Source organism: Gimesia algae (genome assembly GCF_007746795.1).
GTDB classification, from domain to species: domain Bacteria; phylum Planctomycetota; class Planctomycetia; order Planctomycetales; family Planctomycetaceae; genus Gimesia; species Gimesia algae.
Window position 1 is genome coordinate 2,155,540 of the sequence record NZ_CP036343.1, and the last position, 57,671, is coordinate 2,213,210.

38 protein-coding genes (2 of these 38 only partly in view) are annotated in these 57,671 nt (G+C 51.1%); 18 read left to right on the forward strand and 20 right to left on the reverse strand.

Going from position 1 to position 57,671, the window contains the following annotated elements; translation table 11 throughout:
- Together Pan161_RS07850 and Pan161_RS07855 are read left to right on the forward strand one after the other, a co-directional pair.
- Positions 1-1,281, forward strand: partial view of a hypothetical protein gene (locus Pan161_RS07850; protein ID WP_145225652.1) — the 3' portion only. Its footprint begins 81 nt before the window's first position; the window shows 1,281 of its 1,362 coding nt (coding positions 82-1,362); its start codon lies beyond the left edge, outside the window; it ends in the stop codon at positions 1,279-1,281.
- A 557-nt stretch (positions 1,282-1,838) separates the two neighbouring features.
- Positions 1,839-9,200: a PAS domain S-box protein gene (locus tag Pan161_RS07855; protein WP_145225654.1), complete on the forward strand. Its 7,362-nt coding sequence runs from the start codon at positions 1,839-1,841 to the stop codon at positions 9,198-9,200.
- An 80-nt stretch (positions 9,201-9,280) separates the two neighbouring features.
- On the opposite strand, the gene Pan161_RS07860 is transcribed toward Pan161_RS07855, so the two are convergent.
- Both Pan161_RS07860 and Pan161_RS07865 read right to left on the reverse strand, forming a co-directional pair.
- Complete coding sequence (locus Pan161_RS07860; protein ID WP_145225656.1) at positions 9,281-10,738, reverse strand: DUF1501 domain-containing protein; 1,458 nt, start codon at positions 10,736-10,738, stop codon at positions 9,281-9,283.
- 64 nt (positions 10,739-10,802) lie between these two features.
- Positions 10,803-13,223, reverse strand: coding sequence for a DUF1549 domain-containing protein (locus tag Pan161_RS07865; RefSeq protein WP_145225658.1), 2,421 nt, complete (start codon positions 13,221-13,223; stop codon positions 10,803-10,805).
- Positions 13,224-13,791: 568 nt separating this feature from the next.
- Here Pan161_RS07865 and Pan161_RS07870 point away from each other — a divergent pair.
- Positions 13,792-14,055: a BON domain-containing protein gene (locus tag Pan161_RS07870; RefSeq protein ID WP_145225660.1), complete on the forward strand. Its 264-nt coding sequence runs from the start codon at positions 13,792-13,794 to the stop codon at positions 14,053-14,055.
- 209 nt (positions 14,056-14,264) lie between these two features.
- Here the strand turns inward: Pan161_RS07870 and Pan161_RS30470 are convergent, their stop codons facing one another.
- Positions 14,265-14,411 carry a hypothetical protein gene (locus Pan161_RS30470; RefSeq protein ID WP_197995762.1) on the reverse strand — a complete coding sequence of 49 codons (147 nt, stop codon included), beginning with the start codon at positions 14,409-14,411 and terminating at the stop codon, positions 14,265-14,267.
- Between the two features lie 750 nt (positions 14,412-15,161).
- Between Pan161_RS30470 and Pan161_RS07875 the strand changes: the two genes are divergently transcribed.
- Together Pan161_RS07875 and Pan161_RS07880 are read left to right on the forward strand one after the other, a co-directional pair.
- Complete coding sequence (locus Pan161_RS07875; protein ID WP_145225662.1) at positions 15,162-16,175, forward strand: DUF1559 domain-containing protein; 1,014 nt, start codon at positions 15,162-15,164, stop codon at positions 16,173-16,175.
- Between the two features lie 171 nt (positions 16,176-16,346).
- Complete coding sequence (locus tag Pan161_RS07880; RefSeq protein WP_232103657.1) at positions 16,347-16,754, forward strand: transthyretin-like family protein; 408 nt, start codon at positions 16,347-16,349, stop codon at positions 16,752-16,754.
- A gap of 162 nt (positions 16,755-16,916) precedes the next feature.
- On the opposite strand, the gene Pan161_RS07885 is transcribed toward Pan161_RS07880, so the two are convergent.
- Both Pan161_RS07885 and Pan161_RS07890 read right to left on the reverse strand, forming a co-directional pair.
- Positions 16,917-17,096 (reverse strand): hypothetical protein, encoded by a 180-nt coding sequence (locus Pan161_RS07885; RefSeq protein ID WP_145225666.1) that lies wholly within the window; start codon positions 17,094-17,096, stop codon positions 16,917-16,919.
- Between the two features lie 76 nt (positions 17,097-17,172).
- Positions 17,173-18,540 carry a PQQ-binding-like beta-propeller repeat protein gene (locus Pan161_RS07890; RefSeq protein ID WP_145225668.1) on the reverse strand — a complete coding sequence of 456 codons (1,368 nt, stop codon included), beginning with the start codon at positions 18,538-18,540 and terminating at the stop codon, positions 17,173-17,175.
- Between the two features lie 799 nt (positions 18,541-19,339).
- Between Pan161_RS07890 and Pan161_RS07895 the strand changes: the two genes are divergently transcribed.
- The gene (locus Pan161_RS07895; RefSeq protein WP_232103766.1) at positions 19,340-23,800 is read left to right on the forward strand and encodes a protein kinase domain-containing protein; all 4,461 of its coding nucleotides are present in this window, start codon (positions 19,340-19,342) and stop codon (positions 23,798-23,800) included.
- On the opposite strand, the gene Pan161_RS07900 is transcribed toward Pan161_RS07895, so the two are convergent.
- The gene (locus tag Pan161_RS07900) at positions 23,787-24,008 is read right to left on the reverse strand and encodes a hypothetical protein (RefSeq protein ID WP_145225672.1); all 222 of its coding nucleotides are present in this window, start codon (positions 24,006-24,008) and stop codon (positions 23,787-23,789) included. The genes Pan161_RS07895 and Pan161_RS07900 overlap by 14 nt on opposite strands.
- A 512-nt stretch (positions 24,009-24,520) precedes the next feature.
- On the opposite strand from Pan161_RS07900, the gene Pan161_RS07905 reads away from it, so the two are divergent.
- Positions 24,521-25,438 carry a DUF1559 family PulG-like putative transporter gene (locus Pan161_RS07905; RefSeq protein WP_145225674.1) on the forward strand — a complete coding sequence of 306 codons (918 nt, stop codon included), beginning with the start codon at positions 24,521-24,523 and terminating at the stop codon, positions 25,436-25,438.
- A gap of 297 nt (positions 25,439-25,735) precedes the next feature.
- Here Pan161_RS07905 and Pan161_RS07910 read toward each other — a convergent pair whose 3' ends face one another.
- Complete coding sequence (locus tag Pan161_RS07910) at positions 25,736-26,110, reverse strand: HPF/RaiA family ribosome-associated protein (RefSeq protein ID WP_145225676.1); 375 nt, start codon at positions 26,108-26,110, stop codon at positions 25,736-25,738.
- A gap of 235 nt (positions 26,111-26,345) precedes the next feature.
- On the reverse strand, positions 26,346-26,843 hold the full coding sequence (locus Pan161_RS07915) for a hypothetical protein (RefSeq protein WP_145225678.1): 498 nt from the start codon (positions 26,841-26,843) through the stop codon (positions 26,346-26,348).
- An 815-nt stretch (positions 26,844-27,658) separates the two neighbouring features.
- Between Pan161_RS07915 and Pan161_RS30475 the strand changes: the two genes are divergently transcribed.
- The 4 genes from Pan161_RS30475 (at position 27,659) to rnk (ending at position 31,187) form a co-directional block, all read left to right on the forward strand.
- On the forward strand, positions 27,659-27,805 hold the full coding sequence (locus Pan161_RS30475) for a hypothetical protein (RefSeq protein WP_197995763.1): 147 nt from the start codon (positions 27,659-27,661) through the stop codon (positions 27,803-27,805).
- Between the two features lie 112 nt (positions 27,806-27,917).
- Positions 27,918-29,093, forward strand: coding sequence for a sensor histidine kinase (locus Pan161_RS07920; RefSeq protein WP_145225680.1), 1,176 nt, complete (start codon positions 27,918-27,920; stop codon positions 29,091-29,093).
- Between the two features lie 27 nt (positions 29,094-29,120).
- Positions 29,121-30,518 carry a sigma-54-dependent transcriptional regulator gene (locus Pan161_RS07925; protein ID WP_145225682.1) on the forward strand — a complete coding sequence of 466 codons (1,398 nt, stop codon included), beginning with the start codon at positions 29,121-29,123 and terminating at the stop codon, positions 30,516-30,518.
- Between the two features lie 255 nt (positions 30,519-30,773).
- Complete coding sequence (gene rnk / locus Pan161_RS07930) at positions 30,774-31,187, forward strand: nucleoside diphosphate kinase regulator (protein WP_145225684.1); 414 nt, start codon at positions 30,774-30,776, stop codon at positions 31,185-31,187.
- A 74-nt stretch (positions 31,188-31,261) separates the two neighbouring features.
- Here the strand turns inward: rnk and Pan161_RS07935 are convergent, their stop codons facing one another.
- The 4 genes from Pan161_RS07935 to Pan161_RS07950 all read right to left on the reverse strand — a co-directional run bounded on the left by Pan161_RS07935 (position 31,262) and on the right by Pan161_RS07950 (position 35,729).
- Positions 31,262-31,864: a flavin reductase family protein gene (locus Pan161_RS07935; protein WP_145225686.1), complete on the reverse strand. Its 603-nt coding sequence runs from the start codon at positions 31,862-31,864 to the stop codon at positions 31,262-31,264.
- A 97-nt stretch (positions 31,865-31,961) separates the two neighbouring features.
- On the reverse strand, positions 31,962-32,309 hold the full coding sequence (locus Pan161_RS07940; protein ID WP_145225688.1) for a hypothetical protein: 348 nt from the start codon (positions 32,307-32,309) through the stop codon (positions 31,962-31,964).
- 42 nt (positions 32,310-32,351) lie between these two features.
- Positions 32,352-33,248 carry a dienelactone hydrolase family protein gene (locus tag Pan161_RS07945; RefSeq protein WP_145225690.1) on the reverse strand — a complete coding sequence of 299 codons (897 nt, stop codon included), beginning with the start codon at positions 33,246-33,248 and terminating at the stop codon, positions 32,352-32,354.
- A 459-nt stretch (positions 33,249-33,707) separates the two neighbouring features.
- Complete coding sequence (locus Pan161_RS07950; RefSeq protein ID WP_197995764.1) at positions 33,708-35,729, reverse strand: right-handed parallel beta-helix repeat-containing protein; 2,022 nt, start codon at positions 35,727-35,729, stop codon at positions 33,708-33,710.
- 355 nt (positions 35,730-36,084) lie between these two features.
- Between Pan161_RS07950 and Pan161_RS07955 the strand changes: the two genes are divergently transcribed.
- The 7 genes from Pan161_RS07955 to Pan161_RS07985 all read left to right on the forward strand — a co-directional run bounded on the left by Pan161_RS07955 (position 36,085) and on the right by Pan161_RS07985 (position 48,468).
- The gene (locus Pan161_RS07955; RefSeq protein ID WP_145225694.1) at positions 36,085-37,488 is read left to right on the forward strand and encodes a DUF1501 domain-containing protein; all 1,404 of its coding nucleotides are present in this window, start codon (positions 36,085-36,087) and stop codon (positions 37,486-37,488) included.
- 102 nt (positions 37,489-37,590) lie between these two features.
- A complete protein-coding gene (locus Pan161_RS07960) occupies positions 37,591-38,145 on the forward strand; it encodes a nucleotidyltransferase domain-containing protein (RefSeq protein WP_145225696.1) in 555 nt (184 codons plus the stop codon).
- 345 nt (positions 38,146-38,490) lie between these two features.
- Positions 38,491-40,308 (forward strand): arylsulfatase, encoded by a 1,818-nt coding sequence (locus tag Pan161_RS07965; RefSeq protein WP_145225698.1) that lies wholly within the window; start codon positions 38,491-38,493, stop codon positions 40,306-40,308.
- Between the two features lie 366 nt (positions 40,309-40,674).
- A complete protein-coding gene (locus tag Pan161_RS07970) occupies positions 40,675-43,914 on the forward strand; it encodes a family 16 glycoside hydrolase (protein WP_145225700.1) in 3,240 nt (1,079 codons plus the stop codon).
- 404 nt (positions 43,915-44,318) lie between these two features.
- Entirely contained in the window at positions 44,319-45,860 is a 1,542-nt protein-coding gene (locus Pan161_RS07975) for an arylsulfatase (RefSeq protein ID WP_390620746.1), read from the forward strand.
- A gap of 105 nt (positions 45,861-45,965) precedes the next feature.
- A complete protein-coding gene (locus Pan161_RS07980) occupies positions 45,966-46,934 on the forward strand; it encodes an HAD family hydrolase (protein ID WP_145225704.1) in 969 nt (322 codons plus the stop codon).
- Positions 46,935-47,085: 151 nt separating this feature from the next.
- Positions 47,086-48,468, forward strand: a complete 1,383-nt coding sequence (locus Pan161_RS07985) for a carbohydrate porin (protein ID WP_197995765.1) — start codon at positions 47,086-47,088, stop codon at positions 48,466-48,468.
- A gap of 15 nt (positions 48,469-48,483) precedes the next feature.
- Here the strand turns inward: Pan161_RS07985 and Pan161_RS07990 are convergent, their stop codons facing one another.
- The 8 genes from Pan161_RS07990 to Pan161_RS08025 form a co-directional block, all read right to left on the reverse strand.
- Positions 48,484-48,825 carry a YegP family protein gene (locus Pan161_RS07990; RefSeq protein WP_145225710.1) on the reverse strand — a complete coding sequence of 114 codons (342 nt, stop codon included), beginning with the start codon at positions 48,823-48,825 and terminating at the stop codon, positions 48,484-48,486.
- Between the two features lie 130 nt (positions 48,826-48,955).
- Entirely contained in the window at positions 48,956-49,633 is a 678-nt protein-coding gene (locus tag Pan161_RS07995; RefSeq protein WP_145232546.1) for a LamG domain-containing protein, read from the reverse strand.
- Between the two features lie 123 nt (positions 49,634-49,756).
- Positions 49,757-53,002, reverse strand: a complete 3,246-nt coding sequence (locus tag Pan161_RS08000; protein WP_232103659.1) for an efflux RND transporter permease subunit — start codon at positions 53,000-53,002, stop codon at positions 49,757-49,759.
- A 47-nt stretch (positions 53,003-53,049) separates the two neighbouring features.
- Positions 53,050-54,291, reverse strand: a complete 1,242-nt coding sequence (locus Pan161_RS08005) for an efflux RND transporter periplasmic adaptor subunit (RefSeq protein WP_145225712.1) — start codon at positions 54,289-54,291, stop codon at positions 53,050-53,052.
- Between the two features lie 102 nt (positions 54,292-54,393).
- Positions 54,394-55,140 (reverse strand): class I SAM-dependent methyltransferase, encoded by a 747-nt coding sequence (locus tag Pan161_RS08010; RefSeq protein WP_145225713.1) that lies wholly within the window; start codon positions 55,138-55,140, stop codon positions 54,394-54,396.
- A gap of 73 nt (positions 55,141-55,213) precedes the next feature.
- Positions 55,214-56,512: an MFS transporter gene (locus Pan161_RS08015; protein ID WP_145225714.1), complete on the reverse strand. Its 1,299-nt coding sequence runs from the start codon at positions 56,510-56,512 to the stop codon at positions 55,214-55,216.
- On the reverse strand, positions 56,505-57,320 hold the full coding sequence (locus tag Pan161_RS08020) for an ABC transporter ATP-binding protein (protein ID WP_145225715.1): 816 nt from the start codon (positions 57,318-57,320) through the stop codon (positions 56,505-56,507). The genes Pan161_RS08015 and Pan161_RS08020 overlap by 8 nt, the downstream gene beginning before the upstream one ends.
- Positions 57,317-57,671 carry the 3' portion of a FecCD family ABC transporter permease gene (locus Pan161_RS08025; protein WP_145225716.1) on the reverse strand. Its footprint extends 701 nt past the window's final position, so the window shows 355 of its 1,056 coding nt (coding positions 702-1,056); its start codon lies off the right edge, out of view; its stop codon occupies positions 57,317-57,319. The genes Pan161_RS08020 and Pan161_RS08025 overlap by 4 nt, the downstream gene beginning before the upstream one ends.

Sequence of the window (57,671 nt, forward strand, 5' to 3'; positions counted from 1 at the left end):
CAGTCTGCTGCGAAATCAAATCTACGGGCAGGCGTAGCCAAAGTTGACATTACCCCTGCAGAAGTCAATCAGTTAGAAGTCGTCGGCCATCGGCGCAAAGTCACAGGCGTGCGTGATCCCCTGCGAGCGGGCGTGCTCGTACTGGATGACGGTCAGACCAAAGTAGCAATCGTCACCCTGGACCTGATTGGCGCATATACGGAAATCGTGAAGCCGGCCCGAGCGCAGATCGAAAAAGAAACGGGCATCCCGGCAGCCAACATCATGGTGGCGGCATCACACAATCACTCCGGACCCGGTTTCGATGCCAATTCCAGCTGGGGAAAAGAACTGATTGCCAAGCTCGGCTCTGCCGCAAAGCAAGCGGCGTCGAAAATGACTCCCGTCACAGTCGGCTACGGCGAAGACAAGATCGGATTCAGTATTAATCGTCGCAAGGTCATCAATGGTCGGGCCGTGGTACGACTCAATGAAGAAGGACCCAATGATCCCCGCGTGAAAGTCCTGCGTTTTGACGACGGGAAATCGCTGACACCTGTCGCGGTTCTGATGCATGCCGTCTGTCATCCCTGTTTTTTCACCTGGGGCGACAAAGGCTCGCTGCCTTATCCCAACGGTTTTCCCAAAATGAGCGCCGATTTTCCCGGCGAAGCCCAGTCGTTTGTGGAAATGTGCTACGGAGATCAAACCAGTTCTCTGTTTCTGCAGGGTTGTGCGGGTGACATTCGTCCGAATCTGCCCGGCTATCCCTATCGCTGTGCTGATGAAGCCGATATCCAGTGGGCCGGACGGGATCTGGGCAGTGCTGTCGTCCGCACACTGGCACACAGCATGACCCGCGAAGCGCTTGCCGAACGTGCCGAATACTATCCTATTCGCGTCGCTAACACAGTCGTCTCATTACCCGGCAAAGAAGGCCGTATTGAAGCAGAACTGCAGGCGATGAAGATTGGCCCCTATCTCCTGTTAACCATGCCCGGTGAGCCGATGGTCGAATACGGATTGAAACTGGAGAATGACATTGCCGACCGCGCCACCCCCATCATTATAGGTTACGCCAACGGACACGTCGGCTACATCGCCACGACCGATTCCTATAGCGTCGGCGGCTACGAACCAAACACCTCTAAACTGCTACCGGAGGCAGAACCGATTATTCTCACTGAGCTGAGCCTGCTTGCGGACCGTGTCATCGGCGATGTCTTCGAATCGTTCTCCAAACACCCCAAAGATATCAAAAAACGAGAGCAGGCAGAGAAAATCCGTGCCGGGAAGCAGTAAGAACTCCCCCCCTGAATGTGAAGCGGCTTTCGCAGGCTCAGCCCGACAAAATGTCCGACTGAGCCTGCTTCCTGTCTGTTATTCTTGCGTGGTCAACAATCTCCTTCTTATCATTCACAGTCTGCCTGACTTCGACGTCACTAGTTCTCAAGCCCTGCCAGGTCATTCTCCGCTATTGAGTCAGGGATTGAGAGTACTTTCGATTTAATCGTAGTAACTCACACACAATGATTTTCATGAAAAATATACCTGAAGTCGCTACGTTAATTTTTGACACAGGCTATTATCTCTGTTTTTGTGATAGTGTTTTGTTATGATTATTTGTGAGAACCAATTGACCACGTCGTGCTGGTTGAAATAATCTGCCTGGAGCCACAGACTTACCGAGTTGCGGACTCAAGGGCCCAAAAACACGGCCCGGGTGAGAAAGTCGCTGGAGCAGTAGGTCAACTCTCCTGCAAATCAGAGGCTCGCAGGGCGGGTCCGAAACCGTTCTTCATATCATGCTGCTACACTGCGGCACATGTCACTAAATATTACTGGTCCAAAGGCGCTCGATGAAACAGAATCGTCAACAGAACAAAAATCAACCGATTATTGTTGGCGTAGGCTCCTCTGCCGGAGGGCTGGAAGCTTTTGGAACGTTGCTTGAGGCACTTCAGGATGCACCGGGGCTGGCATTAGTCTATGTCCAGCATCTGGACCCTGAAAGTAAACCCGTTCTGATGGAACTTCTGGAGAAATATACTTCGCTGGAAGTGATCGTGCTCAAAGAGAGTACGAGACTCTGTGCAGGAAAACTCTATATCTGCCCGCCTCAAGGGCTGCTGGAAATCAAGAACGGCCTGATAAACCTGTCCAGGAATGAAACAGATCTACATCCATCCCATAACATCGACCATTTTTTCCATTCTCTTGCCGACGATCAAGGCGAGCAAGCCGTAGGAGTCGTGCTCTCAGGGGCAGGCAGCGATGGCACACTTGGTCTGAAAGCGATCAGCGACAGCGGTGGATTGACGTTTGCACAAGATCCAAAGTCAGCAAAATACGACAGTATGCCGCGGAGTGCCGCCACGACCGGGGTGGCAGACCACGTGCTCCCGCCTGATGCCATCGCCTCAGAGTTGCTGAATTATGCACGCCACCTGCAAAAATTAAACACCTCGGAATCCCTGACACGTTTGCAGGATCAGATTGTCGATGCAATTCCTCAAATCACTGCAACTCTCCTGAAAAAAACCGAACACAACTTCCAGCATTACAAGACCAGTACTCTATCACGGCGGATTCAGCGTCGAATGCAGGTCTTAAAAAGCAGCAATGTAAAAGAATACCTGGCTTATCTGCAAGAAAATGAAGAGGAAACACAAGCATTATTTCGGGAACTGTTGATTGGAGTGACCGAGTTTTTTCGCGACCCACAGGCATTTGATAATCTGGCCGGAGAGGTTCTTCCCCGACTGTTTGAAAATCGCTCTTCCGACGATTGCGTGCGCATCTGGGTCGCTGGTTGTGCCAACGGCTCAGAGGCTTACACAATCGCGATTCTCTGCCGTGAAGTGATGGATCGTTTAAAGTCACCACCACAATTGCAAATCTTTGCGACAGATATCGACGAACGCGCACTGCAGGTGGCTCGCGCAGGCATCTATCCGGTCGGCATTGAGGATCAGGTTTCCTCCGAACGGCTGAAGCGTTTTTTTATCAGACGGGGAAAGCGGTATGAGGTCATCAGAGAAATCCGTGAACTGGTTCTGTTTTCGGTACACAATCTGATCAGTGATCCCCCCTTTTCGCGTCTGGACCTGATTTCATGCCGAAATCTCCTGATTTACCTGGGACCTCATCTACAGAAGAAGCTCATTCCCCTGTTCCATTATGCTCTACGTCCCTCAGGTTATCTGTTGCTGGGGCCCAGCGAGAACATCACCTCTCATGGCGAGTTATTTCGCACGATAGACAGCAAATTCCGAATCTCTCAACGCAAAGGGACCGCAGTGGAGTCCGCCTCGACTGTCCCCCTCATTCAAAGTAAGTTGCATCTAAAATCCAGCCTGGAACGGCAGCCCGATGCAAAAGTGGATCTGCGGAATCTCAGACAACGCATTCTGCTGGACGAATTTGCGCCGAAATCGTGTGTGATCGACGAATCAGGGCAAATTTTGAACGCCGACGCTGACATGGAAAAATTCCTGACTTTGGGAGAGGGAGATTTTCAGAACAACATTGTAAAAATGGCGGCAAAAGGGTTACGCGTTGGCCTGCGTTCTGCCCTCAATGAAGCCATCAAGAAGCGCCGAAAGGTACAGCAGGAACACCTGAGAATTCGAAAAGGGGATCAAGTTCAAGAAGTGATGATCACGGTCCAGCCAATGCCCCGCCTGGGTGAAGACGAGGGCCTGTTTATGGTCGTGTTCCATGAAGTGGGCTTGCCAGTCAAAAAGGAGGCGAGCGAAGAATCTCTCTCGGGATCTGTCCCCCATGCAGATGCCATTATTGCGCAGCTGGATTACGAATTGCAAAGTACCCGCGACGAGCTTGAAAAGTCGCTGCAGGAAATGGATGTGGCTCATGAGGAGATGAAGTCGACTAATGAAGAACTGTTATCGATGAATGAGGAGTTACAGTCAGCCAATGAAGAACTGGAAACATCCAAAGAAGAAATTACTGCTGTCAGTAACTCCGTGGCACGGACCAACAGTGACCTGGAAAACCTGTTGCGCAGTACGCAGATTGCTACCGTTTTTCTTGACGATGAGCTGCTGATTCGCAGTTTTACGCCTGCGATCACAGAAATATATGGCCTGCTTAACTCTGATATTGGACGTCCACTCGAACGCTTTGTTCCTCTGGTCAAAGAAATGCCTCCCCTGCCCGATCCTCACAAGCTGCAGCAGGGCAGCCCGGTAGAGCACACGGTGATTGCTGTTTCAGGAAAAATATATATCCGGCGGGTCTTACCCTACCAGTCTCATTCAGGGAAGAACGAAGGAATTGTCGTTACATTCATTGATGTCTCTGAACTGCACAACAGTCAGGAACTGTTTCAGTTGCTGATCGATGCCTCATCTCAGATTGTCTGGATGACCGATGCGGCAGGCATCGTCGTCGAAGACTCCCCCAGTTGGCGTGAATTCACGGGACAGACATACGAGGAATGGAAAGGTACCGGCTGGTTGAACGTCGTCCACCAGGATGACCAGCAGGCGACAATCCAAGCATGGCAAAGCGCTGTTGCAAATGTAGAGACGTTCTCTGTGGAATATCGACTCTGGAATCGGGAGGGTGAATGGCGGTGGGTGCATGCCCGAGGGGTGCCCCAGAAAAACCGTGATGGATCGATTGTACGCTGGGTCGGAATGAATAACGATATCACCGAACAAAAAGAGGCCCAACGCGAAATACAGGAGTCCCGCCGTCAACTGCAACTGGGAGTGGAAATCGCAAACCTGGGACTGGGTCGCGTTGATTACGCCAGTGACAGAATTACGTTGACTCCGGAAGCAGCTGCCATCTATGGTCTGGGATATCAGGAAATCTTGATCACCCGGAATGAAATGCTGGACCTTTACCATCCTGAGGATCGTCAGGCTGCAGCAGACCAGATCCAGGCATGCATTCAGGAATGTGGGGATGGCCGTTGCGATCTGGAACATCGCCTGGTTCTGCCTTCGGGTGAAATCCGCTGGATCAGCGCACGTAAGCAAATTTATTTTGACCGCAGTCTCGACCCGGCTGTTCCCGTCTACGCAACGCTGGTCGCCCAGGACATCACCATCAGTAAGCGGGAAGAATTGAACCTGGCATTCCTGTCTGACCTGCAGACTCAACTGATTCCTCTCTCAAGTGTCAAGGATCTGATGGAGGTTGCCACCCGAGAGACGGCAAAATATCTTGACTTATTTCGCTGTCTGATCGTGGAGTTCGATGAAAATGCCGACTATGCAGACATTCGGTTTGAGCACCATGTCAAGTCTGTCCCATCGATCGTGGGAAAACATCGGGTTCGCGATTTTCACACAGAAAACGAAAGACAGAAATTACTGGCCGGCCAGCAGTTCTTCCTTTCAGATACTGAGCACCAGATTCAGGATGCCCAGATCGCAGGTAAATTCCGGGAGATTGGAGTTGGTGCATACTGTAACTCAGCCTATGTGACTCCCCACGGGATCAAATTCGTTATTTCTGCGGTGAAGCGTGAAGCATATCAGTGGCGGCCGGATGAATTAAAGTTACTGCAGGAAATCACCAATCGGCTCTGTATCCGATTTGAGCGAGCTCGCGCGGAAGCAGAACTGGTGGACCGGGAAGCCCATCTGCGGCGGGTCATCAATAACCAGTTGGGACTCGTCGGCGTCATAGACCGTGATGGCAGACTCCTCGAAGTCGACGATGATTCAATGAAGATCGCCGGTTTAACGCGCGAGGATGTCATCGGTAAGCATTTCGCTGAATGTGCCTGGTGGACATACGATGAAGCTGTGTCCCAGAAGATGCGCGAGTCGATGGCAAAAAGTTTTGCCGGTGAAGTCGTCCGCTATGATGTACCTCTCTTCGCTGCCGGACTGGGAGGGCCAGAGCGAAGACTGATGATTGATTTTATGATGGCCCCCGTATTTGGGAAAAATGGGGAAGTTGAATATCTGATTCCTTCTGGTGTCGACATCAGTGAGCGTGTGGAAGTTGAAAACCTGCATAAAGAGACAGCGGCACGCCTGGAGTCGATGTTCAATTCTGCCGTTGATGGAATGATTACGATCAATACTGACGGAAACATAGCTTCGATAAATCCGGCTGCGCAGGAACTTTTTGGTTATGAGCTCGAAGAACTGCAGGGGCAAAATGTCAAGATGTTGATGCCGGAACCCTGGCGCTCCGCCCAGGACTCCTACCTCAACGCTTATCTGACGACAGGACAGGCGAAGATCATCGGGAGTAAAAAAGAATTCCGGGGGCTGCGTAAAGATGGCAGCACCTTTGCCATGGAACTGACCGTGAGTGAAGCATTGATGCACGGCGAAGTCATGTTCGTCGGAACCGTGCGTGACATTTCCGAACGTAAACAGCGCGAGCTCAACCTGGCTTTCATTGATGAACTGCAACAGCTGCTGGGAACCCCATTAATTACTGAAGAAATCATGCAACAGACCTGTGCCAGGATCGCAGATTTCCTGGGCTTATCACGCTGCCTCTTAATTGAGTTAGATGAAGAAGCAGAGATCGCCAGCGTCGTCTACGAATTTCATGAGTCGGGCTTGTCCAGTATCTCAGGAAGACACACCATCACCAATTTTCTGGGCGAGGAAGAACGGGAGCCTTTACTGGCAGGTCAGCCGATACTGATTAATAACACTCAGAATCAGGACAGGAAATCAAAGACAGCAAAAAACTTTGCCTCGATTCAAACAGGAGCAATCCTCTCCATTCCCTTTGTCAGTGACAAGCGTTTGAAATTTGCACTCTCCATTTGCAAACAACAGCCATATCACTGGCAGACCGGCGAGATTGATCTGTTACAGGAACTCGCGCCACGAATCTTTGTCCGCCTGGAACGTGCGCGTGCGGAAGCAGCATTACGAGAAAGCGAATCTCGTTTTCGTGACCTGGCCGATAACATGTCCCAGTTTGCCTGGATGGCAGACGAGAAAGGTTTTATTTTCTGGTACAACCAACGCTGGTTCGAATACACGGGGACAACACTGGAAGAGATGCAGGGCTGGGGCTGGAAAAAAGTGCATCACCCTGAGCATGTGGATCGAGTTGTGAAACGCATTCAGCATTCCTGGGATACGGGTGAAGTCTGGGAAGACACCTTCCCCCTTCGTTCCAAAGAGGGAGAATACCGCTGGTTCCTTTCCCGCGCCGTACCTATTCGTGATGCGACAGGTAAAATCCTGAGGTGGTTTGGAACCAATACAGACATTACCAGTACCAGAGAACAGGATCAGCGGGTCCGCGCCAGTGAAGCACGACTGCGTCTGGCTATGCAGGCAGCAAATTTGTCATTGTGGCAATGGGACGTTGTGAAAGATATTATTTTCTGGTCGTATGACAATCAGAATTTATCGAGTATACATCCGGAGGATTCAGAGAATGGACTGCAACAGTTCCTGAATCTGGTCCATCGTAGTGATCGCGAGAGTGTCGAAAACAACCTGCGCAACTGCCTGTCGACCGGAAAACCGTTTCGCGCGGAATTCCGTACCAGACAGGCGGAGAATTCTTACGCCTGGGTACTCTCAACCGCTTACCTGACGACAGACTCCTCTGATAATTCCACCCTCATGGTGGGTGTGAATCTGGATATCACAGAACGTAAAAAATCAGAACTGGCAATCAAACTCAGTGAAGAACGATTACGAAATGCAGCTGAGTCTGCAGGTTTCGGCATGTTGCACATCGATCTGATAGAAGAAACAACAGCGTACTCTCCTGAAATGAAACGTATGCTGGGGCTTCCTGAAAAGACCGATAAAAAACTGAAATTCGGCGAAGTACCCGACTGGATTCATCCCAAAGATCGTAGCGCCTATCTGAGGCATCTACAGGAAGCAGCAGTGCTTCCGGAAGGTGGTAACCAGAGTCTGGACCACCGCATTATTCGCCCTGAAGGAGAGATTCGCTGGGTGCGTCTGCATGCGAGACCCGTTTTCACAGGCAAAGGTTCGCGACGCAAGCCAACGCAGCTGATCGGCACACTGCTCGACATCACCAGCCAGCGACAGTTCGAACAGTCACTGAAAGAAGCCCGCCAGATGGCAGAGGCGGCCAATGAATCCAAGAGTGCATTCCTGGCGAACATGAGTCATGAAATACGCACCCCCATGACTGCCATCATGGGTTATATCGATCTGATAGATGATTTAATTGACCACAAAATCGCAACCGCTTATCTTAGTACGGTGCGTCGCAATGGTGAATTTCTTCTGGATATCATCAATGATATTCTGGATCTTTCAAAGATTGAGGCGGGTAAACTGGATATCATCCGTGAACGATTTTCGCCGCATCAACTTCTGGAAGATGTCTGCTCAATCATGGATGTCCGGGCAGCTGAGAACCGTCTGGAACTGGAAATCTTCTACCAGGGCATGATCCCTGCAGAGATTGAGTCAGATCCCAAACGACTGAAACAGATTCTGATTAATCTGGTCGGGAATGCCATCAAGTTCACGATGGAAGGGAGCGTCAACATCTTCGTTTCCTGTCAAAATCACCAGTTGCAATTTGTAATCGTCGATACCGGGATCGGCATTACCAGCCGTCAACAGAAACGATTGTTTCGCCCTTTTTCACAGGGTGACCACACAGTCAACCGTGAGTTCGGCGGTACCGGACTGGGACTGGCCATCAGCCAGCGTCTCGCTAACATGCTCGGTGGAGAAATCTGCGTAGAAAGCGAGAAAGGCAAAGGCAGTAAATTTACTGTGACCATCGCCACGGGTGACATTTCCGGGGTTAAAATGATTCAACCCCTGACTACGGGGGAAGCCAAAGAAACACCGAAAGAGGAAACGGAAATCGTTCTTGACTGCCATGTCCTGGTTGTCGACGACCGACGTGACATTCGCTTTCTCAGCAAACGATTTCTGACACTCGCCGGTGCAACCGTAACCGAGGCCGTCGATGGAGAACAAGCCATCGCTGTCGTTACGGCGGCCATGCAGAAAGGCCAGCTGTTCGATCTGATTCTGCTCGACATGCAAATGCCAAAACTGGATGGCTATGAAACAGCCAGACTACTCCGCAAACTGGGTTTTACTGCCCCCATTATTGCTTTGACCGCCGATGCCATGCAGGGAGATATGTCCCGCTGCATTGAGTGTGGCTGTAACGACTATTTAAGTAAACCGATTGATAAGAATCTTTTACTCCAGACGATCAAACGCTATATCGGTCCTGATGAAAACGTCACTTAAGTCATCTCTTTTCCAGCTTTAAAATGACGATGTCGCCCTGCTCAAATGAGCCTGCCGCGACTGACCGAATATCAACTCGATCAGGCAAAGAGTTCCTGGACCGCCTCTCCTTTGGCATCTTTTGTGACATAGAACGGGCGGCCTTCAATATCGAAGCCGGTTTTCGGGCTGATGCCCATCGCGGTCATTATGGTGGCATGCAGATTTTCAATGGAGACAGGGTTTTCAATCGCCATCAATGGTCGTTCATCGGCTGTTTTTCCATACACGAATCCGCGTTTCATTCCCCCGCCGAACATCACCACACTCGTGCCACCGGTGAAATGACGATGCAGGCCATAATGCTTCATCTCTGAAACCTGATCTACTTTCTCGCGTGCCTGATCGTTGGCATTGGATCCCGGCTGTCCCTCCATCAACGCATCCCGGCTGAACTCGGACGCGATAATGACCAGAGTCCTGTCGAGCAATCCGCGTTCTTCGAGATCGAGAATTAACTGAGTCACCGGCGCATCGATTTCCTTGTGCATCCGGTCCACTGTGGTATGCCCCTCGGCATGAGTATCCCAATGCAGAAAGGGAACGTACTCAGTCGTGACTTCCACGAAGCGAGCTCCTGATTCCACCAGTCGCCGCGCCAGCAGACAGCCGCGTCCGAATCGACCGGTGTCATATTTCTGGCGTTTCTCTTCCCGCTCTAATGTAATGTCGAATGCATCCCGTTCTTTGGAATTGAGCAGCCGATAGGCCTTGTCCATCGACCGCAGCATTGATTCCTGCTGATAGTCACTCATCAGTTCGCGCTGCGGGCTTTGATCAATCAAACGGCGATACAGTTTATTTCGGTTGACGAATCGTTCTCCCGTCATGCCCTGTGGCGGTCGCACCGAGCGGGCCGCTTCCTCAGGATAAGGGAGGTTCAGTGGCCCATATTCGCTGCCGAAAAAACCGGCTGTGGTGAACGCCTTGAGTTCTTCACTTTCCCCGACTCCTTCCAGCCGTTGACCAATATTGATGAAGGCCGGCATCACCGGATTACGGGGGCCAGCCACCCGCGCCATCCAGGCGCCCAGATGCGGGGTGGCCACGGTCTGAGGCGGCACATAACCGGTATGCCAGTGATATTGATGTCGAGAATGCAGGATGCTGCCGAGATCCGGTTGCACTGCAGACCGGATCAGGGTGGCACGATCCATCACCGAGGCAATTCCTTCCAGCCCTTCGCAGATCTGCAGACCGTCGACAGCAGTCGGAATCGCGGGAAAGGTACTCAGCATGTCAGATACTTTGAGCCCTTTCTTAAACGGTAGATAGCGTTTCGGATCGAACGTATCCGGCGCCGCCATCCCTCCTCCCATCCAGAGCAGAATGCAACTGTCAGCGGTCGCCTGCGGATGCTTCACATGCCCGGGTGCACTGGCTTGTAGTAAACGCGGTGTTCCCGCCATTAAAGCGGCTGCTCCGGCTGCACTCAACTGTCTGAGAAAATCACGTCGGACAATCTGTGCTGGAGCATCGGGATCGAATTCAAATGTCATTAGTCTTTCTCGCAGTCTAAGAAATTTGTGTCCTGGTGATTTCACTCATCTATTATACCACAGATCAGCGTATCAGAAAAAACTCGGGCAACATGCAGACTGACCATAACAGGTCTTCCACCTCCGCAGGCTGTGGTGTTTCTCCCAGCATCTGACCAATCAGTTTCGATTCTTCTGGCGTCGGTGTACGCGACAAAGCATACAGAAACAGGTACTCTGTCAGGCGTTTCGGATCACCGTCCGCTTGCGCGATCAGTCGTTTTGCTCCCTCGGCAAAGGCCTCCGCCAGTGAGGCTTCATTGGAGAGATCAATCGCTTCCAGTGTCGTCAGCTGGCTGGGGCGCATGGAGACAATCTGCTCGCGCATCGGACGCCCCAGCGATTTCATTAAAGCCGTATTCTTCAACAACGACGCCCTGACCATCTGCTGCTTCCCCTCAGCAGCAACAGCGAGTAAACTTTTTGCCTGCGCATCAACCGCCTTGGTCCAGCTGCCAACCGGTTTGACGATAGTCACCGGCTTCCATTTTCCTTGTATGCCTCCCAGTCGCCCCTCGCGTGTGGCAGGCGCATGGGGATTCCACTCCCACGATTCATCAGAGGCGAAAGAAATCTGCTCGCCGTTTTCCAGTTCCAGCCGGGCTTCAAAAAAGAATCCCGCAGCATTCGGACTTTTCCCACCATTCTTCACGAGCGCAGTAATATCATTTTTACCCGGTTTTAATAAAGTATGCAGCGGCAGGGTTCGCACCTGGGACCAGTTCTTTCCCACGTCAACTTCCCGCCGGTTGATAAACAGAATGTGTGAATTATCGCAGGTCAGAACCGCACCACCCCGCTTCACCGCAGACGGCAGTTCGACGATTTTTCTGACGACAATCGTCTCGTCAGCCGGTGGTGTTCCTTTCGCGGAATCACCCCAGATCCACTGTGCTTTGAGATCGAATTCCGGTGCCCCTCCCTGCTCGATTTTTGTTCGGAAGATCGGGGCATCAAACTTGCCTGGCGCGGCGCCCGTCATCTGCCAGACACCATCCAGAAACTGCTCTGCCGTCAACCGACGGGAACGAGGCCCGCGGTACAGATAGTCTGAACCGTCTGCTCCTTCGACGACTTCCACTTGAGACTGATACGCTTCTGACGTGGTGATCAGTTCCAGCAGTTGCTTCAAATCGTACTTGTGATCACTTAAAGAAACAGCAAGATAGTCCAGCAGATCTTCATCCCAGGGTTTGGTCTGCATTGCATCCAGCGGATGCACAATCCCCCGCCCCAGCAGGCGATGCCAGAGTCGATTCACGATCGTCCGCGTAAAACGTCCATTCTCGGGATGCGTCATTAGCGCCGCCAGTTGCTGCAAGCGGACTTCCCGTGAGGCACTGGCGTCAATTTTACCGATCTCCGGAAACAACCAGTTCGCTTGCGCTGTCTTGCCGATCGGTTTATCGCAACGGTGAATCTCCAGTTCACGTTCCGAGTAAATCGCTGCCAGTCCGTATGACTCATCCAGTGTCCAGCGGTCAATAAAACTGTCGTGGCATGAGGCACACTTCAGATTGATTCCCAGAAACGCCTGGCCCAGGCTCTGCGCGAATTGAATCTCAACAGTCTGGCCGGCGGACACATTGCCCCTCCATTTGATCCCGTCAATAAAACCGCGGCTGGCTTCCGAAGGGGGCGCAATCAATTCCCGGGTCAGCTGATCGAATGGCTTGTTGTATAACAGCGATTCATACAACCAGCCGGAAACCTGTTTTCGCCCACCGGTAATGAAGCCGGTCCCACTATAATCGTTTCTTAACAGATCGTTAAAGAATGACAGCCAGTGATCGGCATAAGCCGTATCCTCTGCGAGTAACTCCTGAATTTTCAACGCCCGCTTATCAGATGAAGTGTCAGCCAGAAAGTCTTTTAACTCTTCGGGAGTTGGTAACAGCCCCACCAGGTCGAGATGTACCCGTCGCAGAAAAGTCGCATCATCAACAGGACCGGGTCGCGGTAGTTTATGCTTTGACAGATATTGATCGATCAACCGGTCAATCGGATGATTGCGGTCTCCCTCAGCCGGCGGAAGTGCGGGACGACGTGGTTTCAACGGTGGTTCGTAAGCGACTTTGCCAAAAGAAAAACCGGCTTCCCAGGGCAGGTCATCGGAGATCCACTGTTTAAGGGTCGCCACTTCTTTGGCTGAAAGTCGTGGCTTACCTTTGGGAGGCATCTGCATTTCAGGATCGCTGGAAGTGACCAGCTCGAGCACATAGGAAGCCTCGACGTCCTGCGGATCAACAAAGCCGGACTTCAGCCACAATTCGCGGGTGTTCAGGGAAAACGATCCCTTCGCCTCGCGGCCGCCGTGACAGGCAACGCAATGCTTCTTCAGAATCGGCACCACCTCGTGTGCAAAGTCAATCGGGCCCGCCTGGACGGGTGAAACAATGTCGACCAGCAAAACAATCAGGATGGGTAAATTGTAGCGTGAAATCATGAGGCGAGTCTGTTACAGGGTTTTGAACAGGTTATGAACATCATTTCGGTAAGTCACTTATGATATCACATCACAACCGGCAATCGCAAATTGCTTTTCACTGTTCTTTAAAGAGATCCAGGCTACTCCAAACTGTTCGAAACAATCACCAAAAGCAGGAAAGTACATCTTAATATAGATAAAAGGAGACAGCCTCCGCATGACCTGTCAGAACTACCTGAGGCAGGATATCTTCAGGTCGGTCAACTTGTCACACCGGGCTTACATTCCAGAAAATCGATCCTTCCTGACTGCTGCGAGACCAGCCTGCTCGACCAGCGACCTCTCCACTGGTCGCTTTCGATACAACAAAGGCGGAGTTCAGCCTCCGATTTATTCAATCACCTCTACCACACATTACAGAACGTTGTCCATGTGCAGGGAAATCCCCGTACATTTCTGTCCCTGAAATCTGTCATTTTTGCGCAGTGAATCGATCATCTTTGGTACAGCAAATGCAAAACTGCGTGGTCTCACCATTCTGATTCAGGTGCTTTATTTTTCCCTCAATTTGATCCAGGACTATCCCATGCAGAAATTGCAAGAACCTACCTTGCCGAACGATTTTATTAATCGTCGAATCGAAAGTTCCATTCATCAGATAGGCTACCCCCAGTTGAAAACGATACGCTGCGAATCAAACGGTTCCACCCTGATCCTCAGGGGAGAACTGCCCTCTTATTATCAGATGCAACTGGCTTTGAAAATTGCAGTCAAAGAACCCTGGATCGACCAGATAGACAATCACATCAGAATTGTTCCCAACAATCTTGACCAGCATCCGGTCTACTGATAGTACCGGTCTACTGACCATGGTTATCATTTTAATGATATCGTGAGTCAACTCCCCTTTGGATTTTTAGAATGGGTTCACCCATTCAATTACACCTCCTGTCCATTTTCGACTTGACCCCGCCGCGCCAACAGCGATAAACGTTGTTCTGTGTCGCGCGCGTGGCCAGTTTACAGTGCACTGAAACACGCGACAGTGGTTCGGAATCATCACTGGAATACAGCCCGATTTTTCCAGATCTTCACTGCCCGCATCCACACCGGTTCGTAATGTATGCCTGCGGGTCGCCGCACTTCGTTGCCCATCACCCCGGCACCGCCCTGGTACCGCCCTGCATCGCGCCTGTATCGATTCATATCGCCACCCGATTCTGTCCATCCCCATTGACGCCCCCGCGCCCTTCTCCAGAATAAGCACCATCAGATGCATCATTACCAGGCCATCAATCGCAGAATAAAACATGAAATCAAATCCCTTAAATATCTGTAATTCAATTGGGTGGGCCCGAATGCAATTCGGGCCGAGCGTAGCGAGCAAGAGGTTTCACTCAAAGCGAACAAAGTAAGAGAAGATTTCCAACTCATGACCCTTCATGCAAGGCCGCGCCGGCTGCCATCTGTAATTAAAAATGGATGAGCCCGAATGAAAACTGTCAGATCGACTCACACAAAAGAAGACCAGCAGCACTCCAGATCCTACCCGAAGTCCCGATCCCACCCCCAAATGAACAATCTGCATAATAGTGATCATACAATCACATTCGACCTGGCTTCCTGCGATCACACAGCCAAATCGAGCCCTCAATCATGCAGATATCCAGATCTTTTGATTTATTTCCACATTAGACCGGTAAATGACTCTTTCGCCATACGTTTACTAAATGATGGGTTAAACCCATTTACACATGAACATTAGATCTATCCCATTTTCATTGGCGACTGAATAGCCGCTGCAATTTTTCGCGCAGCAGATCAGAAACTGCTGCAGATACCAGTTCGAATGGAGCCCTCTTGCGGCGTAGCGTGTGTGGTCACACTGTGATCCCTCTCAACTTATTTCCATTCATATTACCTGATTTATTTCATTTATTAGAAAGTGTGAAAATCATGACAGCCAGGTCGCGCTCACTTCGTCCTCGGGGCTTTACCCTGATTGAACTGCTCGTCGTCATCGCCATCATTGCGATTCTGATTGCCCTGCTCCTCCCGGCGGTCCAGCAGGCGCGGGAAGCAGCCCGTCGCAGCAGTTGCAAAAACAACCTCAAGCAGATCGGCCTGGCCGTTCACAATTACAATTCCACGTTCGGCATGCTGCCTCCCGTTTATGTGATCGACCCCAATGTCGGCGATGACGAAGGACACTGGACCTGGTCCGCTTTCATCGCACCCTACGTCGAACTGGGCACGGTCTACAACAGTTTTGATGTCGGCAACACCCCCGCCAGCTATGCCTTCGGTCGGAACATTTCCGCCATGCAGCAGACCTACGCCGTCTTCCGCTGCCCGTCCGATACCGGCCCTCAGAAGCACACCGACGCCGGTTACACGATTGACTACTTCGATTCCTCAGGAGGCAGAACCTCCAACGTCGGCGTCGCCCTCACCAACTATGTCGCCTCCAACAACAATGCCTACCATCGCGCCAACAAAGCCAGCAACTACAAGGATGGCACGACCGGCGGCACTGGCGCATTCTGGGGCAACAGCAACTGCCGCATTCGCGATATCACCGACGGCCTGAGTAACACCATTCTCATGGGGGAACGGGCCTACCAGATCCCCGGCAACAAAATGATTGCCGGCATGTTGTTCGCCGTCAGAGACAATCTCGGACAGGGCCCCAGCTGTGCCAACTGCACAGGCAACACCGCAGCGAACCAGGGACTCCTGAGCGTTTCCGGCACTACCCATTTTGGAATCAACCCCACCTCCACCTCAGACCAGGCCAACGGCGGCTACAGCAGTCTGCATACCGGGGGTGCCCAGTTCTTAATGGGTGACGGTCGCGTGCAGTTCCTCAGTGAAAACATCGACAACAGCATCGCTGTCGGCGGTGTGGTCGACAGTACCTTCGAACGCCTCGCCTCCATCCAGGACGGCGACGTGATCGGCGAGTATTAAACTACGTCAGCAGCTCCCCGCGATTCCCTTCTACCCCGAATCGCGGCGGAGATCTGTTGATCTCACGCACACTGACACAGCAGATCCAGGTTCTGTTCAGTCTGAACCGTTTCACCCATTCCCACATAGATCCCGGAAAGCAGATCGATGAAACCCGCAGCGATGTTAAACATGTCTCTTCTCAGCCTCTCCCTGCTGTTCCTGTCAGCCTGCGGCGGAGGCAGCGACACGCCCCCCCTGGGCACCGTCTCCGGCGTCGTAACCCTGGATGACAAACCACTGGCAGACGCGGAAGTCACCTTCCAGCCCGAAAAGGGACGTCCTTCCCTGGGAAAAACCGACAGCCAGGGAAATTATACACTGGCCTACACCGTGAATGAAAACGGCGCCCTGATCGGCCCGCACCAGGTCATCATCACGACCGCCGTCGAAGCCTTCTCCGACGAAACCGGCGGCGGCCAGGATAGAGAAGCCCGCCCGGAAATCCTCCCCCCCAAATACAACGCCCAGACCACCCTCACCGCAGAAGTCAAACCGGGCTCGAACACAATTGACTTCCCGCTGAAGTCGAAAGAGTGAAGCAGATACACATTCGCCACTCTGCTTGTTGCGAATGACAAAACAGCAAACCATAAAACAAAAACGCCTGAGCCCTCAAGCAAGAGGACTCAGGCGTTTTTTTTAGTAGTCTCTGGTGAGAGTTGAATCAGCGGTAATAGAATTCAAGTTTCGAGCCGTAGATTATGATTCCGCAGTACAATGACCGACGAGATACAAAGAGGCGACAATTACAATCACCAGTAATGGCAAATAAAGGTAAGATGGAACCTGCAGGCCCACCAACGGCCCTCCCCACAATATCGCACTCGCTAATAAAAGCGTTCCGCCGACAACGATACCTTTAAACTGCAAGCGTGCCATCAATCGAGACCTTTCATTGATTACCGTTTCAGTCAGTGTAGAAAAGGGATCAGATCACTCCACCAACCAACCCCATTCACCGACCTGCATCAATACAATACAGGTTGTCGACGGTGCGGATGAAGATGCTGCCGTCGGCGATGGCGGGGGTGCCCCAGGCTTGCTGGTCGAGTTTGTTGACGGCGACCACGTTCAATTCGTCACCGGCGGCGATGACATGGGTGTTGCCGTTGGAATCCAGCGCGAAAAGGTGTTTGCCGTCGGTCCAGGGAGACGCCCAGAACGCGCGGGCTCCCGGAACGCGGCTCTCGTATTCCAGACGCCCCGTATCCATATCGACACAACGAATGATGCCCCGGCGGCGTTCGAAGAAATACAGGTTGCCAGCTAAATAAGTAGGCGACGCCATTTGAATGCCGGAACCGTCTATCCGCCACTCCACGAACGTTCCCTGCCTGACGTCACCCGGCGGAGTAATATCACCCGCGCCACCCGGTTTGATGGAGTAAAGCCGCCCGCCTCCGTCGTCATCGCCGCCACGATTACGCAGTTCATTGCCGATGAACAGCCGATCGCCGACGGCAACAGGGGTCGCCGACGAACGCCCTTTGTTCATATCCAGCGTCCAGAGTAACTTTCCGGTCGCGGGATGATAGGAACGATAGACCGTGCCCCCCACGATCAGTTCGTTCCGCAGTGAATTCATCCAGATCATGGGGCTGCTGTATTGCGACTTTTCATCACGGTTGACCTTCCAGATTTCCTCTCCGGTTTTCGTATCCAGGGCCACGAGAAACGACTGCTCCTGGTTATCAACCTGAATGAACACCCGATCTTCGAACAGCACCGGTGAACTCGACGTGCCCCAGCCGGCCCGCATCTCATACACGCCCAGATCTTTCTGCCACAACACGTCGCCGTTCAGGTCGAGACAATAAACGCCGTTCATGCCGAAGTACGCGTATATGCGCTTCCCGTCTGTGACCGGCGTTTCCGTGGCATAGGTGTTGGTGTTGTGCCGCTTCAACGGCGGCTTACCTTCTTTCACTGTCTTCTTCCAGATCGTCTTGCCACTGGCGGCATCCAGACAGACGACCTGGTATTGATACAACACGTTGACCAGATCGTTACGATCGCGGCTGTAGTCACCTCTATTGGATTCCGGCCGGGCACTGTTTTTCTTTACTGGATGGGAGGGCACCGCAGCCGTCATGTAAACGCGATTGTCCCAGACTATGGGCTGAGACCAGCCTTCGCCCTCAAGGGGCTTCTTCCAGCGAATATTGGTTTGTTCTCCTGCCTCATCCGACCAGTTGACAGGCAGCGGCGTGGCAGAGACGGCATTGGAATGCGCGCCCCGGAACTGAGGATAGTTTTCGGCCAGGCAGGTTTGCCCCACGGCCAGCACGACGAACAGCACGGTCAATTGATAAGTGAAATGCATAACCTCTTCCTGACATCCATAACACACGGTGATACGATGATTCATTGAGAACCATACGAAAAATAATCTGACTCACTAATAGATAGTGTAAGGGCTGCGAACAAGAATGAAACAGCAATTCTGTGTGAGAGCAAAATCAGTGTCAGGTGCAGGAATCGTTCCATTTTCCGAGGTCTGTCCTGGAGTTTGATCGCGGCCCGCAGGGCAGGATGTTGCACCGTTTATTCGCTCTACTCCTCCTCTCCGAAGGGATACCGCGGTGGTAGACGCAGAAACGGAGAGCCGTATAAAAACGCCTGATGAGAGGCTCCACCAGCGACAACAGGATTCGAGCACTCATCCTCAGGTGATAGACAACCCTGAAATTCAGAACATACGTATACACGCACTCTGTCCAGTATCGCGAACAGGTCCTTAATGCACAATAATGCCGTAAATAAAGCTTTGTTTAAATCAATGATTTCAGTAGAGTAGCTATACGTAACCCATTTGTTCAGTTCACTTTCGTGCTAGTGCGCCAGCGATGTCGATAACCCTGGAAAAATTTATATCTCAGTTGGATGAAAGTGGTGTTATCTCCGCTGTGGAGATCACTGCCTTTCAACAGTCGCAATCTCCTGCAGCGGAGTCTGCCGAAGACCTGGGCAAGCTGCTGGTGAAACACAAAAAAGTCACCAAGCTACAAGCCCAGCTGGTTTATCAGGGCAAAGGCGACCGGCTGCTGCTGGGCAATTATCTCATTCTGGATAAAATCGGTGCTGGCGGAATGGGGGACGTCTACCTGGCTGAACACCGTCGTATGGAAAGGCAAGTCGCCCTCAAAACTCTGCCCGCTGCGATGACCAGAGATACACAGTCTATCCTGCGATTCCATCGTGAGGTCAAAGCAGCCGCCAAGCTGACCCATCCCAACATCGTTGCCGCATATGATGCCGATGAAGCCAATGGCGTGCATTACTTTGTGATGGAGTATGTGGAAGGGATTGACCTTTCAGCGGTTGTGAAAAAACAGGGTGTGCTGGAGGTTGATGTCGCCGTCGATTATATTCTGCAGGCGGCGAAGGGCCTGGAGTTCGCCCACAACAAAGGCGTCATTCACCGTGATATCAAACCCGCCAATCTGTTGCTGGACAATGATGGGTGTGTCAAAATTCTGGACATGGGCCTGGCTCGGATCGAAGATGAAGCCCACGAGATTCCAGCCACGCAATTGACTCAAGATGGCTCCGTGATGGGCACCGTCGATTACATGGCACCGGAACAGGCCAAAGACACGCACACTGCCGATGCCCGTTCCGATATCTACAGTTTAGGGTGTTCGCTGTATTACCTGCTCACAGGGGAATCGGTTTACCGTGGAAGCACCATGGTCAACCGAATCATGGCTCATCAGAACGATCCCATTCCTTCCCTGACAGGCAAGCACATCCTCATTTCTCAGGATGTGGATGCCGTGTTTCAGAAGATGGTTGCCAAGAAGCCGGAAGATCGATTTCAGTCGATGAGCGAAGTCATTGTCGCCATTGACAATTGTATTCAGATGAAGTCTTCCTCGACTGTTGCAACAGAGCCGTCCGAACCAGAGTTACACAAGTTTCTGCAATCACAGCGTATGGCATCCAGTCAGACTGTTGTCATGTCAGCGGATGCCATGACGGCAGAGAAACCGTTGACGGATACTCAAAATGAAAGCCTCACTTCTGGCTTTTTGAATCACACGCTGGGCGGCACCAGCTATCAACCGTTAGCAAAGCGAAAGCAGTCCATCGGAAAACGGGGTGGAATTATTGCGGGTGTTGTGCTGGCTTCGCTCATTTTAATAGCGGGAATCGTACTGAAAGTAGACACTGCGGCAGGGACCATCATTCTGGAAGTCGACCAGCCCGAATTGGCGGGGGCTGTGGTTTCCGTTGATGAGCAACAGAAAATCACCATCAAGACGGGTAAAGGTACAGAGCCGATTGAAGTGGTGGCGGATGAGAAGACACATACATTACAAGTGACCAAAGGCGGATTCGAAACATTCACAAAACAGTTCATTGTAAAAGCGGGTGGCAAAGAGACGATCAAGGTTCGGTTGGAACCGTTGAAGGTGGCTGAGAAGAAGGTGCCACCTGCGGGTACGCCAGCGAAATCGCATTATGCACTACGGTTCAAAAACGATTCCGATTGTGTGACTTTACCTCTGAAACATGAAACAGCAGGCGACTTGACAGTCGAAGCATGGGTCACCATTGATGAGAATTCTTTAAAACCACAAAATTTCATTGCAATTAAATCCAGTTTGATTAGCTTCTTTATCGGTAATTCAACAATTCAGGGAAAAGAAATGCAATGGAATACGACTGTTATGAATGATGGTCAATTCTATAAGTTGAAAGTCAACTCCAAAGTCGAATTTGGGAAAAGAACCAATATCGTAGTCACTTACAAGGGGAACGTTGCTCAAATTTATGTGAATGGTCACAAAAAAGGAGAAATGAATTTCAAAAGATCAGAACTTCGTAATGGATACCTCACTACAATTGGATGGAAGGATAACCTGAATTTCAAAGGCTCCATCGATGAAGTTCGCTTCTCCAACGTCGCCCGTTACACCGAGGACTTCACCCCAGACAATCACTTTAAAAACGACGAACACACAATGGCCCTCTACCACTTCGATGAAGGCAGCGGCGATGTGCTGAAAGACTCTTCTGGCAACGGACATCATGGCAAGATTGTCGGTGCGAAGTGGGTGAAGGTAGATGATGAGTTGCAGGGTAGTATGGTTCCGTTGGCAGTGGCTGAGAAGAAGATGCCATCTGCGGGTACCCCAGCGAAATCGCATTCTGCAATACGGTTCCAAAACGATTCCGATCGTGTCGTTTTACCTCTGAAACATGAAACAGCGGGCGACTTGACAGTCGAAGCATGGGTCACCATTGATGAGAATTCTAATAGACCACTAAGGATTATTGCAAATGGATCCAGTTTGACCAGCTTCGGTATCGGTTATTCAAAAGCTGAGGGAAAAGAAAAAGAATGGTCTACGAGTGTTTCGAATAATGGTCAATTCCAAGTGCTGCAAACCGATTCCAAAGTCGAATTTGGGAAAAGAACCAATATCGCAGTCACTTACAAAGGGAATGTTGCACAAATTTATGTGAATGGCCACAAAAAAGGAGAAATGAATTTCAATGGATCAAATATTCATACAGATGAGTTCATTACCATTGGAAATCGGTATAAAGGCCCTCCAATCAAAGGTTCCATCGATGAAGTACGTTTTTCCAACACCGCACGCTACTCCGAAGACTTCACACCAACGGACCACTTTGAAAACGACAAAAACACACTGGCTCTCTACCACTTCGATGAAGGCACAGGTGATGTGCTGAAAGACTCTTCCGGCAACGGACATGATGGCAAGATTGTTGGTGCTAAATGGGTGGAGGTGGAAGATGAATTGCAGGTTGTTAAGCCAGCCACGACAGGCGACACCCCCATGACTGACCGTGAGGTTGCTGAGTGGGTGATTGGAATGGGCGGGTGGGTAAACACCGGCGGTAAGAGTATCACCAAGATCGAACAGTTGCCAACCGAACCGTTTGTCATCAACTTTTTAGACCTAAAAGGTACGAGCGTGAAAGACGACGATCTGAAACGCCTGGCTGGATTGAAAACCCTACCGAAATTGAATCTTGAAAATACTCTCATTAGTGACACGGGACTTCAATATCTGAAAGACATCCCGTTAAACTATATTAGTTTAATCGGTACACAAATTACTGATAAGGGGTTCGGTTACCTCTCGAACATGCCAAGCCTGACAACTCTTTATGTTGGCAGCACCGCAATTTCCAATTCTGGTGTAGAGCAATTGAAAGACATGAAACAGCTTGAGAAGTTATCTTTCACTAATACACAAATCGACGGTGTGGGCCTTGGGCATCTCAAAGACTTGAAGGATTTAAAGATATTGGGTTTAGAATCAACGTCAATCAGTGATGTGGACCTGCAACATCTTCACGGTCTAAAGATATTGATTGTACTCGGTCTCAGTAACTGCAAGATAGCTGATTCCGGCCTTGCGTATCTCAAAGACTTGAAGAATCTAAAGGTATTGAGTTTAGATTCAACGCCAATCACTGATGAAGGCTTGAAACATCTTTCCGGCCTGAAGATGTTGCAGACTCTTGAACTCCAAAAGACAAAAGTCACCCCCCAAGGCATTGCCAGCCTGCAAAAAGCCCTGCCGAACTGCAAAATTGTCAGCGATTTCGAAACGAAGCCAATCATGACAAGCGACTCACCCATGACTGACCGTGAGATTGCTGAGTGGGTGATTGGAATGGGTGGAGGCATTGGCATCGGCTTTAAATTAAATTACAAGATCGAAGAGTTGCCAACCGAGCCTGTAATATTTAATTCTGTAAGCCTGAAGAATGCGAGTTTCGAAGACCACGATCTGCAACGTCTGGCAAAGCTGAAAACTCTCAAGTACTTATTTCTTGAGTCTACATCAATCAGTGATACAGGATTTCAATATCTCAAGCAGATGCAAAATTTAGAAGAAATATTTCTGGATTACACAAAGATCACAGATGAGGGACTTTTACATCTCAGGGGGCTCCAGAATTTAAGAGTTTTACGTTTGTCAAAAACTAAGATCACAGGGGAAGGACTTGGTCACCTCAAGGATCTGCCGAGATTGCATACCATTGATGTGAACCGTGCGGCCATTACCAATTCGGGTATGAAAGCCATGGGGGATTTGAAACAGTTGACCTCACTAAATATATCTTTCAATTCACAAGTCGATGAAACAGGTCTGGGATACATTGAAGGTCTGACAAAACTGGAGAAACTTTTTGCTCATCTTGTCCCCAAAATTACGGACGAGGGATTGAAACACCTGCAAGGCATGAAGCAATTAGAAACTCTCACATTATCAAGCACAGGAATCACGACTACAGGGCTGGAACAACTTACTAAGCATGAGAGCCTCAGCAAACTGGATCTTACCAACTGCAAGATCACTGACTCGGGGCTTGAGCATCTGCAGGACTTAAAGAATCTCCGGGATTTGAGACTTGATTTAACGCCCGTATCCGATGCCGGTTTGCAACACCTTTATGGTTTGAAGAAGTTGGAGAATCTCGATCTCCGAGAAACCAAAGTCACCCCCCAGGGCATTGCCGACCTGCAGAAAGTCCTGCCGAACTGCAAAATTGAAAGCGATTTCGGAACGAAACCACCGGCAACTAAAGCCCCGTAGCTTCGTTCAGCAGCAACTCTACTTTAACCCAGAGAACGCAGGCGTTTTTGATTGGCAGTGCCTGGTGATTCATTAGCAAACGATGCTCCCTCCCACCCCATAAAACCACTGCTTCAGCATCACACCAGCAGGTCACATCCCGTCGTTGCTTGCTGAAATCAATCACGTTCATCCTGCACACGGCTCCCACCAGTGAACTTGATGCCACGCATCTCGCCCCTTCGACAGCCGATCTTTAAGTTATTTTGAATAAAATAAGAATTTATCGGTAAGTAACATCATTTCCGTACGATTTTATTTGTAGCAGGCGAGTTAAACTCTTGCCAGACATATACTTAAAGACACATATTATTGAACGGCTCTTTGATTGCCAATGCGATTTCTCGCACTGCCTCGCTGGGAACAGCGACCGATTCAGGGCGAAGTCTGCAATCCACAGTAAGCAACCTCCAGAACCAGTTCCGCCAATCTGCTCATCCAGTTGGCTGGTTCGACCTGGCGGGGAGACCCCAGCTTGAGGTCGCTTAGGATCAATTCCATCAGCCGCACAGAGCATGCATGAATATCTAAAGAAGTTCAATTCATTTCTATTATGCCTATCCGGGGCACATCATCAGCACGACTGATGATTCATCCCCGCTTTTTCTACTCTTCAAAGCACAGTTTGAGCACTTGGGTTGTGCTTTCTAACCTCTATTTTTAAAGGAACGTGTACTTATTATGAGAATGACTCAACGCAACGAGAAACGCGGCTTTACTTTGATCGAACTTCTAGTTGTGATCGCCATTATTGCTATCCTCATCGCATTACTTCTTCCCGCCGTTCAGCAGGCCCGCGAAGCAGCACGTCGCAGTACCTGCAAGAATAACCTGAAACAGATCGGCCTGGCGCTGCATAACTACCATGATACGCATCGTGTCTTCCCCCTCATGTACCAGGGACTTTCCAGTGGTGCACCCAATCTCGGTGCGACCAATGGACTGGGTATTGCCTGGGGAACTTATATTCTCCCGTTCATGGACCAGGCCAATTTATACGAAAGCATTTCCACACGGATGTTTGGCGCCACGGGCAACGGGGCCGGTATTCACTGGTTGAACGACACCACCGCAACAGTGGGCACAACCACCCTGGCAAAGACCATTCTGCCCGCCTTCATCTGTCCTTCCGACCCGATGGGAGGCATCAATACCGACCGTGGTTCGTACGGGAAATCAAACTACCTGGCAGTCGTAGGTACCGACTGGGATGGCGATGGCCCTATCTCTGGTACAACAACGCCCACCTACAAAGGTGCCTTCTATGGAAACTCTGCTAATCGAATGCGTGATTTTATAGACGGTACCAGCAACACATTTCTGGCAGGAGAACGCACTACCGAAGGAGCCGCCAATGGTGGCATCTGGATTGGCGCCCGAGGAACCCGTTCGGACAACGGTCTGCGAACTTCCGCTAATGGCAACTTCCTGATCAATAACGCAGGCGCGACCGATGGAGCCGCCAGCAGTACACACGTCGGCGGTTGTCACTTCCTTTTCGGTGATGGACGCATCAGCTTTCTGAGCGAAAACATCAGTTCAGAAACCTACGAGTACCTGGGATTGATCAATGACGGAAAAGTCATTGGCGAATATTAAACAATAGACTGTGTCCAGTTTTACTGTAGCGTCTCCAGGGCCATTTGGACCGAGTATAATAGATTGGGAGACGCTATGGTTAAATGTGATGCGCTCTAGTGAATCCGGTTCGTCGAACCTGATTCCAGCAATTCAAAAACGGTTGTTCCTGCGAACAGCCGTTTTTTTATGCGCCCTGTAGAAAATCATTGTGATTCAGCAATGCTGATTTGAATCAAGCAGCAGTCATAAAAAAAGTGCGTCAGCCCTTTACAGACTGACGCACCCTATTAATAGATTCTATTGTTGAAATACGGATTAAATTTCCGCTTCGACTTCTGGTAACGGTTCGGTAATCGAATGCAGAGGCTGACGTTTTTTATTACGTTTTTTAGCCACCTGTCGTTTGAGCGTATGCGCGGCTCGTTTGATGGCATGCGTGATCGCCGTGGAAATCCGCTCCTGGGTATCTTGGACAATCACGGGCGCACCGGATTGCGTATGCACGACGATTCGACAACGTTTACTGATTCCGCCGCGCGGGCCGTTGATATCGGTTAGATAAATGCTGACAGTACGAATCCAGTTATCAATCCGATCGATTGCCTGGTCCCACTGAGTTTCGACAAATTCTTTCGTTTGAGCACTGCAGTCGGTCTGCAACGCAACACATTCGAAGTCATAGTTTCGCATCTAACTCTCCTCTGTGAAAAATAAAGTCACTCGGATACTAGAGCATGTCGTAATTCACCATAACGTCTCTCGATAGATTTTTTCGGTCCGAAGGGACAGGGAGACGTGACAGTAATACCGGACACAGTCTAAGTCCATTTTATCTAACGCTGATTGGCAGACAATAAGATAATTAGAAATAACACCCGCTGGGAATATTCTTATAATTTTCTGTTCACTTCCCCTATAAACCGGTTTACTGATCAGTCGAAATCAGCGGTCGCTGCTGTTTCTGCTGCTCAGAGCAGACTCTGACCATCAGATCAAACTCTGCTGATTCGTGTTCCTGAAATGCACGATAGAAGTCTCTAAACAGATCAACTTGTCTGGTATAGGCCTCTTCATCCATGTGCGGATAGAGCATCTCCTCGGCTTGCTCTGCGATGGAACAGATTTGCAGATACAGTTCCTCGTGCTGAGCATGCAGCCGCTGTGCTTCGGCTGAGAGCAGCGGATCGGAACTCACCGGTTTTTCGAAATATCCAAACGCATTTTCCAGCGCAAAATGCATGGCAATCTGATCGCGCAGATCGCTGATGAGCCTACTGAACCATTCCGGCCGGAACACATCGGGACTATTCACCAGCCAGCAGGCACGAAGATGATCCAGCAGTCCATACAGCCGGAGATTGTCATCCTTGATCTCCTGCAAAAAGGCAGCATTGATTGTCAGTTTCGGGTTGACGCTGATCATGATCTTGTTTCTTCCCTTTGCTTGAAGTGGGCTTCGAACAGCCTCTGTTCTTTACCAACCTGAATCCAGATGTGAACGGGACAGGTCGTTCTGCTGTCCCGCGCCGCAAATATTTGTCGCACGATGCTTAACAATCTTTGTAAAGCGTAATAGGAGGCTGTGCTGCCACGCACACACAATCGCCCTCCCTCCATGTCCAGCTTCAGCTCATGGAACAGCATTCTGTAGTTCGTTGATACAATTCGAGAAATGAAATACTTGAAAAAATCTGGATGCTGGTTCAGAGTGATCTTCGACATGAGAACATTGCCCCTCTATGAGCTGAAATCGATTCCTGATGTGCTGCCCTCTACTGTCAACCGGGGTTGACGGTCTTCGCACAGGGCAGGCAATTCACGTTGACACCCTGCTTGAAGGCAATCTGATGTTTCTGTCGTCGTTCTGCTGAAAAAAACAGTAATCGCTGCCGACAGGACCAACAGGCTCCTGCAAACAGAGCTCCCTGATCTCACCGTAATCAGACTCCATGACTGGATTCGCAAACCCTGTGCCGAACTGGCTTATCAACCACAGCGACAGTTCTGATCGTCCGTGCGGACAGCAGACGCTGCAGCACGCAACACCGTTTCAGAAACAGGAAGGCGGCCAAACCGCAGGCGAGTGGCACACCGATTGCATCATGATCCCTCGACCTCGATTCGCTGCAGCTTCCTGCGAATTGACTGAGGAGTAAGATGCTGCAGGACTCGGGGGGACAGGCGGTACGCATTTCAGCGGGGATACCAGAATCAATCGCTTTAGAAAGGACCCCAGCAATGTCACACAAACCTCACTTCTCGTTCAGGCCAGATCAGCACCGTGAACCAGTCATCAACCTCATGACCAGCCGGGAAATTCTGCTGGGACAATTCATTCTCATGCTGGTGACGCTCATCGCGATTTTATTGCGATATCTGAACTGAAACACGTTCCGAGCAGTCTGCAGTCCGGAAAATTGATCTGACTGCAGACTGACTTACTTTTTTCCTGTTGAATTCTATCAGTTACGATGTGGAACAGCGTATAATCAAAATTATGAAAACGACTCTTCCCACCGATGATGTGTTCAACAACGACTGCTTTCGTGCAATTGCCAATTGTACGTATGACTGGGAAAGCTGGCATACCAGTGCTGGCCGCCTGTTATGGGTGAATGCTGCGGTAGAACGGATGACCGGCTACTCTCCGCAAGAATGCCTGACGATGAGCGATTACCCTCTGCCGATCGTAGCGCCGGAAGATCGGGATAAGATTGCTGCAGTTCTGAAACAGGCACAGGCGGATGAAATTGGAAACGATGTGGAGTTTCGCGCCATCCACCGTGAAGGGCATGAACTCTGGATGGCCGTTTCCTGGCAGCCGATGATTCACGAGAATGGAAAGCATCTGGGCTTTCGAACCAGTATTCGCGATATTACCGAACGCAATCAACTGCGCGAGCAGTTGCGACTGCACGCAGCGCATCTGGAACAGCTGGTGCAGGAACGGACCGCACAGATTACGCAGCTGGAAAAGAACCGTCGCAAAATGGAAAAGCTGGCAGCACTCGGACAACTGGCAGCTGGCGTCGCGCATGAAGTCAATAATCCCCTGGCAGGAATTCGCAACGCATTCGCCCTGTTCAAAGCAGACGTACCAGCGGAGCACGAACACTTCGAACTGCTGGAACTGATCGATCGGGAGATTGAAAGAATCAGTTCGATTACGCATCTGATGTATCAGCTGTATCGTCCGAGTGCCCAACGCTCCACATCTTTCATGATCGGCAACATCGTGGAAGATGTCATTCGCCTGCTGGAACCAGCGGCGCGCAAGGCACAGGTTGAGGTGGAACGGGAAGCCGCTGCAACCGACATCCAGGTCACATTACCTGAAGGAGAAGTCAAACAGATCCTGCTGAATCTGATTCAAAATGCGATCCAGGCCTCAGCGCCCGGCGATACCGTTTCCATCCACGTCAGTAGCTTGAACGAAACAGTCAGAGTTGAGGTAGCAGATCAGGGTTCGGGGATCACAGAAGAGAATCTGCCCCGCATTTTTGACCCGTTTTTCAGCACCAAACCCAGTATGCCTCGCCAGGGAATGGGGTTGGGGCTCTCTGTTTCGCGCAGTCTGATCGAAGCGTTGGGCGGGAGTATTGATGTCGTAAGTGCTCCCGGATCGGGGGCCCGCTTTACAGCCAGTTTTCCCATATCGACCCAGCAATCCTGAGGCACTTTCAACAATAGCAGAACGATCATGACGAACACTCCCGCACACCGTATTTTAATCGCCGATGATGAACCGCTTTACTTGAGAACCACGGGCGAACTCCTGCGCAAATCAGGTTACGAATGCGTCTGCGTTCCCAATGCGCAACAGGCACTCGAAGCGCTGCAGACCCAGCCATTCGATCTGATTCTCTCGGATCTGAACATGCCCGGAAATTTCAAGCTCGAATTGCTTCGAGCAGGGCGACGCAACTGGTCTCACATCCCCCTGATTGTGGTAACCGGCGTCCCTTCCATCCCCTCTGCCATTGAGAGTATCCGCCTGGGCATTACCGACTACCTGCTGAAGCCTGTCAAATTTGAAGATTTACTCAGCAGTGTCCGCCGCGCGATCGCCAGCACTGAGAAGGCTGCACACACACCTGCGACTGAGGTTCCGGAACAACGTGAACTGTCAGATCGATACCCCGAGATCATCGGCCGCAGTGCTCCTGTCATGGAATTGCTGGAAATCATCGATCGCCTGGCAGAAAGTGATGCCAACGTCCTGATCACGGGGGAAAGCGGAACAGGGAAAGAAGTGGTGGCCCGCGCCATTCACCTGCACAGTCATCGGCAGAAACACAACTTCCAGGTGATCGACTGCACGGCGATTCCCGAATCTCTGTTCGAGTCGGTCCTGTACGGCCATGTCAAAGGATCGTTCACCGGCGCGGTGAAAGATCAGGCTGGCTTGCTCAGTCTCTGTCATCAGGGAACCGCTTTTTTTGACGAGCTGGGAGAATTACCGCTGACCTCTCAGGCCAAACTCCTGCGTGCCATTCAGGAATCAAAGTTTACCCCCGTCGGAAACAACACACAGATCGAAGTCGATACCCGCTTCATCAGCGCCACCAATCGTGATCTGGAAATGGAAGTTAAAGAGAGACGATTTCGCGAAGACCTGTTTTATCGACTGGGAGTGATTCATGTTGAACTCCCCCCCCTACGTGATCGTGGAACTGACATCCTGCTGCTGGCAGAACACTTTCTCCCCGAACTCAAGCCGGCAAAGTCACCGGTAAGTGGTTTCTCTGCTGAGACGCTGGAATGCTTTCAACAGTACGGCTGGCCTGGAAACATCCGCGAGTTGCGAAATGTCATTGAACGTGCAGCCACTTTGTCGCGTTCCGATTGCATTGAACTCACCGATCTGCCAGAACAACTCAGGCGGAATGTAACTGACGGGGAATCCGCGTCCATCGATTTACAACATGCCTCGCGAAATGAAGCAGTCGAAACGGCCGAGCACTCTTACCTCGCTTCACTCTTGGAAAAACATGCCGGCAATATTTCACAGGCAGCCCAGCAGGCCGGCCTCTCCCGCCAGGGAATGCACAAGCTGTTAAAAAAACATGGGCTGTCTGCCGCCGACTATCGCAACTGACACCCTCTGTTTCCAGTGACTGTCAACGGCAGTTCACACATACGGTTCAGTACGCCGATATTGTCACAGCCTTTCTTAAAAGAGGCAGTCTTTTTTATTACTCTCAATAGCATATTCCCGTATCGCTGAAATATTCTGGAGACTTTTTCACGACTGGTCTGTTTTTTGCAATTAAAGACTTCTGTTGATCCGGACTGTTCCCAATCACCCGAAGCACTTCAATTCGACGATCCACGACATGAGAGGAAACCAGCGATGAATCAGCAGAAGATATTCATCACCAAAACCGATTACCAGCGGCTGCATAATCTGCTACGCAGCGATTTCACGCAGGCAATCGGCAATAAACCTTATTTGAGCGGACTTCATGCCGAACTTGCTGTGGCGCAAATTGTAGAATCAGACGAGATTCCCCCAGATGTGGTCACCATGAACTCAACCGTGCGACTGCGTGATCTGGAGACTGACGAACTGGAAACTTATACGCTCGTGTATCCGCAGGATGCGAATATTAAAGTAGGAAAACTCTCGATTCTCACGCCCATCGGCACCGCGATCCTCGGTTACCGCATCGGCGATCAGTTACGCAGTCGGGCTTTAGCTGGCGGCGGTAAAATTCGAGTTGAAGAAATTTTATTCCAGCCGGAACGGGCGGGACTGACAATTTAGACGGTGTCCCGTTTGACTGTCGCGTCTCCTGTGGTATTTGCTTCACTGAGGCATCGGGGAGACCAGGCGTTCGACTATTGCGGTCGTTCCATTTCGAATCGATCTGTCGTGCGACAGTACCAGCTGGGCCGGGCCATTCTGCCAATCAGCCGCAGTTCTTCCGACCGGATGCGCATGGTATCCGCTTCCCAGTACTGATCCTGAATATGCACCCGCTTGACCAGCCCGATCACCAGCCGGTTATCGCCGATCTGCAGCGTCCCCCATTCCGCACACTCCAGACTCGCCGGTGCAGCCGCGAGTCGGGGAGGTTTGACAGTCGAAGACGGCAACACTTCCATCCCTGCCGCTTCGACTTCACTCACGCCAAAAGGCAGACTGGCTGCCGTCTGATTCATCTGCTCTGCCAGCGATTCATCCACCAGGTTAACCACGAACTCATGCAGCTTACGCACATTGATCGCGGTATCTTTCGGCGTACCATCTTCGCGATTCCCCGGACAGAACCCGACGATCGGCGGATGCGCGCCCAGCACATTGAAAAAACTGAAAGGCGCCGCATTCACGACGCCCGCCTCATCCAGTGATGTCACCCACGCGATCGGACGAGGAGTCACCAGTGACGATAATACGGCGTAAGCACGATCCAGATCCGCACCTTCAAAATCAAGTTCCATGGGTAGCCAAATCTAGAAAAAATGAGGGGATGATATCAGATACAGCAATTCTATTCTCTCACATCACTTTCAACACACAACCGGTTTGAATGCTATCTTACATTTCGTCTCTGCAATTAAGTCCGTGTTCGTCCATCAAGCGACGCAGATCATGCCATTCATCCTGAAACGATCCGTGAGATCTTCCAGCCATACTGGTTAGAAAACCAGTGCGCTCAATATTCCAGTAATACTCTAATAGTTCGGGAGAGTAGTTTTGGAGGATGGCAGGCAGATTGTGAATGTGATCTGCTTCCGTTTCACACTCCTCAGCATGTCCTTCACTGCCTGATTTCCTTATTCGCAACAGGGCCACACTGAGAATACGCAACAAGACATCAGCAATTTCATCGGGACACAGCATACATTTCTCTTGTGAATAAAAACAAAAAACTGCATCTTCCACGCTGCCATCAGATGTGGCAGCGGGAAGGAGATCCACTGCAGGTTAGTCGTTTTCTGCCAGGTTCTTTTTGAAGAAGGCCACTGTCCGCTCCCATGCTTTTTTCGCGGCGGCATCGTCGTAGCGGGGAGTCGTGTCATTGTGAAAGCCGTGATTGGCCCCTTCATACACGAAAGCCTCGAATGTTTTACCATTCTTTTTGAGCGCCGCTTCAAACGGCCCGGCTCCGGCCATGATGCGTTTGTCGAGCGAAGCGTTCTGAATCATCAGCGGTGCCTTGATCTTCGACACATCTTCCAGGTCAGGTTGCCGACCATAGAAGGGAACTCCTGCGTCGACCACATCGGGAAGTTTAGCGGCAAGTTCATACACCACACCGCCCCCATAACAGAAACCGACAGCGCCGACTTTACCGGTCGACTTCGGATTGGTATCCAGGAACTTGGCCGCGGCGATAAAGTCTTCGGTCATCTTAGCTTTATCGCGTTTGGCCTGCATCGCACGACCGTCATCGTCATTGCCCGGATAACCACCCAGCGGGGTCAATGCATCGGGGGCAAACGCCAGAAAGCCATCGACGGCCAGCCGCCGCGCGACGTCTGCGATATACGGATTCAAACCGCGATTCTCATGAATCACCAGCACGGCCGGAAACTTCTTCCCCTTCGCCGGCCAGGCGAGCAGGCCTTTCATTTCGCCCGCCCCTTCAGGCGACTTATAGGTGACCGTCTCGGTCTTGATGCGTGGATCATCAGGTTTGACCTGCTCTGCCCAGGCATAGTTGGGGCTCAGGCTGGCCATCAGAGCTTCCGCCGTCATCCCCCCCACAGCAAACATCCCGAGCTTTTTAATATAATCACGGCGGTTGAGTCGTCCATGAGCATAGTCGTCATACAAATCCAGAACTTCCTGATCAAACTCTGATGTTTCTTTACGTTCCATAAGTATTCTCTTTCCTGTTGCGATTGAATTTAGCTGGCCTCACTCTCTGATTTGGGGAATCGACCAGAGCCGCTATCGATTCAAATTTCCCCAGAGGCGGTCCGGTTTATTATAAAGTTCGAACCAGTGGGGTGAAACGATTTTTCAGAGAAAGCTCTGCCACATTTCCACCAGTGACAACAGTGTTCCCGAAAATGTGGATCGATCAGGATCAGATCGAGACAACATGATCTGCTCAGCCTGAGGGGAAGTGGACACTCTGGTTGTCGAGATTCATATTATTCAGAACCTCAGTTGTGCTTAGTAGTTTACATGAAGCACACTTCGAATTCTTCATAGAGAGTTTTGTTATCAATCCAGGAGTGCAATCGTCATGAATCTGCAGAAAGAACGCCAACGAAAGCATTCTGGCTGATCAGAAAGACGCAGTTGAAGCCCCAGGCTTATCCTTGATCACTCTTATTTCTCGACAGTTTCAGCGGGAACCAGCAATTCCCCGGGGGTCAGCGCCAGCACGGCCGGGATACCGACGAGCTGCACGTAATGGTCTTCAAAGCCCCCCTCTGTGGGACGGTCCAGCACCAGTCGCCACATTTCTCCCGCTGGATTCTGCTTGTGGAGTCCTGTGTACAATTTGGGCTTCACGATATTCTGTTCCGACCAGACCTGCTGGCCGGACGAATCATACAGTCTCGCACTGACCCGTTCTCCCACACCGCCACCAAACACACCCACCGACCACTTTTCAACTCCAGCAGGAACCCAGAAGTAGAAGTCACCAGTCGCCGCCATCAGTCGAATCGGTGCCCCTTCCGAAGTCAGGCAGAGACGATGCGTTGACTGATCGACCGTGACAAAGTTCGCTCCCGGATCACAGTTGATACGATACACGCCCGTTTCCGGAGCCTTGAATTCACAGGTCGCAGTCTCCTTAAAAGGAACCGCGGGCACGGGAATCACCTTACCGGAAGGAGCAATCACCGTCACAGGCAGCTTGACTCCCGTATAACGGACCAGTTGATGATAGGTCAATTGAACAGAGACCTTGTCTCCCTGCTTTGCATATAGCAGATATCGAGACAACGCACGTTGACGCACCATGCGTCGCGGCGTTGTCTTGATTGTAGCGTTCGAATCCAGAGGCTGAAGCTGGCTGATATCAATCTGATAAGGCGTGATATTGCCCGCTTCGCTGGGCGGCATCCACTGATTAATCAACGCGGCATTCAACCGGTAGTTATCTTTCTGATCCCCCTGTTGAACCTGCAATGTTCCCGTCACATTGGCCACGGAACCAATATACGAAGCATCATAGAACGACATCACCGGATGTCCGGCAGCAGATTTGACTACACATTGATCAAAAGTCACGCCACCAATCTTACCGACGACTCCGGCGCGCGCGGTAAACTGGATGACCGGCAGTGCGGCATCATCATTCTCCGGGCCGATGATCGTACATTTTTTAAGAGTGATCGGACAGACATCTGCCGGCTTGTCGAGAAACTGAACGGGGCTCTGATCGGTACTTTCAAAAGTACAGTTCTCAAAATCGATCGATCCCGTCACGCTGCCCGGTGTGTTATTTCTGGTCGTACAGGAGAGGGCCCTCCCCTTGCCTGTACTGCGACAGTTCTCAAACCGAATGGAGACCGGTTTTGAATCCCGGGTTAAATTCGGCAGATACAGTAGATAACCGGGACCCTGATTATTTTCCGAAACACAATTTCGCAGCACACAGTTAACCAGGCATTCATCAGCGTGGTTGGGTTCAAAATCAACCCCCGCCATCGGCGCCGTGCCGGCCGTTTCTTTAAACACGGTGTTTTCGATCAGCAAATCCGCGGCACTGATAATGCTGATTCCCTGGCGATAATTGCGTTCAAAAACCACATCCCTGATCGTTATCTTCCGGTTGGTCACACCCCGTTTAGACACGCCCAGATACACTCCATCGCCGCCGGTTTCGCGAATCACCAGCCCGGAAACAGTGACATTACTGCAACTCCGGATGCTGATGCCGTTCCGCCACTCCGCTTTGGTATAGGGAGCCGCATCGTAATCGGCTCTCCGCATCTGCAGAATGGCTCCTGCACCCGTCAGTTTAATATTCTTCTTCAGTGACGCGTTAAACAACGAAGCGGTAGCAGCCTTGAATTCCCCTTTTTTCGCCTGAACTACAACACCTTCTTCAAACACAATTTCCTGATCACTGGCCAGTTGGATCGGCTTCACAATCCATGCTGCCTCCCTCTTCTCAATAATCACTTTTTTTGCACCGGAATGAATCGCCGCCTGTAACGCTGCTGTCGCATCTTCCCGATCGAAGCCCCACCAGGACGCATACGCTACATCGGTCTTTCCTGCCTTCAGGCTATCAATTGCCCGCTGATTGATGCCTGGGTTCCCGCCTGCTTCGACGGCAGTGATCATCAGGAAACAGAAGAATACAACCAGGACCCGGGAACACAATAAAGACATGAAATACCTTTCATAAGCAGCAGGAGTCTGCGTGACAATCATAGAGTTACTGAAGAATTTTCCGGTTCATCTGACTGCTCCGGCGGGGATTCACGGAAGATTTTCCTCAAAACAGGCCACAGAAATGGACGATGCAAGGAGAACAGACAGCGATCCGCTCCCCCCACTGAAACTACCAGTTATTCCAATAGTAACGACCTGAACAATTCCCGACAGCATTCAAAGGTCGTGCTGGACTTAAATTGGAAAGAATGTTAACATAAGCATCAACAGATATGAGACGCAACCTGTTTACATTGCACATGATACCATTGAGTCTATACCGGACTCCTGCTTCATAACAGAGGAACGAGATATGCAACGACGGCAATTTCTGGTGGCATCGGGAGTCGGCTTTGCCGGTATGACGTTCGGAAAACCGACCGCTGTTAAGTCTGCTCCTCAGAACAAAACGGCCCCCGGGCGCAAAACTGCCAAATCCACCATTCTGTTCTTTCTGTGTGGCGGTGCTTCGCATCTCGACATGTGGGATATGAAACCCCAGGCGCCTTCCAACTATCGGGGGATGTTTTCTCCCATTCAGACTTCCGCACCAGGAGTTCAACTCTGCGAGCATCTGCCGATGCTCTCCAAACAGGCACATCACCTGGCCGTGATCAATTCCGTTGGTGCAACCGTCAACACAAACGACCATCACGCCGGCTACTATTACAATCTGACCGGACACATTCCCGATCAGTCCTTTATCACACTCGGAAACAACCGCACTCCCATGCCGGACGACTGGCCTTACATGGGCTCGGTTGTAGCCTCGCGACGCCCCACACACAAGAGTCTGCCGAACGCGATTTCTCTACCCCACATGCCCAGCCGCGCCCCTTACACGCGACCCGGTCAATTCGCCGCCCGCATCGGTGTTGAACACGACCCCATGTACATTCAGGGAACCCGCGAAGAACCGCTCAAGCTCCGCGGCCCTGCCATGTCGCTCGAAGGCGATGTCACCGCAGATCGACTGACAGAACGCATGTCACTTCTAAAACAGCTTGACACCGCCCGCCGTAACTTCGATGGCTTTGCCGAAATTTCCACCATGAACCGGCATCAGGAACGCGCTTTGTCGCTGTTGCTTTCCTCTGATTCCACCTCCGCATTCGATCTGGAGCAGGAATCCCAGGCTACCATGGAGCGGTATGGAAAAACGATCAACGGCATGAGCCTGCTGGTTGCCCGACGACTGGTGGAAGCGGAAGTCCCCTTCATCACCGTCTTCTGGAAAGGGGACCTCAACAAACTCGGCAAAAAATGTAAGAGTGCCGGCAGCTGGGATACACACGGTAACAATTTCAATTGCCTCAAAGAAAATCTGCTCCCCGAATTCGACCGCGCCTATTCCGCTTTGATTGAAGATCTCAACGACCGTGGTCTGCTCGATGAAACACTGGTCATGGTCACCAGCGAAATGGGCCGTAAGCCCAAAATCGGCGACCCCCGTTCTGGCGGAATATCAGGCGCCGGACGCGATCACTGGACACACTGCCTGACAGACGTGCTCGCTGGCGGAGGAATCAAAGGCGGACAGACCTTCGGTGCCAGCGACCGCTACGGCGAATACCCGCTCAACAGCCCGGTCACCCCCGCTGACGTCACCCACACCGTCTACCACGCCATGGGCATCGACGACCTCATCGCTTACGACAAACTGGAACGCCCCTACCATCTGCTTGATGACTCAAAGCCTTTGACGTCGCTGTTCTAGAGCGCATCACATTGAACCATAGCGTCTCTCAATCTATGATACTCGGTCCAAATGGACCTGGAAACGCGACAGTAAAACTGGACACAGTCTGAACCGTATGAGATGCGACGTGAAGCCATGATTCCTTCCGACAACAGTTGGCAACCACCTCCCGTCGCAGACATTCAATCAACTCTTGGTGACTGCAACAGTTGGGTCCTGTGCGGCGGATGCTCCATTGACTGGCTGCTCGGAAAGACAACCCGAGAACATGCTGATACTGATATCGGCCTCTTTCGATCAGACCTCATAACCTGTTTGAACTCCATCGAACAATCACGTGTCTTTCTCTGTGATCCACCCGGTCAGCTCCTCGCCTGGAATGGTCTTGAGGTTCCTGCACACGTACACGATATCTGGATTACCAGCAAAGACAGAAATCACTGGGCTCTGCAATTAATGGTCTATGATGACAGCGCTGACACGGTCATCTATCGCCGCGACCCTCGCATCACCTGGCCCAAAAGCCGACATGCAATTTCGATACGCGGAATTAGAGTTCTAAATCCAGTCGTGACGCTCCTGTTTAAACTGCATCGACAGGAATTACAGGACAAAGATTGCCAGGATATTTCCACGCTGATTAATGCCGCGATTACATTTTCCAATGACGAATAACCCAGACGAAGGACCAGAGCGCATCACCTTTCACCATCGCGTCTCTCAGTCTGGGATACTCGGTCCAAATGGCTCTGGAGAGTCTACAGTAAAACGGGACACAGTCCAGGTTGAGATTTGACTACAAACGGAGATCAAGGTGAGCTACGCCCCTCTCAAACTCAGCTGCAAACCAGGACGAATCCAATCTCAGCGAACTTTTGATTTCTCCTGATTGAAACGTGATCCGACCGCCCTCATCCGGTATCATGAAAACCGTCGATTGAGAGAATGATTTCAATACCACTGAATTTCATCCGTTCATAAAACGACCATCGCAGCCTCTGTTCAACAAAGCACACCCCAATGAAATATACATTAGCCCTGGGTCTACTGGTCGGAATTCTGAACGGCAACCTCTCTGAAGCAGAAAACAAAAACGCACCCGCAAAGAAATCTCAAAGCAGATCGGCATCAGAGACCACCGCGCATCCCAACATCGTGATATTCCTGGCCGACGATCAGGGCTGGGGGGATTTGAGTCACAACGGCAATACCAACCTGCACACGCCTAACGTCGACTCACTGGCAAAAGAAGGCGTGAAGTTCAACCGCTTCTACGTGGGCGCAGTCTGTGCACCGACCCGCGCTGCATTCCTGACGGGGCGCTACCATGCCCGCACCGGAACCACAGGAGTCTCCACCGGACAGGAACGCTTCAATTCCGACGAATACACCATCGCCCAGGCATTCAAAGCCGCCGGCTATGCCACCGGTGCCTTTGGGAAATGGCACAACGGCACACAGTATCCGAACCATCCCAATGCGAAAGGTTTTGATGAGTACTATGGCTTCACCTCCGGCCACTGGGGACACTATTTCAGCCCCATGCTGGATCATAATGGTACCTTCGTAAAAGGCAACGGCTACATTACGGATGACCTGACGACAAAAGCGATGGCTTTCATCCAACAGCAGGTTCAGAACGACAAACCGTTTTTCGCTTACATCCCCTACTGCACACCCCACTCTCCCATGCAGGTACCCGATCAATACTGGGATCGTTTTAAAGACAAACAACTCAAGCTGCATAACCGGGAACCAGACAGAGAACAGCCTGATCACCTGCGTGCCGCCCTTGCCATGTGCGAGAATGTTGACTGGAATGTAGGACGCGTGCTGGAAAAACTAAACAGCCTCGGAATTACCGACGATACCATCGTGATCTATTTCTCCGACAATGGCCCGAACGGGGTCCGCTGGAACGGCGATATGAAAGGCAAAAAGGGCTCGCTCGATGAAGGCGGCGTCCGCTCCCCCTTCGTCATCCGCTGGCCCGGTCACCTGCCCGCCGGACGCGAGGTTAATCAGATCGCCGGTGCCATTGACCTGCTTCCCACACTCACTGATCTGGCAGGCATCCAGCGGCCTGAACCCAAACCCATCGATGGCGTCAGCCTCAAACCGTTGATGCTGAACTCAAGAGCAGACTGGCCGGAGCGCATGATTTTCTCCAGCCTGCGGAATCGCGTCAGCGTTCGCACCGATCAATATCGTCTGTCTCGCAAAGGCGAGCTATATGACATGCACGCCGATCCCGGTCAGCGAAAAAACATCGCCAAACAGAAACCGGAGATCACGGCAAAGCTGCAGCAGGCAGTCGCAGACTGGAGACAGTCAGTCTGGCCGAACGGTTATCCTGAAGATAAGCGACCGTTTTTAATCGGCTATGATGGTGCACGCTCCACACAACTGCCGGTCCGCGACGCCGTCTCGCACGGCGAAATCAAACGCTCCTCCCGGCATCCCAACTGCTCCTACTTTTATCACTGGACCAGTACCAGCGACAGCATCACCTGGAATGCAGAAGTCGATGCAGCCGGTGTGTACGAAGCGATCCTGTACTATACCTGTCCCCAGGCAGACATCGGATCGACCGTGGAACTGAGTTTTAATGGCAGCAAACTGCAGGGACAGATCACCCAGCCCCACGATCCGCCCCTGGTAGGCGAAGCACAGGACCGCGCCGTTCGATCTGAGTCGTTCGTCAAAGAATTCATCCCGATGACTCTAGGCAAGATCACCTTATCCAAAGGAACCGGCCCGCTCACTCTGCGGGCACTGGAAATCCCCGGTAGTCAGGTCATGGACTTTCGACTGCTGATTCTCAACCGGATCAAATAAACGTCAGAACCTCTGCTTCGCGTCACAGTTCGTTCTCCTCAGATTTCGATAACATAACGCACTCAACCCCTATTTATTAACTCAATTCAGTAACTTACTGAACAGCCAGAGAACCAGATGAAAACGGTCTGTTTTGACTGGTATCATCCTCACAGTGTGGTCATAATGGACTGTGATTATCGATTTTCTGATGTTTCAGTGTCACTGTTTCTCATCAGGAATGGTGTTATTTGTCTCAAACACAAATGATTGAGAAGAACCGCGATGATCGACCCCACGATAGTCCTCGATTCCTGCACTGTCTGGCAGCTCAATGATGTGAATTGCCAGTCACCTTTTTATTCCTGATAACCCGATGGATACGTTATGAAACGACTCTCTACTCTCTCTGCGATCTGCCTCGCATTGCTGTTTACCGTAACCACACATGCCGACGAAAAAGGCTTTACCCCTCTGTTCAACGGCAAAAATCTCGATGGCTGGGTCCAGCATGGCGGAAAAGCAAAATACGATATTGTTGATGATACCATCGTAGGCACTTCAGTCCCTAAAACTCCTAACAGTTTTCTCTGCACCAAAAAGAAGTACGACGATTTCGAACTGCAGGTCGATTTCAAAGTCGACCCGCTGTTAAACTCGGGTATCCAGATCCGCAGCAATGTTTTTGATCAAGACAAAACCCTCGAAACCAAAGACGCGGACGGCAAAGATAAGAAAATCAAAATCGCCGCCGGTCGCGTACACGGTTACCAGGTCGAAATTGATCCCTCCGATCGCGCCTGGTCGGGTGGCATTTACGATGAAGGCAGACGTGGCTGGTTGAATAACCTCGCTGACAATAAAGCCGCTCAGAAAGCCTTCAAGCAGAACGAGTGGAATCATTACCGCATCGTCTGCCGTGGTGACAAAATCAAAACCTGGATCAACGGTGTCCCCGCTGCAGACCTCAAAGATGATCTGACTTCCAAAGGCTTCATCGCCCTGCAGGTGCACGGCGTAGGCAACCATCCTGAAAAAGTCGGCAAACAGGTCAGCTGGCGCAATGTTAAAATCAAAGAGCTGAATCCAAAAAAAAAAGTAAAGAACAAAAAACCGGCTCCTAAAAAAGAAGTCGGCGCAGCCATTGGTGGCAACAAAGCCACACCAATCGACCGCATCTCAGCCGCCAAAGGGTTCAAGGTAGAACTGCTCTACTCCGTTCCCGGTCAGGATCAGGGCTCGTGGGTCAACCTCTGCACAGACGATAAAGGACGCCTGCTGGTCAGCGATCAGTACGGCGGCCTGTATCGCATCACGCTCCCTCCTGCGGGAGAAGAAGTGAAAGCAGAAGACGTGGAAAAAGTTCCCGCCGGAATCCGAGGCGTCAATGGCATGCTCTGGTCCAACGGCGCACTCTATGTTGGCGTCAACGACTACGAACGCAAAATCGCTTCAGGCCTGTATCGTCTTTCCGACAGTAACGGCGATGACCAGCTGGATCAGGTCGAACTGCTGCAGGAAGTCGAATCACACAGTGATCACGGCGTACACGCTCTCATGCCCACTCCCGATGGCGAAGACTTCTATCTGGTTACCGGAAACAACACCATCCCCCCCGCACTGGCCGACAGTTCGCCCGTGCGACAGGTCTGGGGTGAAGATCACCTGCTGCCCAGCATGCCCGATGGCCGAGGCCATAACCGCGGCGTACTGGCCCCCGGCGGAATCATCTATCGTGTTTCTCCCGATGGTCAGAAATTCGAAGCCTATGCTTCGGGATTCCGGAATATTTTCGATGCTGCTGTCAACCGCGATGGTGAACTCTTTACCTACGATGCCGACATGGAATACGATTTCAACACTCCCTGGTACCGTCCCACCCGTATCTGTCACGTCACCAGTGGTGCAGAATTCGGCTGGCGCAACGGAGCGGGAAAACGCCCTCCCTTTTATGCAGACAACCTGCCAGGTGTCCTGGATATCGGACCTGGTTCTCCGACCGGCATGACGTTCGGCTACGGTGCGAAATTCCCTGCGAAATACCAGAACGCTTTATATGCACTCGACTGGAGTTGGGGGAAACTCTATGCCATTCACCTCAAGCCGGAAGGTTCCTCTTATACCGCTACCAAAGAAGAATTCGTGACCGGCGCCCCCCTGCCGATTACCGACGCGATTATTCGTCCGCAGGATGGCGCCATGTATTTCACCATCGGCGGACGTCGGGTGCAGTCTGGTTTATACCGCGTCACTTATGTGGGTGACGAATCGACTGAACCTGTCGAAGCAACACCCACCGAAAATCAAGCACGTAACACCCGACATGCCCTGGAAGCCTTTCACGGCAAACAGGATCCTGAAGCCATCGAAGTCGCCTGGCCTTACCTCGCCGACAAAGACCGCTTCATCCGATTTGCCGCACGCACCGCCGTTGAGCATCAGCCCACAGATACATGGGCAGAGAAAGCACTCACCGAATCTGACCCTGCAAAACAGGTCGAAGCCTTACTGGCATTGGCTCGCGTCACAGGCGTCTGTCCTCAACATCGTGATGATCAGACTCCCGAAATCGACACCGCCATGCGGGACAAACTGTTGTCCGCTGTCATCAACATCGATGACGCCAGCCTCGACCTGTCACAGCAGTTGACGCTGCAACGTGCCTTACAGGTTATCCTGAACCGTTTTGGTCGCCCCGATGACGCAACGGTAGCAAAACTCATTGAAAAATTCGATCCGCAGTTTCCTGCAAAATCCCCTGAAATGAACTGGCTGTTATGCGAAACACTCGCCTGGCTGCAATCCCCGACCGTCGCAGAAAAAACGATCGCGCTGATGCAGTCTGCACCAACCCAGGAAGAGCAGATGCAATACGCACGCTCCATTCGCATGCTGCAGGCCGGCTGGACTCCCGAACTTCACAAAGCCTACTTCGAATGGTTCCTGAAAGCCGCCAACTACAAAGGGGGCGCAAGTTTTGATAAATTCATCGAGTTCATTCGAACCGATGCGGCCGCTTCACTCAATGAAGAACAAAAAACCGAACTGGCTGAAATTCTGGCACAGAAACCGGAAAAGAAATCCGCCCTCGAAAATCTGGGCGAAGTCTTCGCCGGTCGTCCCACAACCAAATGGACGCTCGAAGAACTTTCCGCAGCTGCCAATCAATCAATGAAGAAACGCAACTTCGTCAATGGACAGAAAATGTTCGCTGCAACAGGCTGTTATGCCTGTCATCGGTTCGGCAATCAAGGTGGTATGACAGGCCCCGATCTGACTTCAGCCGGACGACGATACTCTCCCCACGATCTGCTGGATCAAGTGATCAACCCCAGCAAAGTCATCAACGAACAGTTCTCTGCGATCTCAGTCGTGACGGTAGACGGCAAAGTACATACCGGCGTCGTCGTGAACCTGAGTGGTGACAACATGACCTTGAATACGGATCTGACCGATCCCAACAAACGGGTCAACATTGACCGCAAGACGATTGACGAACTGGTGGTTTCAAAAACCTCACCCATGCCCGCCGATCTGTTCGCCCGCATGACCAAAGACGAAATCCTCGACCTGATCGCCTACCTGATCAGCGCGGGCGATGCACAGCATCCCTTCTTCCAGGATTAAGTCTTTAAAAAGAAAATGAGACAATCATTCCCAGACAGGCTGCTTACTCACAACAGTAAGCAGCCTGTCTTTTTGTAACAAAATTAAGATACGCTGAGTTCTACTGATTCGATCTCTTTACTAAATCGAAACATCTCAGCCCTGCATAAGAGTTGATCGATTCTTCTTTCAATTTTAATTGGAATTCCTCTCAAAAAGCTGCTAGCATCGATTTTAATCAAATTGTTTTCGAAAAAAGCCAGCTTTCCTGAATTCTCAAATTTGATCTATTTCAAAATTATCACCTCTCACTAAAACTACATCGGGCCAGATTGTAATTTTCAGACCATCCAGGTCTGTCCGCCAATTCTGTATCTGAGGAACCTCACATGAAAACCAGCACACTCAAGTTGCCGGCGTGCATCATGCTACTGGCATTATGCTGCACATCCACTCTGTCCGCTGCCGACAAGCCCAATATACTCGTCATCTGGGGTGATGACATTGGCACCTGGAATATCAGCCACAATAATCGTGGCATGATGGGCTATCAGACGCCCAATATCGACCGGATTGCCAAAGAAGGAATCTCCTTCACCGATTACTACGGACAGCAAAGCTGTACCGCTGGGCGCGCTGCTTTTATTGGAGGAAATGTACCTGTCCGCACCGGTATGACCAAAGTCGGTCTGCCCGGCGCCAAAGAAGGCTGGCAGAAAACCGATGTCACCATGGCCACAGTCTTAAAGAGCAACGGTTATGCCACCGGCCAGTTCGGTAAAAATCATCAGGGAGACCGCGACGAACACCTCCCGACAGCACATGGTTTTGATGAATTCCTGGGAAATCTGTATCACCTGAATGCAGAAGAGGAACCCGAACACGAAGACTATCCGGCTGATCTGGTATTGCCTAACGGTAAAACATTCAAGGAACAGTATGGCCCCCGGGGCGTCATCCACTCCTGGGCAAATGGAGATGGAACCCAGAAAATTGAAGATACCGGTCCACTGACCAAAAAACGCATGGAAACCATCGACGAAGAAACTGTCGCTGCTGCCAAAAAATTCATCACAGAGCAGAACGCAGCCGGAAAACCTTTCTTCTGCTGGTGGAATGGAACGCGCATGCACTTCCGCACGCATGTCAAAAAAGAACATCGCGGCCTGAGTGGTCCCAGTGGTGATGAATATCATGACGGGATGGTAGAACACGACATGCAGGTTGGTGAACTCCTGCAACTGCTGGATGACCTGGGCATCGCCGACAATACGCTGGTGATGTATTCCACCGATAACGGGCCACACTACAATACATGGCCTGATGCCGGAACCACACCCTTCCGCAATGAAAAGAATTCCAACTGGGAAGGCGCCTATCGTGTACCAGCATTTGTCCGCTGGCCCGGTCATTTTCCCGCCGACAAAACACTGAATGGGGTTGTCGCTCACGAAGACTGGCTGCCGACATTTGCGGCTGTTGCCGGCGACACAAAAATAAAAGACAAACTGAAAGCAGGCGTTGAGCTCAACGGTCGAAAGTATCACAATTATATCGACGGCTATAATCAACTCGATTACCTCACGGGAAAAACGGAAGACCCGCCACGTAAAGAGTTCATGTACGTCAACGATGACGGCCAAATCGTCGCGATCCGGGCTGGAGACTGGAAAGCTGTCTTCCTGGAAAACCGCGGGATGGCGTTTGAAGTCTGGCGCGAACCGTTTACCGAGTTGCGTGTGCCTCTCCTGTTTCATCTCAGAAGAGATCCATTTGAAAAAGCACAACACAACGCAACCACTTACAACGACTGGTTCCTGTCTCGCGTGTATGTCATCGTACCAATGCAGCAGATTGCAGCAAATTTCCTGCAGACCATGCAGGAGTATCCGCCCAGCCAGTCTCCCGGTTCGTTCAACCTGGAAAAAATCAAAAAGACGATTGAGGACGCTGCCAGCGGCAGATGACCCAGCAGTTCGTAATAAAAAAGACAGACGGTTGAATTGCGAATCCTATTCAACCGTCTGTTCTTTTATCACGGCAATTCCAATTCCCGGCGAGGGGTTCCTGACATGCGATACTTATTTCTTTTACTGTTGCTATTTGTAACTCAAGTTGTTTCTGCAGCAGACCCCCTCCCTTCCTGGAACGACGGACCTGCTAAAGATGCGATTATCAACTTTGTGAAATGCGCGACCAATGATGGTTGTCCGCTCTATGTCCCGCCACAGGATCGAATTGCCGTCTTCGACAATGATGGCACCCTCTGGTCTGAACAACCCGCTTATTTTCAACTGCTGTTTGCCCTGGATCGGGTGAAAGCGCTGGCGGATCAGCATCCGGAATGGAAAACCGAACAACCTTTCAAAGCCATTCTGGAAAATGATCTCAAAGCAGCAGCGGCATCCGGCAAAGATGGTCTACTCAAAATCATGGCAGTCACACACAGTGGGATGACCACCGACGAATTTGAGGAGACCGTGCGTGACTGGATTAAAACCGCCCGTCATCCTGAAAAATATTTGCCCTACACAGAATTAGTCTACCAGCCTATGCTGGAAGTACTCAAGTTTCTGCGTGCAAATGGCTTCAAAACCTATATCGTCTCTGGCGGGGGAGTCGACTTCCTCCGGGTCTGGGCTGAAGACGTTTATGGCATCCCCCCCGAGCAGGTCATCGGCAGTAGTATCAAAGTGAAACTGGAAGAACGTGATGGCAAACCCGTCCTTCTCCGACTGGCGGAGATTGACTTCATTGATGACAAAGAGGGTAAACCGGTCGGCATCCATCGCTTCATCGGGCGCGCTCCTGTAATCGCGTTCGGCAACTCCGACGGTGATCTGCAGATGCTGCAGTGGACGGATCGTAAGCCGAATACCTTTAAAGCCCTCGTCCACCACACCGATGCGAAACGGGAATACGCCTACGACCGCAACTCGCACATCGGCCAACTCAATAAGGCCCTTGACGAGGGAACGGAGAAAGGCTGGACCGTGATTGATATGCGGAAAGACTGGAACCGCATCTATCCCACGCCTTAATTGAACGAAATTCATTCACTAACCGGAATAATCGTTAAGATCGTTTTTCTTTTGTTCTGATTGAATGGATAATTCATTCAGTAGATGGAGCCTCGCGACGAAAAATACCGAAAGGACCAGCTTTTTCACAGGATCCCTTTCGAGATATTCTATGCCCACAGGTTTGATCAAAAAACGCCACAACCTGCGAACCAGTCTGATTTTCAAATCGGTCTGTTACTCGATCTGCATTGCCAGTCTTGTCGTTTCCACACGCAGCACGTTTGCTGACGACGCATTACCTGAGTCACTGATAGAAGAGCCTCTGACAGAGGAACCCGCTTATGATCAGGCGTGTTCCAGCTGTCAATGCAGTAGCCCTGATTTCTGGAGTCAAACCACGCTCACGGAAAACCTGTTTCAACGGCGGCCCTGCCTGGCCGAGCAAGGCATCACCTTTGATGCGGACGTCTCCCAGTTTTATATGGGGGTCGCCTCAGGAGGAGCCGAACAGGAATTCCGTTACGCCGGGCATGGCGACTATGTGATGAATATCGATTCGGGCAAGCTCGGCGGACCGCAGGGACTGTTTGTAAAACTCCGCGCAGAACATCGCTTCGGTGAAAGCATCAACAACGCCACAGGCGCCATCATCCCGGCCAACATACTGCCTGACCTCCCGGTCGCAGACAGAGATCAACTCTATCTGACCAATGTTTTGTTTACGCAGATGTTTTCCGAATCGTTTGGAGTCTTCGCCGGTAAAATGGATACGCTTGATGGAGACATGAATGCGTTTGCACACGGTCGAGGTAAAACACAATTCTCCAATGCCGCCTTTGTCGCCACTCCCATTGGTCTGCGTACCATTGTTTACTCTTCGCTGGGCGCCGGGTTTCTGATTATGCAGGAAGGTGAGCCGATCTTCACCTTCACCGTGATCAACTCCACCGATACTTCCCGGACCAGTGGCTTTGATGAGCTGTTTGCCAACGGTGCATCCGTCATTCCGGAACTGCGCCTTCCCACAAATCTCTTTGGCCGCCCCGGGCATTTTCTGTTTGGCGCCAGTTGGAGCAGTCGAGATTATGCAGCGCTCGAACAGGACCCGTTTATCGTTCTGCCCGATATTCCCATCAGCCGTAAAACCGATTCCTGGTCACTCTATTGGAACTTCGATCAATATCTGTTCGTTGATCCCTGCGATGCTACGCGAGGCTGGGGAATCTTCGGACGAGCCGGTATTGCAGATGCCGAAACCAACCCGATTGAATGGTTTCTCAGTTTCGGCGTGGGAGGCAACAGCCCGATCTCCAGCCGCGAAGCAGACACGTTTGGCGTGGGCTGGTATTATTCTGCCACCAGCGACCGGCTGTCTCCCTTTATCAATACCATTCTGGGAGGCGTGGGAGATGGACATGGCGTAGAATTGTTCTACAACATTGAAGTCACAAAATGGTTCCACCTGACCGCTGATATGCAGGTACTCAGACCGGTTCGCCAGACCATCGACACCGCCCTCTTAGTCGGCTTAAGAGCCGTCATTGACCTGTAAAGCAGAAGCAGAAAATCAGACTTTGACGATAATATCTTCCGTAATCGCTTTCGGCGCATTCCGGGAAACAGACTTAATTCCACTCTTCATCCCGGTCGAATTAGCGTACCCTTCGCTGGTCCCGATGACCTGAGAATTCTTCGCCTTCAGCACAAAATAATGTTCGCCCGCTTTATTGACCAGTGCTTCATAGCGGCTGGAATCAGTGGCGTTTGTCTGCACCGAGAGAATCCCCTTCTTCGCCGACGCTTTGGAAGCATACATCTGGCTGGCGAGGATAATCTCACCGTTGTTCGCCAGCAGGTGAAAGTAGTACTTACCGTTTCGCCCCTGTTGAATCTGAAATCGGGCTGCCATGCTCGTCCCTTTCTGAAAGATGAGGAAACATCAGTATCTGTAGAATTATGGTATAATTCCCTTTCGTCACATGCAAGACGATTTCGCTATCTACCGGTTCAATCTTCTGACTGGTATTCAGGTAATGGGTTCATTCCTGTGTTGACTTGGCGTAAATTTTCACATCATCCACAACGGCGTTTCCGGGAACAGCCAGTCGCAACAGACGCTTGGTCGGATGTGCCATCCCTGCGGAGGAAAATGAACCGATGGTTTTGCCATCAATTTTGACGGTCAGCTGATCACCGCTGACTGTCACCAGCAGCGTGTACCACTTACCGGTTTCCAGTTTAACCGGGAAGCGTTTTCTTTTGGCTTTTAACTTTTCCTGTAGTTCAGCTGGCAGTTTTTTAGCAAGCCGCAGTTCGCGAGTTTTCAAATCCATGTTCCCGGTTTTGAGGTCGGTTAACTCGACAAATCGCGGGCTGACTTTCGCCATAAAAAGATGGCCCGCGTGCACTTTTTTATATTTCAGATCGGCAAAATTGAGCCCCAGGCTGTCCTTTTCATTTTCCAGCATGAATCGCAGCTCGACGGAACCATCCTGGAATTCGGCAGGATGCGTGACTGAGACAGCATGGTCCGCAACTTTATGCATGTAGATATACATCGCCCCATTTTTCAGGTCGACCTGCTTATTACCAGCAGCCCGTGTCCGGCTGTTCGTGCCCCAGCCTTTACCGATTTCATCTTTTGTTTCCTGCGATTCATTGCGTTCAAAATCGTCTTCAAAAATCAGTTTCCCACGGTCTTCAGCAAGAACAGGCACGGTCAGACAGAGTACAAGAGCGCAGGCAGAGAGGAATTGTGGTTTCACGGGTAGAGACCTTTACAACAGGAGAAGCGCAGAAATCAGGCACCGCATGCCAGACATTAATCAATCGCTATTATTTTAACGAACGAGATTCTCTTTTTGCATCGCATGCGCTTCTTTTTTCGCAGGCTCAAGAACAGCCTGCTCTCCGTCGACTGTTTTCGGTCCCGTGAAAAATGCCGACAGATCATCAAAAAACGTGTAGAGCACAGGAATCGCCAGCAGTGTCAACAGCAGTGACAGCGTCTGTCCACCGACCGCCAGCACAGCGATAGAGCGACGTTCTTCGGCCCCTGGACCAGTGGCAATCAACAACGGAATCAGCCCAGCCACAAATGAAAGCGTCGTCATCAGAATCGGCCGCAGGCGATCCCGATTCGCCTGGAGAATGGCCTGATAGCGGGGAAAGCCCTGCAGCTGCAGCGCATTGGTATGGTCGATCTGCAGAATGGCGGCTTTTTTCACCACTCCGAATAAAACCAGAATCCCCAGCGCCGAATACAGATTGAGGGTCTCGCCCCCCCAGTGCAGACTCAATAAACCAAAAGGCACTGCCAGCGGTAATGAAAGCAGAATCACCAGCGGGTGAACCAGATTCTCAAACTGTGCCGCCAATACGATGTACATGAAGATAAAGGACAGAACCATCGTCCAGCCAAAGTCTCCCAGCGTTCGCTCCAGTTCGCGACCACCACCCAACACCATTGTGTTATAGCCATCCGGGACCCCAATCTCCTCTGCAGCGGCATTCATAGAAGTGATCCCGTCCCCCAGTGCGTACCCGGAAGCCATATTCGCCCGCACCGAGATCATGCGTTGTCGATTCAGACGGTCAATTCGAGATGCAGCAGTATTGAATTCGAAGTCCACGACATTATCAATTCTCGAGAGCCGGTTCCCAGGTATTGAGTCAGTCGAATCTGCGCTCGCCTGGGGAGACGTGCGGACGTATAACTGCGAGATTGATTGAATATCACCTCGATCCAGACCAACCAGACGCAGTTCCACATCGTAGGCATCATCCACGGTCCGGTCTCGATAACGGGAAACCCGATCATCTCCTCCCACTGCAACCCGTAGCGTGTCGGCGATTTCCTGGACATCAATTCCCAAAGCAGCCGCCCGTTCCCGATCAATGCGTGCCAGCAGTTCCGGATTATCAATTTGTAGCGTGGAATACACGTCGACGATACCGGGAATCGTTTTCACTTTTTCACGTAATTTGTTACTGAAATCCAACAGTCCGTCAATGTCAGGTCCCGTGATCGAGAAGTCGATATCCACGGGTGCCCCCTGCCGCAATGACGTCAGGTTACGTACGGAAATTCGCATATCCGGAATCGTTTTGAGCTTCTTTCTGACCTCTGCCATCTTTTCACGCTGGGTGAAGTTACCGCGAAACGCGGCATTGAAATCACCATGTAACAAACCACCGAAAAAACGACCGAAGGAAAAAGTACGTTGCTCGCTATCGGTGAGACGCACGAAGATACTCGCTCGGTTCACATCTCCAAATCCACCAGAACCCACAGTCAACAAAAGCGTTTCCACCCCTTCAGTATTGATCAGCTCTTCCTCTGCCCGATCAATGACCTGATTCATCGACTGCAGCGTAGCGCCCTGGCGGGCTTCGAGACGAACTTCAAATTCCGATTCGTCCACATTCAGCGGAATATAATCCTGCTTCACCAGTTGATACAACGGGTAGTTACTCAGAATCACACCCACTGAAATCAGAAGTACCAGCCAGCGAAATCGTAGCGATAGTTTCAGAATCCAGAGATAGGACGATTCGATAATATGGTAAAAACCCGAGCGTGAGCCAGGACCATCCGGACTGGGTGTTTCCGGGCGCAGCAGCTTACTGCACATCATGGGGGTTAAACTAAAACTCACGAGCATCGAAACCAGAATCGCGACTGTCGCTGTCACACCAAACTGAAACAGCAGTCGACCAGTCACACTCGATAGAAACGAAACGGGCAGGAAGACGATCACCAGCGAGATCGTCGTTGCCAGAACCGCCAGCCCGATTTCTTTCGTCCCGATAACTGCGGCTTCGCGCGGCGACATCCCTTTTTCTTCGATGCAGTGAAATACATTTTCCAGTACGACAATCGCATCGTCGATGACGACCCCCACCATCAGTACCAGAGCCAGCATGGTCACATTATTCAGCGTGAAACCGAACAGCTTCATAAAGGCGAATGTAGAAATGATCGAAGCGGGAATCGCTACCGATGCAATAATAGTCGAACGCCACGAACGCATGAAAATCAAAACGGTAATACAGGCTAAGATACTACCCGAGATCAAATGCTGCTCCAGTTCATGCAGCGCAGTAACAATATAACGCGACTGATCCTGAACAATACTGACTTTCACATCATCGGGCAGCAGATCCTGGCTGCGGGGTAGCATACTCTTAATGCCTTCCACAACCGCCACGGTATTTTCACCCGATTGCTTCTGGATTTCCAACACGACAGCTGGTTTCTGATTCAGTCGCGCAATCGTGCGGACTTCTTTTGTATCATCAATGACGGTCCCCAGGTCCGCCAGTCGGACTGGAGTCCCATTCACGGTCTCCACCACCAGGTTAGGAAACTGATCCGAGTCGGCAACGCGGCCCATCGTTCGCAGCGACCGTTCACGGAATCCCTGATCCAGTCTCCCGCCGGGCACTTCGGTATTTTGTCTGACTAACGCATCGCGTACCTGTAAGATCGACATCTGATAGGCGGCCAGTCGATCGGCATCAATGTCCACCTTCACCGCCCGGTCTGCTGCACCGGCGATCTGAACTTCGCCCACACCGGGTGACGACTCGATTACATTTTTGACATACCGGTCTGCAAACAGAAACAGTTCCCGCGACGTACGCGGCCCTGAGACCGCCAGCGTCATGATCGGCGAGGATTCCAGATCCCGTTTCTGCACAATGGGGGGATCAATATTCGGCGGGAGTAAATTCATTGCCCCCGAGACGGCATCACGCACATCCTGAGTTGCGGCATCCACATTGCGATTCAGGTTGAACGTGATGATTACAAACGAACGGCCGTCGCGTGAAATGGAGCGCAGCTCATCAATGCCGGCTACCGTCGCCACCGCGTCTTCAATGACCGCGCTGACTTCCGATTCAACCTCCTGCGATGCCGCACCAGGGTAATTGGTTCGTACATAAATCGAAGGCATATCCATGTTCGGAAACCGGTCGACTCCCAGTTCGGGAAACGCAACCAGACCCGCCACCACTAATGCCATGATGAGCATTAAGGCGAAGACAGGCCTTTTGACACAGATTTCCGCTAACCCGTACAACGTCGATTCCCTTTATGCGAAAGCAGAATACAATTTTCAGAATGAGCTTATATTTGTGTTTTCTGTACTTCAGTCGGCAGTGGTTTCGAATCCGCCAGAATCCCGGGACGCCCTTCCCGGGCATTCAATAAGATGCGATCTCCCGGCTGCAGGCCTTCTAAAATGCGAATATATTCGCCTCGCTGCTCGCCCAGTAAGACCTCCTGCATCTTCACCTTACCGCCCTCGACTTTCCAGACCTTCTCTGTTCCGGCGAACTGCACCACGGCTGACATGGGAACCACGATGGCTTTTTGATCTGGATCGACAATGATCTGCCCTTCCGCAAACAAACCGGCTCGTAAGGCACGTTGGGAGTTATCAACGACGGATTCAAACAACAGGGCGCGACTCATCTGATCAAGAAAGGGACTGATACGTGTTACTTTTGACTGCTTCAGCGGGAGTGATTCGATCTTCAATTCGACTGGCTGACCAACCTTCAGTTGAGTCGATAAACGTTCGGGAACACTTCCCCGATAACGTAATTGATCAATCCGCACTAACACCAGCAGCGGGTCACCCATTTTGATATAACTGCCGGGGGCAACCAGTCGTTTTTGCACTACAGCAGTATAGGAGGCTGTCAGGACTGTATTGTTCAAGTCCTCCTGTGCTAAATCCAGATGCGACTGCTGCACGGTGATATTCGCCATCTTTTCACGCACACCATTTAACGCAGAATCGTAACGGGCGGCTGCCACTCGTTCGAGCGATACGATTTGATCGTATTCGGCCTGTCCCATCACCTTCTTGTTAAACAGGACACGGGCACGTTCCAGGTTGGCTTTCGCTTCGTCCCACTCCGCCTGTTGTTCTTTCGCAGGAGGTGATTTTTCAGGAACCAGATTTTCAACTAAATCACCGGGCTTCAGCCCTACCGCCGAGCGGGCCTGCGACAACTGTGCTTCTGCCTGCTTGACTCTTAACTTGAAGTCATCCTGGTAGACGGTAACCAGGGGATCGCCTGGTTGTACGACATCTCCCAGGTCGACGTGTACCTTGAAAACGCGACCTTCCACTTTAATCCCCAGTGTGGCTTCTTCATCAGGATACAGACTTCCCTGACTCCGGATAATGCGCGGCCAGTTTTCTTCTGCGACTTCCAGGGTCTGCACATTCAAGACCGGTAGCGTCTCATCTGTTTTAGAAACAGGAGCGGAATCACTACGTTCACATCCCGCAAAAAAGAGAGTTAACAGGAGGCTGAACAGGCAGGCATTTGGAGGGCGATAGCAACAATCGTTCATGGTGTCATTGTATCTGTGGATGAGCTAATGTCGAGCGATTTCCCTGCCGTGTCAGAAAAAATAATTTGCTTTTGACAGCTCCATAATTCAACTACGAACTCCTTATCTTCGCTGGCCTGCGAGAACATAAGGAGTTCCCTGTAATACGCCATAGTTCGGATTCTGTTTTTCATGTTCTTCTCTCGCAGCGAGCACTGATTTCATCGGCAGATTGCGAATATTCCGTAATCCTGCTGCTTCCATTACAACCCGAACCATTCCATCTGTGTGACTGCGGAATGGCAACTGTTCCAGTGCGTTGCGATATGCTTCATCCGGTTCCCAGCCGGGAGCCGGGCGATGCTGGCGTTTCAGCTTTTCCGGATCTGTGGGATTATTCTCGCCGATGAGCACCAGAGTCCCTCCCGGCTTCAGCAGTCGTATCCACTGCGCCACTGCATAACCAGGGTGAGGTAGTGTGAACAATACTGCGCGACTGGAAATGACATCAAATGTGTTTTCGGGAAAAGGAGGCGCTTCCACATCTGCTTCGACAAAGTCCACAGTCAGGCCACGCTCTTTCGCAGCTTCTCGACCTGCGGAAATCATCGTGGCAGAAAAATCGACTCCCGTGATCGCATGTCCCAACTCTGCCCATAGTAACGCAATCGTTCCCGGTCCGGTCCCCATATCCAGAATCTTACAAGGGCTTTCACCAGGAACTGTTTGCCGCAGCACATCCAGCCAGGCGGAGCGCGAAGCAGCAAATCCAAATTCTCCCTTGATAAATCGCTCAACCCGATGTGAAACTACATTGGGATTGGTCCAGCCACTGTGAAATATCTGTTTGAGTTCTTCATCCCGCATCATCTTTTACCAATCTCTCTTTGACTGTGGTTATGCTCAATGACTATGCTCCATCCTCAGTTCAATCCACCAGAAGTCAGTCTGGTAATTTATTTTTTGAAACATCTTCATCGCGAATTTTAAACAGAAAACCAGATAACAATATCAATGTAGCCAATATCCAGACCGCCAGTAATCCAAACTGGTCAGCCGCCCAGCCAAACAGAGGCAGTAGTACCGCCACTGTCACTGCGCGGGAGACACTTTCCAGTGAAAGGACCGACGCCCGCTCTGTTTTCATCATCTCCGTATTCAAGGCACTCACAAAAACAGGACGTCTTAAATTCTGTAAGAGCGTCAATACCATCAAAAGAACCAGTCCGGGCAGCAGACCCCACTTGAGATTTACAGCGCATCCCGCCAGAAACAGAACGGCAAAAAATCCCCCAAAATAGATCCGATTCAAAGCATGACTTTGGCTGCCGGCCTGTAATTCAAACACGGAACTGAATCGTGCGCCCAGCGCCCCCAGACTGTCGCGCAGAAACTCATTCAATCCGACAAAGATTGCTCCTGCACTGGCGAATCCACTGACACCGACCGGAGCAATGATAGGAATTCCGAACATCGCCAGCCCGTTCTTCAGAAATGGTTGTGTAAAATACTTAAGGATCATCTTCAGTTGACTCTCAAATACCACAGACTGAATAAACAGCTTGCGAAAACTGGCTCGCTGCCACATCACTCGAAATGGCTGTTGCATGCTGACTACAGGCTTGTCAGATTTTGTTCGGCGGGCGCGATAAGCGTCCCCTTCCAGAGCGCGCGGGTATGTTAATAATAATAGAAACCCACAGACGGCGGCTCCCGCAGACAGGTAGAACAGCAATCTATAATCACGTGACCACGCCAGCAATACTCCCCCCGAAAGAGCGGCCAGGGCCGATGTAAATTTAGATACCGAACGCGTGCGCCCCAATAGTTGCGTCGCCAGATGCGATTGATCCATAGAGTCCAGATAATCAAGCATGATTGCCTTATGCGAGCCGGTTCGCAGCGCTTCGCCCAAAGCAAATAACGCCAGACAGCCTCCCAGCCAGAAAATCAGCGGTAGCTCTGTAATCTGACCAGTCATGCCAAACCCAGTGAAGGAGAGGCTGTAAAAAGCAAAACATAATGCGGTCGCCCGACGCCGTCCCCAGTGATCCGCGAAAATCCCCGAAGGAAACTCCAACAGAACGGTCACCAGATGCTGCAGTCCCAGCAACAGTCCGATTTCTGAATAGGACAAATCCAGTGCCAGAAAATACAGAATCAGAAACGGATCGGCGAAGCGCAGATTCTTGAAAAAGGAATACAGGTAGAACCGCAGGACCATGTAATTTGTATTAAACATCGTTTCCGGCACCCTGCCCTGATTCGGACTCCGCTGATTCAATGGTAACCGGCCCCAACACCGTAATCACCGGTCTCGCTTCCTGACTGTAAGTCACCAGCGTCTCCACTCCATAAACGTCTGCAATCAAAGATTCAGTGAGTACGCTTTTCGGTTCTCCGGCACAACACATCTTACCATCCTGAATCACATAAACCCAATCTGCATATCTCGCAGCGAGATTTAAATCGTGTACCGCCAGCGCCGTACTGATTCCCCGCGAATCCGTCAGTCTTCGGATCAAATTACAGACTTCATACTGTCGCCGTAGATCCAGGTTCGACGTCGGTTCATCTAATAACAACACTGCTGGTTCGCGTGCCAGGGACTGAGCAAGAGCCACCAACTGCCTTTGCCCTCCACTTAATTCGTTGAGAAATCGATCAGCGACATCACTAAGTTTCATCTCATTCAATAACTGATTTACGATTCTGGTATCATCGTCTGAGACGCGCCAGCCCAACTGATGCACACGTCCGAGCAGTACCGCTTCATATACAGTCAACACTGCTGTCGTACTGAAGTCCTGAGGTAGGAAACTTACCTGTTGTGTCAGTTGTTCGTATTTGAGAGACGACAGCGCGATTCCATCCAGACGAACCTCCCCTTCGGGTCGCAGCAGGCCGCTCAAACACTTCAACAACGTCGATTTACCAGCGGCATTAGGGCCAATGATCGCAGTCATGCCGGGTTTCAGTTGCAGATTCACATCTGCGAGTACCCGGTGAGAACCATAGCTGAAGGAGATGCCTGCTGTTTCCAAAATCACCAGTACGACCTCCTTCTCAACAAGGCAATTGCCGCGAAGCAGGGTGCGCCGATGGCAGCTGTCGCAATTCCAATCGGAAAAATTGTCCCCGGAATCAGTAGTTTCGTAACCAATGCGGCCACTGAGACCAGAAGTGCGCCACTCAATGCAGAAAGCGGGATGAAGTAACGCTGATCTTCACCGACAAGCATGCGCGCCAGATGCGGTGCCAACAAACCGACAAAGCCTATGGCACCAGTAAAGCAGACAGCCGTCGCCGTCAGGATGGAAACCAGAATCAGCGTCTGTAGCCGCAGGCGTTCCGTATTGATTCCCAGACTGCGGGCATGGCTTTCCCCCAGTCGTAATGCA

Bases quoted from the DNA above. Each gene is read 5' to 3' on its own strand.
- Pan161_RS07855 (WP_145225654.1), top strand. From the start codon at position 1,839: ATGAAACAGAATCGTCAACAGAACAAAAATCAACCGATTATTGTTGGC.
- Pan161_RS07860 (WP_145225656.1), bottom strand. From the start codon at position 10,738: ATGACATTTGAATTCGATCCCGATGCTCCAGCACAGATTGTCCGACGT.
- Pan161_RS07865 (WP_145225658.1), bottom strand. From the start codon at position 13,223: ATGATTTCACGCTACAATTTACCCATCCTGATTGTTTTGCTGGTCGAC.
- Pan161_RS07870 (WP_145225660.1), top strand. From the start codon at position 13,792: ATGCAGAAATTGCAAGAACCTACCTTGCCGAACGATTTTATTAATCGT.
- Pan161_RS30470 (WP_197995762.1), bottom strand. From the start codon at position 14,411: ATGAATCGATACAGGCGCGATGCAGGGCGGTACCAGGGCGGTGCCGGG.
- Pan161_RS07875 (WP_145225662.1), top strand. From the start codon at position 15,162: ATGACAGCCAGGTCGCGCTCACTTCGTCCTCGGGGCTTTACCCTGATT.
- Pan161_RS07880 (WP_232103657.1), top strand. From the start codon at position 16,347: ATGTCTCTTCTCAGCCTCTCCCTGCTGTTCCTGTCAGCCTGCGGCGGA.
- Pan161_RS07885 (WP_145225666.1), bottom strand. From the start codon at position 17,096: ATGGCACGCTTGCAGTTTAAAGGTATCGTTGTCGGCGGAACGCTTTTA.
- Pan161_RS07890 (WP_145225668.1), bottom strand. From the start codon at position 18,540: ATGCATTTCACTTATCAATTGACCGTGCTGTTCGTCGTGCTGGCCGTG.
- Pan161_RS07895 (WP_232103766.1), top strand. From the start codon at position 19,340: ATGGAAAGGCAAGTCGCCCTCAAAACTCTGCCCGCTGCGATGACCAGA.
- Pan161_RS07905 (WP_145225674.1), top strand. From the start codon at position 24,521: ATGAGAATGACTCAACGCAACGAGAAACGCGGCTTTACTTTGATCGAA.
- Pan161_RS07910 (WP_145225676.1), bottom strand. From the start codon at position 26,110: ATGCGAAACTATGACTTCGAATGTGTTGCGTTGCAGACCGACTGCAGT.
- Pan161_RS07915 (WP_145225678.1), bottom strand. From the start codon at position 26,843: ATGATCAGCGTCAACCCGAAACTGACAATCAATGCTGCCTTTTTGCAG.
- Pan161_RS30475 (WP_197995763.1), top strand. From the start codon at position 27,659: ATGTCACACAAACCTCACTTCTCGTTCAGGCCAGATCAGCACCGTGAA.
- Pan161_RS07920 (WP_145225680.1), top strand. From the start codon at position 27,918: ATGAAAACGACTCTTCCCACCGATGATGTGTTCAACAACGACTGCTTT.
- Pan161_RS07925 (WP_145225682.1), top strand. From the start codon at position 29,121: ATGACGAACACTCCCGCACACCGTATTTTAATCGCCGATGATGAACCG.
- rnk (WP_145225684.1), top strand. From the start codon at position 30,774: ATGAATCAGCAGAAGATATTCATCACCAAAACCGATTACCAGCGGCTG.
- Pan161_RS07935 (WP_145225686.1), bottom strand. From the start codon at position 31,864: ATGGAACTTGATTTTGAAGGTGCGGATCTGGATCGTGCTTACGCCGTA.
- Pan161_RS07945 (WP_145225690.1), bottom strand. From the start codon at position 33,248: ATGGAACGTAAAGAAACATCAGAGTTTGATCAGGAAGTTCTGGATTTG.
- Pan161_RS07950 (WP_197995764.1), bottom strand. From the start codon at position 35,729: ATGTCTTTATTGTGTTCCCGGGTCCTGGTTGTATTCTTCTGTTTCCTG.
- Pan161_RS07955 (WP_145225694.1), top strand. From the start codon at position 36,085: ATGCAACGACGGCAATTTCTGGTGGCATCGGGAGTCGGCTTTGCCGGT.
- Pan161_RS07960 (WP_145225696.1), top strand. From the start codon at position 37,591: ATGCGACGTGAAGCCATGATTCCTTCCGACAACAGTTGGCAACCACCT.
- Pan161_RS07965 (WP_145225698.1), top strand. From the start codon at position 38,491: ATGAAATATACATTAGCCCTGGGTCTACTGGTCGGAATTCTGAACGGC.
- Pan161_RS07970 (WP_145225700.1), top strand. From the start codon at position 40,675: ATGAAACGACTCTCTACTCTCTCTGCGATCTGCCTCGCATTGCTGTTT.
- Pan161_RS07975 (WP_390620746.1), top strand. From the start codon at position 44,319: ATGCTACTGGCATTATGCTGCACATCCACTCTGTCCGCTGCCGACAAG.
- Pan161_RS07980 (WP_145225704.1), top strand. From the start codon at position 45,966: ATGCGATACTTATTTCTTTTACTGTTGCTATTTGTAACTCAAGTTGTT.
- Pan161_RS07985 (WP_197995765.1), top strand. From the start codon at position 47,086: ATGCCCACAGGTTTGATCAAAAAACGCCACAACCTGCGAACCAGTCTG.
- Pan161_RS07990 (WP_145225710.1), bottom strand. From the start codon at position 48,825: ATGGCAGCCCGATTTCAGATTCAACAGGGGCGAAACGGTAAGTACTAC.
- Pan161_RS08005 (WP_145225712.1), bottom strand. From the start codon at position 54,291: ATGAACGATTGTTGCTATCGCCCTCCAAATGCCTGCCTGTTCAGCCTC.
- Pan161_RS08010 (WP_145225713.1), bottom strand. From the start codon at position 55,140: ATGATGCGGGATGAAGAACTCAAACAGATATTTCACAGTGGCTGGACC.
- Pan161_RS08015 (WP_145225714.1), bottom strand. From the start codon at position 56,512: ATGTTTAATACAAATTACATGGTCCTGCGGTTCTACCTGTATTCCTTT.